The following is a 57,118-nucleotide window of genomic DNA, read 5'->3' as shown; positions in this document are numbered from 1 at the left end:
TACCCCCCACCTGTCAGTCGCACGCCGGTGTACGCAGTCGTATCACCGCCGGGTGTTGGCCTTTCGGGCTGATCAGCTGATCAGCTGATTGCTGTTCCCGTCTGCCCGCCTGAAAAAACCTACTGAGTTTCAGCAACTGCTGAATCGGCTTTTTTGCCTGATGACAGGTGGTATCCATGTCTGTTTTTTCGAAACAATCCGTGGCCGCAGCGGCCTCGACGAGCCTGTTTGTCTTGCTGTGGAGCAGCGGGGCGATCTTCTCCAAATTGGGCCTGGCCCATGCTTCACCCTTCGCGTTTCTGTTGATCCGCTTTGCCATTGCCCTGGCGGGGTTGGTGATTCTGGTGCCGATCCTCACGCTGAAATTGCCACGCCCCGGCAAACCCATGGCGTATGCGGCGGCTACCGGCCTGGTGTTGCTGGGGGCCTACCAGATTTTTTATCTGTTGGCCCTGGACCTGAAAGTCACTCCCGGCATGATGGCAACCATCATGGGCGTGCAGCCGATCCTGACGGTGGTGCTGATGGAACGTCAGCGCTCGTGGCGCCGGCTGTTCGGCCTGGGGCTAGGGTTGGCGGGGCTGATCATGGTGGTCTACCAGGGCATCGGGTTGTCTGGTATGTCCCTGGCCGGCGTGCTGTTCGGGCTGTTGGCCCTGGCAAGCATGACCTTCGGCTCGATCATGCAAAAGCGTATCACCGACAACCCCTTGGGCACGCTGCCGGTGCAGTACCTGGCGGGGCTGTTGCTGTGTTCGGTGGTTGTGCCGTTCCAGCCGTTCCACTTCGAGCATAACAGCGGGTTTTACCTGCCGGTGTTGTGGATGGCGCTGGTGGTGTCGGTGCTGGCAACGCTGTTGCTGTACCGCCTGATCGCCCGGGGCAACCTGGTGAATGTCACCAGTCTGTTTTACCTGGTGCCGGCGGTGACGGCGGTGATGGACTACCTGATCTTTGGCAACACGCTCGCTGTGCTGAGCCTGTTGGGGATGGGGTTGATCATCATCGGGTTGATGTTTGTCTTCCGTAAAAACTGATCCAATCAAACTGTGAGCGAACGGCTTCGCTCACAGTTTTTTCGGCCGCAACACCAACCACAACGCGCCCGCAATCAACACCCCGCCATACAGGTGCGCCATGGACAATGGCTCATCCAGCAGCAACGCCCCCCACAGTACGCCGAACGGCGGGATCATGAAGGTCACGGTCATCGACCTCACCGGCCCAATGGACGTCAGCAGGCGGAAGTACAGGATGTAGGCAAACGCCGTGCACACCAGCCCCAATCCCAGTAGCGACAACCACACCTGCCAACCACCCCAACTCGCTGGAGGCTGGCTGATCGCGCTGTAGGCGAAGAACGGCAGCAGAAACAAGGTCGCGCCAAGCATGCTGCCCAGGGCCGACAGGCGACTGTCCAAGCCGCCGCGCTGATCCAGCCAGCGCCGTGCCAGGAACCCGGCAAAGCCGTAACAGGTGGTTGCCAGCAGACAGGCCAGTGCGCCCATCAATAGCTCCAAGTCAAACGCCACCGGCCCCGCGCGGGTCAGCACACCCACGCCCAACAAGCCGAGGCACACCCCAGCGACTTTCGACGGCGTCAGGCGTTCGCTGAAAAACAGCCCGCCAATCAGCACGCCCATCAACGGCGTGGTGGCATTGAAGATCGCCGAGTAACCCGCCGGCAGCACCTGGGCCGCCACCGAATACATGGTTGCCGGAATTCCGGAGTTGATCACCCCCAATAGCAAAACGGTCTTGAACTTGCCCTGGAAATCCCAGCTCACCCGCATCATCGCCAGGATCGCCAGCAACCCGGCGGCGGCAATCGACACGCGGAAAAACGCAGTCGGCACCGTGCCGATTTCCGGCGCGATAATGCGCATGAACAGGAAACTCGCGCCCCAGATGGCGGCGAGCCCCAGCAGATAAAGGGTGTCGACAGGTCTCACGGATCACTCCCACATAAATAGGCGGCGAGTGTTGCATGACATTTCTAATGATTACAGAACAAACCGCGTCACCATCCCATTCAGGTCCACCGCTAAACGCGACAGTTCCTGGCTGGCCGCCGAAGTTTGAGTGGCGCCAGCGGCGGTCTGGGTGGACAGGTCGCGAATATTCACCAGGCTGCGATCCACATCACGTGCCACCAGCGCCTGTTGCTCGGCCGCGCTGGCGATCACCAGGTTGCGCTGGCTGATCTGCGAGATGGCCGCGGTGATTTTCTCCAAGGCGCTGCCAGCGCTGTTGGCCCGTTGCAAGGTTTGGCCGGCGTGCTCGGCGCTGCTGTTCAGGGCTTCGACGGTGTCCTGGGTGCCTTGCTGGATACCGGTGATCATCTGTTCGATTTCTTCGGTGGAGTCCTGGGTGCGTTGCGCCAGGGAGCGCACTTCGTCGGCGACTACCGCAAAACCACGCCCGGCTTCGCCTGCACGCGCCGCCTCAATGGCGGCGTTGAGTGCCAGCAGGTTGGTTTGCGCGGCGATGCCACGGATCACTTCCAGCACTTTGCTGATGTCCTGCGCCTGCACCGCCAGGCCTTCGGCCTTGTTCGAGGCGCCGAGCACTTCGTCCACCAGGTTCTGGATCGAGCTGATGGTTTGGCTGATCTGGTAGTGGCCGTGCTTGCTGTCCTCGTCCGAGGCCTGGGACGCCTCGGCGCTGGACACGGCATTGCCTGCCACTTCGTCCACGGCGGCGCTCATTTCAGTCACGGCGGTGGCGGCCTGTTCGATCTCATCGTTCTGCGCCTGCAGGCCACGGGTGCTTTGTTCCATCACCGAACTCATCTCTTCGGCAGCCGACGCCAGCTGTTGCGCCGATTCGCTGATGCCGCGGATAGTGCCCTGCAATTGCAACTGCATGGTGGCGAGGGCGGTGAGCAATTGAGCCGGTTCGTCGTTACCGCTGACGGCGATCGGCTGGCTCAAGTCGCCGCCGGCGATGGTGCGTGCCACGATCAGCGCCTGGCCGATTGGGGCGGTGATGCTGTGCGTCAGCAGCCAGGCCAGCAGCAAGGTGGCGATGAGCGCGAACACGATGATCAAGCCGACGATCCACTGCGCGCTGGAATACGTCTGCGCGGCGGCGTCTGCTGCGGCTTCCACGCCGTTCTGGTTGAAGCTGATCATGTCTTCCAGGCTCTTGTTGAGGACCACACCCTGTGGCGCGAGGCGGCTGTTGAGCAGGTCGATGGCCTCTTGTTGCTGATCCTTGTCCACCAGGGCAACGATCTGCTCGACCAGGCTCACGTACGTATTCACGTTTCCTTCGAGCCGCTTGAGCAACTCGCGTTCCTCGTCGTCGCTGAGCAGGGTTTTATGGTGGTCGAGCAGGGTTTGCAGCTCAACGCGCTGGCGGGTGATCAGGGCTTTGCTGTTGTCACGGATCCGCGATTCGTCGGTGGTCGCCAGGCGCAAGGCCTCCAGGCGGATACTGGCGACAATGGCCGCGCTGTCGTGGATGTTCTCGATGCTCGGCATCCACGACTCTTCAATGATCAGCGCGCTTTGCCGCAGCTTGGCCATCTGGCCCAGGCCAAACATCCCGACGATCACCAGCAAGCTGGCCAAAACCGCAAAACTCAGACTGGCACGCAGGCCGATCTTCATGTTCCTCAATGACATCTCAATGCTCCTTGGGCGATTAGAACCTGCTCCCGGATCGGTCTTTGGACCTTGTTAGGGTGGGAGAGGGCGCGCTGTATATCAAAGTGCTATCACTGTGGTAATCAGGGTTTCCCTTAGCTGGAACCAATGCCCTTGGTGGCTCAACCAGACCAGTGCGCAAAGCGATGTCGCAGGCTCAGGCTGACAAGGCCCGCCGTTTCAAGCGTGCAGAGAAAACGCAGAGGGACTAAACGGTGCGTTTATTGACCGATTGGTCGAATTAAAGAATTGAAAATAAATGTACGAAATGAACGAAGTTGTACAAGGCAGTCCAAAAAATGACCCTTCTCCTGCCCTCGTACACTGGCTAAGCTCAGGGCTTCCAGATGCCCATAGAGGTTTCCCGCATGTCGCAGTCCGCCCTCGCTGTCGCCCAGATGATCCTCGATGGCTTCGACGATTACCGCGAGCACTTCCGCCAGATCACCGATGGCGCCCGCGAGCGCTTTGAAAAGGCCCAGTGGCAGCAGGGGCAGGCAGCGTCGGCGGCGCGGATCAACCTTTATGAAGACAAGGTCAGTGAAGTGACCGCACGCCTGCGCGAGCACTTCGATGCTGCCGCGCTGCTCGACATTGATGTGTGGCCCGTGGTGAAAAGCGCCTACATCGGCCTGATCGACCTGCGTTTTGACGATGAGCTTTCCGAGACCTGGTACAACTCGATCTTCTGCGGCCTGTTCAGTCACGACCTGATCAGCGACGGCTGCATGTTTATCCACACCACCCGGCCCAGCCTGCGCCGGGCAAGGGCCGCGCAGACGCGCACCTACACGCCCGCCGGGAAAATCCCGGAAATGCTCGCGCAGATCTTTGCCGACTACAGCTTCAGCGAACCTTACGCCGACCTCGCCGCCGACCTGCGCCGCCTTGAAGCCCAACTGCGCGAAAACCTGCCGGACTGGGTCTGCAAGGACCCGGACCTCAAGGTCGAGCTGTTTTCCTCGGTGCTCTACCGCAATAAAGGCGCCTACCTCGTCGGGCGTATCTATACCCGCGACGAACAATGGCCCCTGGTGATCCCGCTGCTGCACCGCGAAGGCCAGGGCATCCAGATCGATGCGCTGATCACCGACGAAGCCGATGTGTCGATCATCTTCTCGTTCACCCGTTCCTACTTCATGGTCGATGTGCCGGTGCCGGCGGAATTCATCGGTTTTCTCAAGCGCATCCTGCCGGGCAAGCACATCGCCGAGCTGTACACCTCCATCGGTTTTTACAAGCACGGCAAGTCAGAGTTCTACCGTGCCCTGATCAACCACCTGGCGACCACCGACGATCAATTCATCATGGCCCCCGGTGTGCGCGGCATGGTCATGAGCGTGTTTACCCTGCCGGGCTTCAACACCGTGTTCAAAATCATCAAGGACCGCTTTTCACCGTCGAAAAACGTCAACCGCGCCACGGTGATCGAAAAGTATCGCCTGGTTAAAAGTGTCGACCGCGTCGGGCGCATGGCCGACACCCAGGAGTTCGCCGACTTCCGCTTCCCCCTGAGCAAATTCGAACCCGAGTGCCTGGCCGAGCTGTTGGACGTCGCCGCCGGCACCGTTGAAGTAGAAGGCGACACCGTGCTGATCCGCCACTGCTGGACCGAACGGCGCATGACCCCGCTCAACCTTTACCTCGAGAATGCCAACCCCGCCCAAGTGCGCGAAGCCCTGGAGGACTACGGCCTGGCCATCAAGCAACTGGCGGCGGCGAATATCTTCCCCGGCGACATGCTGCTGAAAAACTTCGGCGTCACCCGCCACGGCCGTGTGGTGTTCTACGACTACGACGAAATCTGCTTTCTCACCGAGGCCAACTTCCGCCACATCCCCGCACCGCGTACGCCCGAGGATGAAATGGCCTCCGAGCCCTGGTACTCCATCGGCCCGCTGGATGTATTCCCCGAAGAATTCCCACCGTTCCTGTTCGCCGACGCCGGCCAGCGCAAGCTGTTTGATGAGCTGCATGGCGAGTTGTACAACGCCGACTACTGGAAAGGGCTGCAGGAAGCGATTCGCGCCGGCAAGGTCATTGATGTGTTTCCTTACCGGCGCAGGTGAGGAGGAGTGTCTTGAACAGCTTAATGATCGCGACTTAGTAATCTTTAGAACGTGCCGTTAAACTACCGACACTTATGAAAGTGTCAGTAGTTTGAGGTGGGAGGTATTTACAGGTGGTGTATTTTCGGTAAGGCTTATTTGCTATTTTGTCAAAAATGGCGTGTATTGATTAGTTTGTAGTATTTGATCACTCCAGTTGGTCAGGCGGTTCCTGTCTTTCTCGTCTGGGGCCTTACTCTGGGCTTTCGAAGTTTCCTGATACAGATTGTTTATCGAATCCTTATAGGCTTGGTCGACATTCTTGGTCGAACCGCCCTTGCCCTCCAATTCTATTTTTCGCTGTAATAAGCCTATAGGTCTATCAAGGGAACTTTGACTCACGACGGACGTAGGGAAGTCCGTGGGGAGCTTTTTTAAAGTCTCAAGTGTTTTCCATGAGCTGGAAGAGGGGGCCGATGCACCTTGTGACGTGTATTCGGGGGTGCGTTGGTGCTTTTCCGCAAATGAATGTCCATAGCCTCCGACACGAGAAGAAGACATACGATCTATAGGCATAAATACTCCGACTAACCATTTTGGTAATTAATAAGTGGAGCGCTCACTCTGATTTGGAGGTCTTCATGAGCACATGAACTTTATCTCAAAAGCGCGCGGGATTTTTTCAACGTTCTCTCGTAAGAAAGCTCTGATATCGCTGCTTCTGTGAGTTATAGACCGCTCATAAAACTCATTCCTCGTACTGCTTGGCTTGTAACGGGGTAGTTCGAAATTATATTCGCCCTCAGGTTGGTTGGCTGCTCCGACGAGACTTGGCTGTTGGGGGGGGTGAGGACGGCTTTTCCGTGTAGGCCGGAGGGAACTCATAGCGGGGCGGTGGCTGCGTATCTGCCGAACGCGGTTTTGCTCGCATGGATTTTTCATAGCTTGGCAAGCGCGACGTGACGGAATCGATTGGCATATAAAGCTCCGTTTTCAGGGTTGAGCGGTCTAATTTGCGAGGTGTATCTGGAGACTTATTGAAGCCTGCATATCTCATCCATCAAATCGGACTTTCGCTTTTTAACAGTGAGAAGAGCCTCCACAGCTGTGTAGTAAAAGTCGCTATTGGGCTGGCACTAAAGACCATCGCCACGTGATGGAACGTCTCCCGGTCGGTCGAAATCTGCGACAATCCCTCCCACTCAATCGATTAATGCTGTGCAGGTCTCGCCTGCCTTACCCAAAAGACCCTTGCCGCCCTGATGACTGACCAAGCGCCGACTATCGACCAACTGCTCAAAACCCTCGATCACGCCATGCTTGCCGACCGCAACCGCTTGCGGCGGCAGTTGCTTGAGCTGCGCAAGAAACCCGACGAGGAAAAGCTGGCGCAGTGGGTTGCGCGGATGCAGGCGTCCTGCGCCCAGGTCACGGCGCGGCGTGCCAGCCTGCCGGTGATTCGCTACGACGACAGCCTGCCGATTGCCGCCAAGCGCGATGAAATCAAGGCGGCGTTGAACAAGCATCAGGTGCTGATCATTGCCGGTGAGACCGGTTCGGGTAAGACCACCCAGCTGCCGAAAATCTGCCTCGAAATCGGTCGGGGCCAGTTCGGCCTGATCGGCCACACCCAGCCACGCCGGATCGCTGCGCGCAGCGTTGCCAGCCGGGTGGCCGAAGAACTGGCTACGCCGCTGGGCGCGCTGGTCGGCTATCAAGTTCGGTTCGAAGACCAGAGCGATTCGAACACCCTGATCAAGCTGATGACCGACGGCATCCTGCTGGCGGAAACCCAGAACGACCGCTATCTGGAACGCTACGACACGATCATCGTCGACGAAGCCCACGAGCGCAGCCTCAACATCGACTTCCTGCTGGGCTACCTGAAAACCCTGCTGCCGCGTCGCCCGGACCTGAAGGTGATCATCACCTCGGCGACCATCGATCTGGAGCGTTTTTCCAAACACTTTGACGGTGCACCGATTGTCGAGGTGTCGGGCCGCACCTTCCCGGTGGACACGTGGTATCGCCCGTTGACCCTGGAGCAGGACGAGGAGGGCAACCGCGTCGAAGACGACTTGACGGTTGACCAGGCGATCCTCGCCACCCTCGATGAGATCGCCGCTTATGAGCGCAGCGAACGGCGCAGCCCCGGCGACGTGCTGGTGTTTCTACCGGGTGAGCGCGAGATTCGCGACGCCGCCGACATGTTGCGCAAAGCCCAGCTCAAGCACACCGAAATCCTGCCGCTGTACGCGCGCCTCTCACCGGCCGAACAGCAGCGCATCTTCCAGTCCCATCCGGGCCGGCGCGTGGTGTTGGCGACCAACGTTGCGGAAACCTCGCTGACTGTGCCGGGCATCCGTTATGTGATCGACAGCGGCACCGCGCGTATCAGCCGCTACAGCTATCGCGCCAAGGTGCAGCGCCTGCCGATCGAGGCGATTTCCCAGGCCAGCGCCAACCAGCGTAAAGGCCGCTGTGGCCGGGTCGAGCCGGGGATCTGCATTCGCTTGTTCAGCGAAGAAGACTTTATCGGCCGCCCGGAATTTACCGACCCGGAAATCCTGCGCACCAACCTCGCTGCCGTGATCTTGCAGATGCTGCACCTGCGCCTCGGCGAAATCACCGACTTCCCGTTTATCGAGCCGCCGGACGGCAAGGCCATCAGCGACGGTTTCAACCTGCTGCAAGAGCTCTCGGCGGTCGACCGTAACAGCCAGCTCACGCCGTTGGGTCGCCAACTGGCGCGCCTGCCGGTGGACCCGCGCATGGGCCGCATGCTGCTGGAAGCGGCCAAACTCGGCAGCTTGCAGGAAGTGCTGATCGTCGCCAGTGCTATGTCGATCCAGGACCCGCGCGAGCGTCCGCCCGAACGTCAGCAAGCCGCCGACCAGGCCCATGCGCAGTGGAAAGATCCGGACTCGGACTTCGCTGGTTTGGTCAATTTGTGGCGCGGCTTTGAAGAACAGCGCCAGGAATTGACCGCCAGCCCGCTGCGCAACTGGTGCCGCAAGAACTTCCTCAACTACCTGCGCCTGCGCGAGTGGCGCGATTCCCACCGGCAGTTGAGCCTGATCTGCCGCGATATGCAGTTGACCCTCAACAAAGAGCCGGCGGACTTTCCAAAGCTGCACAAGGCGGTGTTGTCCGGCTTGCTCAGCCAGATCGGCCAGAAAACCGAAGACGGCGATTACCTCGGCGCACGCCAGCGACGCTTCTGGATTCACCCGTCGTCGGGCATCGGCAAGAAGCGCCCGCAATGGCTGATGACCGCCGAACTGGTGGAAACCACCAAGCTGTATGCGCGCATGGTCGCCAAGATCGATGCCGACTGGATCGAGCCGCTGGCCGGGCACTTGATCAAGAAAAACCACTTTGAGCCCCATTGGGAGAAGAAGCGCGGGCAAGTCGTGGCCTTTGAGCAGATCACGTTGTTCGGGCTGATTGTGGTCGGGCGGCGCCCGGTGCATTACGGGCCGATCGACCCAGTGGTGTCGCGCGAGCTGTTTATCCGCGAAGGCCTGGTGCGTGGCGAGATTCAATCGCGGGCCAAGTGCCTGACGGCCAATCAGCAATTGCTGGAACAGCTCGACGAGTTGGAGGCCAAGGCGCGCCGCCGTGACATCCTGGCCGATGAAGAAACGCTTTACGCTTTCTACGATGCGCGCCTGCCCGCAGAAATCCACCAGACCGCGACCTTCGACAGCTGGTACAAGGTCAACAGCCAGAAAGACCCGCAACTGCTGATCATGCGCGAAGAAGACGTGCTGGCCCGCGAGGCCAGTGAAGTCACCGCCGCGCATTATCCGGACACCCTGCACTTGGGCGACCTGGAACTGGCGTTGAGTTACCACTTCGAACCCAATCACCCGCGCGACGGCGTGACCCTGCGCGTGCCGGCACCGCTGTTGCCGGCCTTGCCGCCGGAGCGTCTGGAATGGCTGGTGCCGGGGGTGATCGAGGCCAAGTGCATCGCCCTGGTGCGCAACCTGCCCAAGGCGCTGCGCAAAAACTTTGTGCCAGTGCCGGACTTCGTCAAGGCCGCTTTGCAACGCATCGAATTCGGCCAGGGCTCGTTGCCTCAGGCGTTGGGCCGCGAGCTGCTGCGCATGACCGGCGCGCGGGTCAGCGATGAAGCCTGGGCCGAAGCGTCACAGCAGGTGGAAAACCACCTGAAGATGAACCTTGAAGTGGTCGACGGCCAGGGCAAGTTCCTCGGCGAAGGCCGCGACCTGGCTGAACTGACGGCGCGCTTTGCCGAGGCCAGCCAGGCAGCGTTGGCCGTGCCGCAAACCGCGAAAAGCCAGCAGCCGGTGGAGGCCAAGGTGTTTGCGGCGGTGGCGGAAAAAACTCAACAGAAGATTGCCGGGCTGTCCATGACGGTCTATCCGGCGCTGGTGGAAGAAAACGGCACGGTCAAGGAGGGGCGCTTCTCGACGGCGGCCGAGGCTGAATTCCAGCATCGCCGCGCATTGCAGCGTCTGCTGATGCAGCAACTGGCGGAACCGGCCAAGTTCCTGCGCGGCAAGTTGCCTGGCCTGACTGAACTGGGGCTGATGTACCGCGAATTGGGGCGTATCGACGCGCTGGTGGAAGACATCCTGCTGGCCAGCCTCGACACCTGCGTACTTGAAGGCGAAGCCAGCCTGCCGCGTGACGGTGCCGGTTTGGCTGCCTTGGCTGAGCGCAAGCGTGGCAGCTGGACTGAACACGCCGAACGCCTGGCGCGCTTGACCCTGGAGGTGCTGAAACTCTGGCATGGCTTGCAGAAGCGCTTCAAAGGCAAGATCGACCTGGCCCAGGCCGTGGCCCTAAATGACATCAAGCAGCAGTTGAGCAGCCTGGTGTACCCCGGTTTCGTGCGGGAAACCCCGGCGCAGTGGTTCAAGGAACTGCCGCGTTACCTCAAGGCTATCGAGCTGCGCCTGGAGAAACTGCCCAGCCAAGTACAAAAGGATCGGGTATGGAGCGGCGAGCTGGGAGGCTTGTGGACGCACTACGAAAACCGCCTGAAAAAGCACGCCCAGGAAGGCAAGCGCGATCCCCAGTTGGAGCTGTATCGCTGGTGGTTGGAGGAGTATCGGGTGTCGTTGTTTGGCCAGCAATTGGGCACCAAAGTGCCGATTTCCGACAAGCGCCTGAGTAAACAGTGGAGTTTGGTGGAGGCCTGAGATCGTTCCCGGTTTCAAGGACGACGCAGGTCCAGTGTGGGAGCGGGCTTGCTCGCGAAGGCGGTGTTTCAGTTGATACATCTGTGACTGACACACCGCCTTCGCGAGCAAGCCCGCTCCCACATTAAATTGGGCATAGCTGCGAGATGGCGCCAAATCCCAGGGTTTGTGGCAAACTTCGCCGTTATAAATGCCGGGATCGTCGTGAAGCGTCGCGACGCGATGGAATAAAGCGATGCCAGTTTGGTGTCCGCGGTGCGGAATCGGACTACTTACAGTTTGGTACGACGGTACCAATATCTTCTGCCTGACAGATTTAGAGGAACGACCGTGCATAACGTCGTCATCAGCGGCACTGGCCTGTACACCCCGGCCAACAGCATCTCCAACGAAGAGCTGGTGCAGTCTTTCAATGCTTACGTGCAACAGTTCAACAGCGCTAACGCCGCCGCCATCGAGCGCGGTGACGTGCAAGCCTTGACTGAATCCAGCGCAGCCTTCATCGAAAAAGCCTCGGGCATCAAGAGCCGCTTCGTGATGGACAAAGACGGCATCCTCGACCCGCAGCGCATGGCCCCGCGCCTGCCTGAGCGCAGCAACGACGAGTGGTCGGTGCTCTGCCAGATGGCCATCGGTGCTGCCGAACAAGCCCTGCAACGCGCCGGCAAGACCGCCGCTGACATCGACGGTGTCATAGTCGCCTGTTCGAACCTGCAGCGCGCCTACCCGGCCATCGCCATTGAGGTCCAGGAAGCCCTGGGCATCGAGGGTTTTGGTTTTGACATGAACGTGGCGTGTTCCTCGGCCACCTTCGGCATCCAGAACGCCGCCAACAGCATCCAGCTGGGCCAGGCGCGGGCGATCCTGATGGTCAACCCGGAAGTCTGCACCGGCCACCTGAACTTCCGCGACCGTGACAGCCACTTCATCTTTGGTGACGCGGCCACGGCTGTGATCCTCGAGCGCGCCGACCTGGCCACCTCCGAGCATCAGTTTGACGTGGTGAGCACCAAGCTGCTGACCAAGTTCTCCAATAACATCCGCAACAACTTCGGCTTTCTCAACCGCGCCGCGGAAGAGGGCGTCGGCGCGCCTGACAAGCTGTTCGTGCAGGAAGGCCGCAAGGTTTTCCGCGATGTCTGCCCGATGGTGGCCGAGCTGATCGGCGTGCACCTGGCGGAAAACCAGCTGAACGTGGCCGATGTGAAGCGCTTTTGGCTGCATCAGGCCAACTTGAGCATGAACCACCTGATCGTGAAGAAACTGCTCGGCCGCGAAGCCACGGTGGAAGAAGCGCCGGTGATCCTCGACACCTACGCCAATACCAGTTCGGCAGGTTCGGTGATTGCGTTTCACACCTATCAAGATGATTTGCCCAAGGGTTCCGTGGCCGTGCTCAGTTCGTTTGGCGCGGGCTATTCGATTGGCAGCGTGATCCTGCGTAAACGCTGATCTACCGGTCGATCACGGTCAACTGTGGGAGGCTGGCTTGCCTGCGATACAGACACCTTGGTGTATCAGTTACACCGCAGTGATGCCATCGCAGGCAAGCCAGCTCCTACAGGGGATCGGATTTCGACAGTGAAATCGAGGTTAATCAATGGCAGCAGCGGACGACGCGCACCTGCTTGAACGTCTGCTCAAGGGTGAGCAACGGGCCTATAAGGAGTTGGTCGCCACCTATCAGAGCGCCATGCGTGCAGTGGCCTATGCCATCGTCGGCCAGCGCCACGCCGACGAAATCGTGCAGGATGCCTGGCTGTCTGTGGTACGCAACCTGGGCAAATTCGAAGGGCGTTCCAGCCTCAAGACCTGGCTGCTGACTATCACCGCCAACGCGGCCAAGGGGCGCTACAAGCAGAATCGTCGCGAAGTATTGCTCGATGATCTGCCTTCACCCCACGGCACCCTTGGTGATGACCGTTTCGCCCCGGACGATGGCCACTGGGCCGTCGCCCCCTGCGCCTGGCATCAGGACACCCCGGAAGCCTTGCTGACCGAGGATGAATTGCGTAAATGCCTGGAACACACGTTGCTGAGTCTGTCTGATCTGCAAAGCAGCGTGCTGGTGCTGCGTGAACGCCAGGGTCTGGAGCTGGAAGAGATCTGTAATCTCTTGACGCTGTCGCTCTCCAATGTCCGTGTGCTGTTGCACCGAGCGCGGCTTAAAGTCTTCGCCACGGTGGAGCATTTTGAGGAAACGGGCGAATGCTGACCTGTAAAGAACAAGTGGCACGTTCCAGTGACTATCTCGATGGGCAATTGACCTTTCGCGAGCGTCTGCTGGTGCGTCATCACTTGATGTTCTGCCCGAACTGCCGACGGTTTATCCGCCAGATGCGTCTGATGCAGGCCACGTTGAAGATAATGCCGGATGAGCCGGTTGAAGGTGTGGATGCCTTGGCGCAGCGGCTGGCTGCCGAGCGGCTCAAGGGGGAGTGAAGCAGCTGCAAGCTGCAAGTGAAAAGCGGCAAGTGACCCGCTTCTCCTTGAAGCTTGTCGCTTGCCGCTCAAAGCTGCTTCTTTAGAACTTGGCTTCTGCGTCCAACTGAAGGGTGTTGGCGTTGGCATCGCGGTAGCCTGCGGCGCTGGCGTAGTCCGCTTTGGTCAGGAAGTAAGTGGCGCCGACAGCGAAGTTCTTGTCGATGTCGTAGCCGACTTTGAACTTGTGACCGCGTGCACCGGTGAAACCGCCGGCGAAGTCCGAGTCGGTGAGGGCGCCGACCACTGCGTAGCGTTGTACGTCGCGGTAGTTGTAGTCCAGGTTGAAGCCGAACACTTTGGACTTGGCACCGAGCAACCAGGCAGTGTCCTGGTCTTTATCTGTGGCTTTGGTGTTTTGCACGTACTGGCCATAGAACGACAACGGTACAGCCAGGCCGCCGATATCGATCTGGCTGAAGCCTTCATACAAGCGGTACTCGCTGGCATTACCGGCTGTGGTGTTGGCGACCGTTTCGGCTGGGGTCAGGCAAGCGGTAGAGCCAGCGGTCGGGCAGCGGCTGTCTTCATCGTTCTGGAACGCATAAACACTGCCGCCCAGCGTCAGTTTCAGGTTGTCGGTCAGGGTGAAGCGCGACCCCAACTGGCCGGCGGTCATGCGCAGGTCATTGCGAAACTGCACGCCGTCGCCGTTGACGTTGTCCTTGAGGTTGTAGTTACCCAGGCTGCCGAACAGCTCGGCGCTGCTGCCCAGTGGGTATTTGTAAGTCAGGGCCAGGCCTTCCGGGTTGATATCACTATCCCAGATCACATCACCCATGCTGACCCACGGCTGCAGCATTTTGCCGCCGATCACGTGCAGGTTCTTGATCTGGTCCGGGTGGTAGTCGATGTAGCCGAGGTCCAGCCAGATCGACTTCTTGTTGAAGTAGCCGTCCAGGTCCTGGTTCGTGGAACGGGCGTCGTCACTGCTACCCGTGGCGATACGGATGCCGGTGTCGACCTGCGAGTTGATCTCGGTGTAGGCGCCCAGACGAGCACGGATGCGCTCACGGTCCTTGTCCTTGCCGCCGTTGTTCGGGGTGCCGTCGATCTTGATGGTTTCGTGGCGGAAGCGCACGTCACCCTTGAGCTGGGTCTTGGCAGCCCAGGCCAGCTTCTGGTCGAAACTGCTCAGCTCATTGGTTTTCTTCGCGGTGGCGGCGATCTGTTCGTTGGTCTCTTGTTGAGCTTGCCGTGCGATCTGCTGTTCTTTCTGGTCTTTGGCCAATTCGCTTTGCAGTTCAGTGTACTGCGCCGCGGTGATCTGACCGTTGGCCTTGAGCATGTCGAGCAATTTAGCGTCGACTGCAGCGCTGGCCGGAACGCTCAGGGCCAGTAACAGGCCGCCGCACAGGGCCGCCGCAGTTTTAGTGGAAGCAAGACGCATATCAATCTCCGAAAGTGAGGAGGGATGGCAAACCATCCAGGACACAACCGACCGATGACGGACGGAAAAATAACCACCTGCTAGAACCAGGGGCTCTAAAAACAGGCGTCAGTATCACGATCGTTTATGACGGCGCAGTGGCTAAGTGATGTCATCTAGATGACAAATTATTTAGGATCGGAACTATTGGTTTAGAGCCTTGTCGCGCGATTCGGGGGTGTGCTGGGACCGGCGATAAGCGATACTCGCGAGGCTTTCACGCCCCCGATCAGTGAGGATGCACATGCCGTTGCAACGCCTGGACAGCCTGTCCGAAATCGCCCCGCAGGTTTGGGACGCACTGGTGCCGGACGCCCAGCCTTTCGTGCGGCATGCTTTCCTGAGTGCCCTGGAAGACAGCGCCAGCCTGGGCCCGCAATCCGGCTGGCAGCCGGAGCATTTGCTGCATTGGGACAGCGATCGGCTGGTGGCAGCATTACCCAGTTATCGCAAGTGGCATTCCTATGGCGAGTATGTGTTCGACCATGGGTGGGCGGATGCCTGTGAGCGGGCCGGCATCGATTACTACCCCAAGCTGCTGACAGCTGTGCCGTTCAGCCCGGTGAGCGGGCCACGCCTGTTGGCGGCGAATGCCGAGGAGGGTGTTGAGCTGCTGAAAAGCCTGCCGGGTTACCTCGAAATCGAGGGACTCTCCAGTGCCCACATCAACTTCACTGACGCGCTGGCCGATGCTGCACTGGCGCAACAGCCGGGTTGGTTGCAGCGCCTGGGTTGTCAGTTTCACTGGCAGAACCGTGGCTACCGCGACTTCCAGGATTTCCTTGATGCCTTGAGCTCGCGCAAGCGCAAACAGATGCGCAAGGAACGTGAGCAAGTGGCGGGGCAGGGCATCGAGTTCGAATGGCTGCAAGGGCATGAACTGAGCGAAGCACAGTGGGATTTTGCCTACGCCTGCTACGCCAACACCTACGCGGTCCGCCGCCAAGCCCCTTACCTGACCCGCGTTTTTTTCAGCCTGCTGGCCGAGCGCATGCCCGAAGCGATTCGGGTAGTCCTGGCCAAACAAGGTACCCGCCCGGTCGCCATGGCCTTCAGTCTGATCGGTGGTGACAGCTTCTACGGCCGCTACTGGGGCTGTCTGGCGGAATTCGACCGCCTGCACTTCGAAACCTGCTTCTACCAGGGTATGGACTACGCCATCGCCCACGGCCTGCAACGCTTTGATGCGGGGGCCCAAGGCGAGCACAAGTTGATTCGCGGGTTTGAGCCGGTGATTACACGCTCGTGGCATTACCTGCGTCATCCCGGATTGAAAAACGCCGTGGAGGATTTCCTCGAGCGCGAGCGGGTGGGGATCGTGGCGTATGCCGAAGAGGCGAAGACGGCGCTGCCGTATCGGCAGGTCTAAGGTGAGTGCTACTGGATGAATACGTGTTCCGATATGAATAAGTATTTGTAGTGAGCGGGCTTGTCCCGCGCTGGGCGGCGAAGCTGCCCCAAAACCCGGCGCTGCGATTTGCCTGAAAAAATGCAGCGTCTTGGTTAGGGCAGCTACGCCGCCCAGCGCGGGACAAGCCCGCTCACTACAAAGGATAGCGCTCTGCCTCAGCCTGGCTCCTCCTTGCCCAGCCATCGATAGGTAAAGCCGCCGATCACCGCGCCAAGGATCGGCGCGAGCCAGAACATCCACAATTGCTGGATCGCCCACCCGCCGACGATCAATGCCGGGCCGGTACTGCGGGCCGGGTTGACTGAGGTGTTGGTTACGGGAATGGAGATCAGGTGGATCAGGGTCAGCGCCAGACCGATGGCAATGGACGCAAGGCCCGGTGGGGCGCGGCGGTCGGTGGCGCCGAGGATAATCAGCACGAACATCGCCGTCATCACCAGCTCTGTGACAAACCCCGCCGCCAGCGAATAACCACCGGGTGAATGCTCACCATAGCCGTTGGACGCCAGCCCCGACGCCAGTTCAAACCCCGGTTTGCCACTGGCAATGAAGTACAACAGCGCCGCGGCGACCGTACCGCCGATAACCTGCGCCACGATGTACGCCGGTAATTCCCTGGCCGGAAACCTTCCGCCCACGACCAGCCCCACTGATACCGCCGGGTTGAGGTGACAACCACTGATATGCCCGATGGCGAACGCCATGGTCAGCACCGTGAGCCCGAATGCCAGGGCCACACCCAGCAAGCCGATCCCGACTGCGGGGAACGCTGCGGCCAACACCGCACTCCCACACCCGCCCAACACCAACCAAAACGTACCTAACCCCTCTGTGACTGAACGCTTGAACAAAGACATGCAACACGTCCTTGATAGATCGCTCTACCAGATCAGTAAATCAGTGATGCTCCCTGCAGATTTACTTCAGCGCCCGTCTGGGCACTGCACTGAGTACAGCACGATTGCGGCACAAATCCAGGGCATGAAAAAGCGCCAGTGTCCTTTGGGGTCGGACGCCTGGCGCAAGTCAAGGGTGGGAGCTGGCTTGCCTGCGATAGCGGTGGGTCAGTACTGGGAGGCTGGCTGACAGACCGCCATCGCAGGCAAGCCAGCTCCCACAGGGGATTGCGGTGTTGTTTCAGTCGATACCGACGAAGCCTCCCGTCTGGTGCTGCCACAACCGCGCATACAACCCACCATGCGCCAGCAACTCGGCATGGCTGCCACTCTCGGCGATCAGGCCTTTCTCCAACACCACCAGGCGGTCCATCCGCGCAATGGTCGACAAGCGGTGCGCAATCGCAATCACCGTCTTGCCTTTCATCAAGGTCTCCAGGCTTTCCTGGATCGCCGCTTCCACTTCCGAGTCCAGGGCTGACGTGGCTTCGTCCATGATCAGAATCGGCGCGTCCTTGAGCAGCACGCGGGCGATGGCGATACGTTGGCGCTGCCCGCCGGAGAGTTTCACGCCGCGCTCACCCACGTGAGCATCCAGCCCGGTACGGCCTTCAGCGTCCGACAGCAGCGGGATGAACTCATCGGCGCGGGCCTTGTGCACGGCGGCCCAGAGTTCTTCGTCGGTGGCGTCGGGCTTGCCGTACAGCAGGTTGTCGCGGATCGAGCGGTGCAGCAACGAGGTGTCCTGGGTGATCATGCCGATCTGTGCGCGCAGGCTTTCCTGGGCGACCTCGGCGATGTTCTGGCCGTCGATCAGGATGCGTCCGCCTTGCAGGTCGTAGAGTCGCAGCAACAGGTTGACCAGCGTCGACTTGCCCGCACCGGACGGGCCGATCAGGCCGATCTTTTCACCGGCCTTGATCTCAAGGTTAAGGCCGCCAATGATCCCGCTCTTCTTGCCGTAGTGGAAATCTACTTGCTCGAAGCGCACTTCGCCCCGGGGCACGCTGAGGCGCGGGGCGTTGTCGCGGTCGATCACGGCCAGTGGCTGTGCGATGGTTTTCAGGCCGTCCTGCACCATGCCGATGTTTTCGAAAATGCCGTTGACCACCCACATGATCCAGCCGGACATGTTGACGATGCGAATGACCAAGCCGGTGGCCAGCGCGATCGCGCCCACGGAAATCAGCGACTGCGTCCACAGCCACAGCGCCAGGCCGGTGGTGGTGACAATCAGCAGGCCGTTCATGGTGGTGATCACCACGTCCATGCTGGTCACCACCCGGCTGGCCAGCTGGGTTTTTTCAGTCTGCTCGATGATCGCTTCCTTGGCGTATTCCTGCTCGGATTGAGTATGGGCAAACAGCTTCAAGGTGGTGATGTTGGTGTAGCCATCGACGATGCGGCCCATCAGTTTGGAGCGCGCCTCGGACGAAATCACCGAGCGCTCCTTTACCCGGGGCACGAAATAGCGTAACGCCAGGCTGTAGCAGATGATCCAGCTCACCAGCGGGATCATCAGGCGCCAGTCGGCCTCGGCAAACAGCACCAGGGAACTGATGGCGTAGATCGCCACGTGCCAGATCGCGTCCACCGCAGCCACGGCAGAGTCACGCAGCGAGTTGCCGGTTTGCATGATGCGCTGGGCGATACGCCCGGCGAAGTCGTTCTGGAAGAAATTCAGGCTCTGCTTGAGTACGTAGCTATGGTTCTGCCAGCGGATCAGGCTGGTCATGCCGGGGCTGATGGTCTGGTGCACCAGCAGGTCATGCAGGGCGCCGAAGATCGGACGCAGCAACAGGGCAACTGCGGCCATCCAGATCAGCTCGGTGCTGTGGACCTGGAAGAAGTTGGCGGGCGGCGTGCCCTGGGCCAGGTCGATGATACGGCTCAGGTAGCTGAACAGCGCGACTTCGATCAATGCGCCGATCAAGCCCACCACCAACAGCGCGGCAAAACATGGCCACACCTGGCGCAGGTAGTAGAGGTAGAACGGCAGGACTTTATCGGGCGGGGCGGCGCTTGGCGCGTCGCGGAAAATATCGATCAGTTGTTCAAAACGACGATAGAGCATTAGGGTTGACGCCCGCCTGGCGGGCTCTCCTGTTCAAATGCGCGCGCAGCCTTGTGGGCTGCGCACGGAGCTTCCTGCAGATCTCAGTCGATGCGCTTGGCCGACTTGATGTAGACAGGATCGATAGGCACGTTCTGCATGCCTTGCTTGGTGGTGGTCTGCGAATTGACGATCACGTCGACCACGTCCATGCCCTTGACCACTTTGGCGAATACGGCATAACCGCGATCACGGCCTGGGTCGAGGAAAGCGTTGTCGGCCACATTGATGAAGAACTGGCTGGTGGCCGAATCCGGATCACTGGTGCGCGCCATGGACAAGGTGCCACGTACGTTATGCAGACCATTACTGGCTTCGTTCTTGATCGGCGCTTCGGTTGGCTTTTGCGACATCGACTGGGTGAACCCACCGCCCTGGACCATGAAGCCCGGGATCACACGGTGGAAAATCGTGTTGTTGTAGAAGCCCTTGTCGACATAGGCCAGGAAATTCTTGGTGCTGATCGGGGCCTTGACCGGGTCCAGTTCGATTTCAATGTCGCCGTTGGTGGTGGTGATCAGTACGTGAGGCGCCTTGGCGGGTTCGGCCGCCATCAGGTTGGCAGCGAACAAAACAGAACCGGCAAGAAAGGCGATTTTTTTCAGCATGGGTCAATGATCCTGGGTAGTGGTTTCGACTGTCGTTAGAAAATCGAGCAGCGTGGCGTTAAAGACTTCGGGTTGATCCAATGGCGTGGCGTGGCGGGAATCTCTGATCACCACCAGTCGCGCATCGGGCAGCAGTTTTACATAGTTTTCTTTCTGCGCCACGGGGGTGTAGTCGTGGTCGGCGCTGATGACAAGGGTTGGACAGGTAATCCTCGAAAGGCGTTCCTGCACACCCCAGCCTACAATCGCATCGAAGCTGGCGAGATAAGCACGTTTGTCGTTTTTTGCCCAGCGTTCGGCCATCTTGCGGCGCAGGTCGGCCTGATGCGGTTTGGGGAATAGGCGGTCGCCCAGCGCCTTGCCGATAGTGGCCAGGCTGAGCACACGCGCCAGGCTCCAGCGCTTGGCCCACTGCCAGTAATCATCGGCGCTGCGTACCTTCACCTCCGGCGCGCTGTTGACGATGCACAGGCTCTTGACCCGTGCAGGTTCATCCACCGCCAGTTGGAAGGCAATCATGCCGCCCATGGATAAGCCCACCACATGGGCGGGCGGCAGGGCCAGGTGTTCGATCAGCGCGAGCAGATCAAAGGTGAAGCCCTGGATGCTGTAGCGTTCGCGCGGTTTGTCCGAGCGCCCATGACCGCGCACATCCACCAGGACCAGGCGGTAATGTTTGGCCAGCACGGGAATCTGCAGCTCCCAATCCTGGCTGCTGGAGCCCAGGCCGTGGATCAGGATCAGCGGGGTGCCGTGGCCGTATTCCTCGTAGTGCAGGCTGCATCCTTCGTGGTCGAACCAGGCCATGCTTGAACTCCGTTTCAGGCTTGCCAGGGGGCAGCGAAGGGCGCGTCCAGGGGGGCGGTGTCAAAGGTGCGCAGCAGTTCCACGAGGATCTGCGTCGCCGGCCCCAAGGGTTTGTCTTTGTTTGAATACAGATAGAACGTGGGGTGGCGGCTGCCGCCCTGTTCCAAGGGTAGCTGCTTGAGCACGCCTTCGCTGAGTTCACGTTCGATCATGTGCCGAGGCAACCAGGCAAAGCCCAGGCCGCTGCCCACAAAGGCGGCGGCGGTGGCCAGGCTGCCGACGGTCCAGCGCTGTTCGGCGCCAAGCCAGCCCACATCCCGTGGTTGCTGGCGACCGGAGTCGCGGATCACCACCTGCATCTGGCTTTCCAGGTCCTGGAAACTCAGCTCGCGATTCATGCGGTGCAGGGTGTGCTCGGGGTGGGCCACGGCGACAAATTCCACATCGCTCATTTCCGTGCCCAGGTAGCCCGGGATGCTGAAACCGCAAATCGCCAGGTCGGCCACGCCTTCAATCAGCAGCTCTTCAACGCCCGACAGCACCTCCTCACGCAGGCGCACGCGGCAACCACGGCTCTGCGGCATGAAGGCGGAGAGCGCGCGCACAAGGCGTGCGTTCGGATAGGCCGCGTCCACCACCAGGCGGACCTCGGCTTCCCAGCCCTGCTCCATATGGTGCGCGAGGTCTTCCAGCTGGCTGGCGTTTTTCACCAGTTGCCGGGAGCGGCGCAACAGCACTTCACCGGCGTCGGTGAGCACCGCCTTGCGCCCATCAATGCGCAGCAGCGGCACACCGAGCTGGTCTTGCATGCGGGCCACGGTGTAGCTCACCGAAGACTGCGAACGGTGCAGCGCTTCGGCCGCCTGGGCGAAGCCGCCATGGTCGACCACGGCTTGCAACGTACGCCATTGATCGAGGGTAACGCGGGGCGCTTTCAAGATGGGTTCCTCTTGTCCTAAGCTGACAGTCCTTATTGGAGACTGCCGAATGAGAAAATTCTGTTGTGTGTTGCTGGCGCTGCTGCCGATGAGCGCATTTGCCTACCCCATCGACGTCACAAAAAAGATCGACGGCGTCAGCATCGATTACACCGCCTCCGATGTGGACGGCGATATCAGTTCGATCCAGCTCAATAACTACGGCACGAATGACGCCGTATGCTCGGTAACCTTCACCAACGGGCCGGAATCACCGCGTCGCCGCACGGTCACGGTGCCGGCGGGAAAAAGCACGAACACCACGGCCAAGTTCAACCGCGCCATTATCAAGATGCGTATCGCCCTGGCTTGCGGGCCGAAGTAACCCGACAGCGGAGCATGCTGACAGCAATACTCCGCTTATGAACAAATTTATAGATGGGTTATAGCAGTTTTTTACGCTTTTTAATCGAATTGGCTCTGTTTAATCTTCACTCCATCGACTTACAGCAATTACAGATGGAGCCTACAAAGCCATGTCCAATGTTCTGATCATCGAAAGCAGCGCCCGCCAGCAGGATTCGATTTCCCGCCAACTCACCCGGCAGTTCATCAGCCAATGGCAGGCCGCCCATCCGGCGGATCAGATCACTGTGCGTGACGTGGCCCTCAACCCGGTCCCGCACCTGGACGCCAACTTGCTTGGCGGCTGGATGAAGCCCGCGGATCAGCGCAACGGCAACGAGCAGGCGTCCCTGGATCGCTCCGACGAATTGACCAACGAACTGCTGGCGGCCGACGTACTGGTGATGGCCGCACCGATGTACAACTTTGCCATCCCCAGCACCCTCAAGGCCTGGCTGGACCACGTGTTGCGTGCGGGTGTGACCTTCAAATACACCGCCACCGGCCCTCAGGGTTTGCTGACCGGCAAGCGCGCCATCGTGCTCACCGCGCGCGGCGGCATCCACACGGGGGCCACTTCCGATCACCAGGAACCCTACCTGCGTCAGGTCATGGCATTCATCGGGATTCACGACGTCACCTTCATTCACGCCGAAGGGGTGAACCTGAGTGGGGACTTCCAGGAAAAAGGCATTAACCACGCCAAGGCGCTGCTGGCACAGGTCGCCTGATCTTTTAATCGCCAGATAATCCCTCGGTGTTTATCTAGCGCCACGCAACCCTTCAAGTACGCGTATCGAACCTCCCTTTGCACTTTTTGCTCCTGAGTGCTCCTGCCCGACTGACGCATTAGCGAGGTCGGGTTTTTTTTGCGCCGAGTTTCTTCAATCGTCGAAAACCTTTAATGTCCCGCCCATTCGAAATGAGGCGCGCATGGGCTATTTACTGGTTGTCACTCTGATTCAGGCATTTTCCTTCAGCTTGATCGGCGAATACCTCGCCGGTCACGTCGACAGCTACTTTGCAGTGCTGGTGCGCGTGTTGCTGGCCGGGCTGATATTTATCCCGCTGACGCGCTGGCGTTCGGTGGAGCCAGCCTTCATGCGCGGCATGCTAGTGATTGGCGCGCTGCAGTTTGGCGTGACCTACGTGTGCCTGTACCTGAGCTTTCGCGTGCTCACGGTGCCGGAGGTGCTGCTGTTCACTATCCTCACGCCGCTGCACGTGACCCTGATCGAAGATGCCCTCAACCGCCGTTTCAACCCGTGGGCGTTGATCGCCGCGTTGGTGGCAGTGGCCGGCGCGGCGGTGATCCGCTTCGACCAGATCACCCCGCACTTCCTTGGGGGCTTCCTGCTGCTGCAACTGGCCAACTTCACCTACGCCGCCGGGCAGGTGATGTACAAGCATTTGGTCGCGCGTTATCCCAGTGATTTGCCGCACTACCGACGCTTTGGTTACTTCTACGTGGGCGCGTTGCTGGTGGTGTTGCCGGCGTTCCTGCTGTTCGGCAAGTCGAACTTTCTGCCGGAAGCACCGCTGCAATGGGGCGTGCTGGTATTTCTTGGACTGGTCAGCACCGCCCTGGGGATGTATTGGTGGAACAAAGGCGCCTGCCTGGTCCATGGCGGCACCCTGGCGGTGATGAACAATCTGCATGTGCCGGTGGGGCTGCTGCTGAACCTGCTGATCTGGAACCAGCACGAACCGCTGGGCCGCTTGGCCTTGGGTGGGTTGGTGATTCTGGGGGCGGTGTGGATCAGTCGGTTGGGTGTGCGAAAGGCGCCATTGTTACGCTGAACCCCTTGTGGGAGCGGGCTGGCTCGCTCCCACAATAGGCCGCGTCGTTAAATCGATATTTTTTCCGGGGCCGGCAAATGACTGGCCCCGAGCACCGCCGGCAACATCCCAGCGCGCAGATCATTGCCACTCGGCTGCTGATACAAGCTCAAGCCAAACTCCGGCAATACCGCCAGCAGGTAATCAAAGATATCCCCCTGGATCCGCTCGTAATCCGCCCACGCTGTGGTGCGGGTAAAGCAGTAGATCTCCAGCGGTACGCCCTGGGCGGTGGTTTGCATCTGGCGCACCATGCAGGTCATGTTCGGCTGGATGTCCGGGTGGCTTTTCAGGTACGCCAGGGCATAAGCGCGGAAGGTGCCGAGGTTGGTCATGCGGCGGCGGTTTGCCGACAATTGCGCGCTGTTCCCCTGAGCTTCATTCCAGGCCTTGAGTTCAGCCTGCTTGCGCCCGATGTAGTCGGTGAGCAGGTGCACCTGGGTCATGCGCAGTTCTTCATCGTCACGCAGGAAACGCACGCCACTGGCGTCGATATACAGGCAGCGCTTGATGCGGCGCCCGCCGGAGGCCTGCATGCCGCGCCAGTTCTTGAACGACTCGGACATCAGGCGCCAAGTGGGGATGGAGACGATGGTCTTGTCGAAGTTCTGCACCTTGACTGTGTGCAAGGTGATGTCCACCACATCGCCGTCGGCGCCGACCTGGGGCATTTCGATCCAGTCACCGACCCGCAACATGTCGTTGCTGGTCAGTTGTACGCTGGCGACGAACGACAGCAAGGTGTCCTTGTACACCAACAGGATCACCGCCGACATCGCACCCAGGCCTGAGAGCAGCAACAGCGGCGAACGGTCGATCAGGGTGGCGACAATAATGATCGCGCCAAACACGAACAACACCATCTTCGCTAACTGCACATAGCCCTTGATCGAGCGGGTGCGTGCGTGTTCGGTACGGGCGTAGATGTCCAGCAAGGCGCTGAGCAGTGCGCTCATGGCCAGTACCAGGAACAGAATGGTGAGCGACAGGGCCACGTTACCGATAAACAGAATGGCGGTCTTGCTCAGGTCCGGCACCAGGTACAGGCCGAACTGGATCACCAGCGACGGCGTCATCTGGGCCAGGCGATGAAAGACTTTGTTATGCCGCAGATCGTTGACCCAGTGCAGGGCCGGCTGCCGGCCGAGCAATTTGACGGCGTGGAGAATGAGATAACGCGCTACACGTCCAAGCAGCAGCGCCACGACCAGCAACACCAGCAGACCGAGGCTGGCATGGAGCAACGGGTGTTGATCGAGGGTGCCCCAAAGGTCTTGGACGTTGAGCCAGAGCTGTTTGATATCCATGGATGAGACCGATTCTTCTGTAAGACAAGACGGGGCGATTAGAGCATTTAAGTGCGACAAAGTTGACGTCATGGACAAATGCCCTGACAAAAAAGCAGCTGATTAGTACCGTTCGCGTAAAGAAACTCGGTTTGGACGCCCGAAACCGGTAACCTATGCAGCTGTTTTTTTGTATTTCTTCGAGGTAGCACCCGTGTTTTCCCAATTCGCCCTGCACGAACGCCTGCTCAAAGCCGTGGCCGAGCTTAAATTTGTCGAGCCTACGCCGGTGCAAGCAGCGGCCATCCCGCTCGCGCTCGAAGGGCGTGACCTGCGGGTGACTGCTCAAACCGGGAGTGGCAAGACTGCCGCTTTCGTCCTGCCGATTCTGCATCGTTTGATTGGCCCGGCCAAAGTCCGCGTCAGCATCAAGACCCTGATCCTGCTGCCGACCCGCGAGCTTGCCCAGCAGACCTTGAAGGAAGTGGAGCGCTTCTCGCAGTTCACGTTTATCAAGTCCGGCCTGATCACCGGCGGCGAAGACTTCAAGGTCCAGGCCGCCATGCTGCGCAAGGTGCCGGATATCCTGATCGGCACCCCTGGCCGCATGATCGAGCAACTCAACGCCGGCAACCTTGACCTCAAGGAAGTCGAAGTGCTGGTATTGGACGAAGCCGACCGCATGCTCGACATGGGCTTTGCCGACGACGTGCAGCGCCTGGTAGCCGAGTGCGTCAACCGCCAGCAGACCATGCTGTTCTCCGCCACCACCGGCGGTTCGACCCTGCGTGAAATGGTCGCCAAGATCCTCAACAACCCTGAGCACCTGCAGGTCAACAACGTCAGCGACCTGAACGCGACCACGCGTCAGCAGATCGTCACCGCCGACCACAATGTGCACAAAGAGCAGATTCTCAACTGGCTGCTGGCCAACGAGACTTATCAGAAAGCCATCGTGTTCACCAACACCCGCGCTGCGGCCGACCGCATCTACGGTCGCCTGGTGGCCCAGGAATACAAAGCGTTCGTGCTGCACGGTGACAAAGACCAGAAGGACCGCAAACTGGCCATCGACCGCCTCAAGGCTGGCGGCGTGAAGATTCTGGTTGCCACCGACGTTGCCGCGCGCGGCCTGGACGTGGACGGCCTGGACTTGGTGATCAACTTCGACATGCCGCGCAGCGGCGACGAATACGTGCACCGTATCGGGCGTACCGGGCGTGCCGGCAACGACGGCTTGGCCATTTCGCTGATCTGCCACGGCGACTGGAACCTGATGTCGAGCATCGAGCGCTACCTCAAGCAGTCGTTCGAGCGTCGCACCATCAAGGAAGTCAAAGGCACGTACACCGGACCGAAGAAGGTCAAGGCGTCGGGCAAGGCGGTTGGCGTAAAGAAGAAAAAGACCGACGCCAAGGGCGACAAGAAGAAAACCGGCGCCAAGTCGCCGACCAAGCGCAAGATCGCCAACCGGCCGAAGACCGACAACCTGTCGCTCGTCAGCAAAGATGGCATGGCGCCACTTAAGCGCCGCAAGCCTGAAGCACCGGCTGCTGAGTAAGGCTTGAGTGATGAAAAAAACCGGACATTTGTCCGGTTTTTTATGCCTTCAGCTTTTGGCTTTGGCGGCTGCTTCCTTGAGTTCCTTGAGTCGGGCATCGATCAACTGGCACTTGTCAGGAAACTCGGCACTTTCGGTATCCAGATCCATCTTCTGCAGCTCGTCGTTCATCTCCTTGGCCTTGGTCGGGTTCTGTTCGGTCAGTTTGGCCACTTCCTGGGCCAGTTGTTCGCGCTTGGCCGTGGCCTCGTCTGGTGTGCAGGCCCAGGTTGGCAGAGCAGTCAGCAGCGTGGCGGCGATCGCCAGGTTTTTCAGGGTTTTCATGGAGAGACCTCCTTGGCGGTTATGTGCTGTTGAGGGCGCGAACGTCTGGAAAGTTCAGAGAAATGACACGCCGTCTATTCGGCTGAACGGCGGCTGACGTGACGGGTCACACCTCAAGACGGGCTAATTTTCCTTAAGCCTGCAGGAGGAATCAGGATGACGACTTACAACTGGGATCTGATCGAACGGCTGTTGCATGAAGTGCAGAACGGCGAGGGCAGCTTCGCGCCGCGCAAGTATGCCGAGCAGGAAGCAGCCGAGAAGGCGACGGCGGGCGAATCGACCGGCAACCTGGATGCGCTGAAAAAGACCGCTGCGGATTATGAGGCGCTGCTGTTCAAGCGTGGCTTTATTGAATCGCGCCCTGAGGAAGAGGGCGGTAATGGCGAGAACTTCATCCTGACTGCACTCGGCGCGCAGTTGCTGGCGCTGATCGACAGTTCGATCCCGGGCAACGATCATCCGCGTCAGGTGTTGGATGAGCAGGCGGATGCACTGGATCCGGCGACCTTTGCTGAAGTGGCGTCAAAAGCTCAGATTGCCTGAGTGCTTCTGTGGGAGCGGGCTTGCCCGCGATGACGGCGTGTCAGTCGATATAGTCGTTACTGACCGATCGCTATCGCGGGCAAGCCCGCTCCCACATTTTTAGATCGTGGCAGCCTTCAGGCATTTCAGCGCTTTGAAGTCGCTGCGCACGCCGTCAATTTTCTGCGTCAGCTTCAAGCGTTGTTGCGCGCTACTGTCTGCCATCAGGTCGACCAACAGACTGCGCGCTGCAGCCTCTGTCTGGGCATAAGCAGCGCGATACTCCGGGGTCCACAAGCTCTCCCGATCCACCAGCAACTGCTGCATTTTCTGCGGGAAGTCGGCGCTTGCACGGTGTTGCACGGCGTCGATGAATTGAGCCTGCCACTGCGCACGGTTGCCGATCCATTCCGTGTTCTGGTCTCCCAATGCGAGCGACCACGCCGTCACGCGATTCTGCTGACTGGCGCTGAGCGGGCCCATCCACGTATCCAGGCGCTTGCTCATGCGCTCGGCACGTTCTTGGATCTGCTTGGCCAGTGGCGGCTTCAGGTATTCATCCTGGCGCTTGCGCAGATCCTTGGCCAGCGCCTCGTTCATTTCCTTGACCTGCTGATCGTCCAGGCCCTTGAGCAGTTCGATGGCCGATGGCGTGATCTCACGGGCGACCTCGTCAATAGCCTGCTTGGCTTCGGCGGTACGGGTCTGCAAGGCGGCGTCTGTGACCTGGTTGTTGTCGACCATCTGTTGCAGGCGATCCAGCCAATCCAGATAACCCGGCAGCTGCGTGGTGCAGTGCCAGGCCAGGTGTTCCTTGAGTTTGTCGTTGAACCAGCTCTTTTGCCCGGCGTTCATGTCCAGGTAATCGTTGAGGGTCCAGGGGATGATCACGTCCAGGTTGCGGTAGGCCAGGCCCACGCGATTGCAGCCGGCGAGCATCAGGCTCACGGTCAGCAATACCACCAGTAATTTGAGCCGACGCAGCATGGGCGGGTCCTTCGCGGAATGGGGTGTCACATGTGAACCCGCGCTGGGCGCGACAGTTCAGCCCATTAATAAAACGTCCGCGCGGCCTTCAACGTCAACAGACCATCGCATTGCGAATTATGTCCGGAATACGCCGAGCAATCCCCGCCGCTCAGGCTGGAGTCGCTGTAGATCAGGTTCAGGTCAACGCCCATCCATTCCCGCGAGAATTGCACCGACCAGTCACTGAAGGCGCGGATGGAGCCGCCGTCCACCGAGACTGGAGCGCCCAACTGATGAGTGGTGTATTTCATGCTGACCCCAATGCCGAAAGGTTGGGTGCCGCCGAGGTCGGCAAACAGGGTGCTGTCCTGGCGGTCCGGATCGTTGCTGAAGGAGGCGCCAAAGCGATTGCCCAGCAGGTTCAGGCCGCCGTAGAACTCCTGGCTGTCGAGGGGGCTGAGCTTGGGGTAGCTGTAATGGATCAAGCCCACTTCGTAGCCCAGGGTCTGATCGAAGGGGTGTTTGAAACCCATGTAGGAATCGACTTCGAGGGTGCTGGCCGAGGACAAGCCCATATTCGGGGAAAACTGGCCGAAGTACAGGCCGCTGTCGTGGCTCAGGTCCAACCCGCCATGGAACGAGTCGCTGCCAGGCGACGTCGGCTTGACCAAGCCCTGCGCCATGCTGCGGCTGGGAGTGGTGCCCAATTTCAAATCGAAATCACCCAATTCGCGCTGAAAGATTTGCGCTTCGGCGAGGGGGCAGGTCACCAGGGCACCGACCAGGAAAATACAGGATTTGAGCATGCTTCACTCCATGAAAAGCGAGGAGCAGTGACGAAGGAAATCGGGCAGATGCCCGTGCTAGACGCGTGCAAGCATACCGGCGAATGCCTGCAGGTGAGGCCCGTTCGTCGATTCATGCAAAAATGTGGATGATTGGAGAGGGTATTTCGAGCTCTAGTCCTAGCGCCTTGAGGGCAAGACGCTTAGGGACCAGGTGTGTTGCGCGGTATTACTTTTTACCCAAGCTGATCTGCTTGGATGGGCCGAAAGTCTGGCCGCTCACGCCTTTGGCAATTTGCTGGATTTCGCCGCCGGACTTAAGGAACGCAGCGATCTGGCTGTTGATCGATTCGCTGGTTTCAACGGCTGGAGCTGGCTTTGCTTTGCTGTTGGATGCTTTTACACGCATGGCGGCCACTAACCTGTAGAAAATTAACTTGGCCAGGCATCGTACAGGAAATACTTGACAATTGCTTGGTAAATATCCCCCGGGAATAAGTGCAGCGGTCGGAAACAGCAAAGTTTCATTTTTCAAATAAGCCCCCTAACTTATTGTTTTAATTCGAAACCATGGGGCGGTCGAGGGTTGGCGGCTTGAAAAAACTGGCCGATTGATCGGACGAGCGGGGCTGTGCGTTGGGCGATGCTATTGCAAGGCCACCTCAGCCCGCGTTTTTTCAGGCGCCCGCGCGTGGCGGGTCCAACTCGGGTAGAATGCCGCTCACGCAATGAGGGTATTTGGACATGGCTTTAGTCGGGCGCTACAACAGCTTGCAAGTGGTAAAACACACTAACTTCGGTTTGTACCTGGATGGTGCGCAAGACGGTGAAATCCTCTTGCCTAATCGGTATATCCCTAAAGATATTCCCAGCGAAGATGAAGACTGGCTTAACGTTTTCATCTATCTGGACAGCGATGACAAACTCATCGCCACCACTGAAAAACCGAAAGTTCAAGTGGGTGAATTCGCCAGTTTGAAAGTGGTGGAAGTCAACAGTATTGGCGTGTTCCTTGACTGGGGTTTGCCCAAGGATCTGTTGCTGCCTTACTCGGAAGAAAAACGCCAGATGACCGCAGGTGAATACTGCGTGGTGCACGTTTATCTCGACAAACACACCAAGCGCATCACCGCCACTGCGCGCCTGGATCGTTACCTGGACAAAACGCCTGCTAACTACCAGGTGGGCCAGGAAGTCGACCTGCTGGTGGCCGAAGCCACTGATATGGGCTTCAAGGCGATCATCAACAACAAGCATTGGGGCCTGATCCACAAGAACGAAGTGTTCAAGTTCCTGCGCCCGGGCAAGGAAGAAAAAGGCTTTATCAAAGAAATCCGCGCTGACGGCAATATCAGCCTGAGCCTGCAACCGGTCGGACAGGAAGCGGCCTCCAGCCTGAACTCGAAGATCCTCGCCAAGTTGCGTGAAAACAACGGCACCTTGCCGGTCAGCGACAAAAGCGACCCGACGGTGATCAGTAACTTGTTCGGCGTGAGCAAGGGCAACTTCAAGAAAGCCATTGGTGCGCTGTATAAGCAGGGCCAGATCGTGATTCACGCGGATCGCATTGAACTAAGCTGATCGCGCTTTGCTCTTCTGTAGGCGCCGTCCGGTGCCTACAGAGGTTGCATCAATGACCAAGAAAATGCTCTTCGCCTACCTCGGCACTCTGCTCGCGTTCCTGATCCTGGACGGCCTCTGGCTTGGCGTCCTCATGGGACCCACCTACAAATCCCTGCTGGGTCCCCTGATGCTGGATCAGCCCCGCCTGTTGCCTGCGACACTCTTCTATCTCCTTTATGTACTGGGTTGCGTAGTGTTCGTGGTCTTGCCCAGCGCAAGCTGGCAACGCGCCGCACGCCTTGGCGCCTTGCTTGGTCTGGTTGCCTACGGCACCTATGACCTGAGCAACTGGGCCACGCTGCAAGGTTGGTCCGCGCAATTGGCGATCATGGATATGGCCTGGGGCACCTTTCTGACGGCGGCGTGCTGTACGGTGGGCTACTTGTGTGCACATCGAGTGCACCGTTGATTGTGTACAGGATTGATGTGCACCGTAGCTGAGCGCGGTCCCCGCTTATAGACCTGTATCAATCTCTTTGGAACACCGTATCAAAGGGATTGCGCTCAATTGGCACGCATTCTGCTGACTGTCTCGTATACAAACCATGCCGCCTCCCGTATGCACCCCGTGACGGAAGCGCAGGCCGGTATTTCGAGGAGCCCAGCGATGACCGAACAATTGCCCAAAGGCTACAGCCCGCGCCTGTACAACAAGGACTTGGGCCCACTGCCGCAAAAGTGGACCTGGTACAACATCTTCGCCTTCTGGATGAGCGACGTGCACAGCGTTGGCGGTTATGTGTTCGCCGCCAGCCTGTTCGCCCTGGGGCTGGCCAGTTGGCAGGTGTTGATCGCCTTGCTCGCCGGTATTTGCATTGTTCAGTTGATCGCTAACTTGGTGGCCAGGCCGAGCCAGCAGGCCGCTGTGCCGTATCCCGTGATTTGTCGGCTGGCGTTTGGCGTGTTTGGCGCGAATATCCCCGCAGTGATTCGTGGCTTGATCGCCGTGGCCTGGTATGGGATTCAGACGTATTTGGCATCAAGTGCGTTGATCATCGTGGTGCTGCGCTTCTTCCCGCAGATGGCGGTGTATGCCGAACCGCACTTTGCAGGCCTGTCGTACCTCGGCTGGTTTGGATTCCTGAGCCTGTGGTTGCTCCAGGCGGCCGTGTTCTGGGCTGGTATGGAGTCTATCCGCCGCTTTATCGATTGGGCGGGGCCGGTGGTGTATGCGGTGATGTTTGCCCTGGCCGGCTGGATCGTGTGGAAGGCGGGCTGGTCGAATATCAGCTTCACCCTGTCAGAGAAATCCCTGTCGGGTTGGCAGGCGTTTGGCCAGGTGATCGTGGCCACCGCGCTGGTGGTGTCGTACTTCTCCGGGCCCACCCTGAATTTCGGTGACTTCAGCCGCTACTGTCGCAGCATGCAGGACGTACGACGCGGCAACTTCTGGGGGCTGCCGGTGAATTTCCTGGCGTTTTCCCTGGTCACCGTAGTCATCGTCTCGGGCACCTTGCCGGTGTTCGGCGAAATGCTGCATGACCCGATTGCCACGGTTTCGCGCATCGATAACAGCATGGCGGTGTTGCTCGGTGCCTTTGCCTTTGTCACCGCGACCATTGGTATCAATATCGTCGCCAACTTCGTTTCCCCGGCGTTTGACTTCGCCAACGTCGCGCCGAGCAAAATCAGTTGGCGTGCCGGCGGGATGATCGCCGCCGTGGCGTCGATCTTTATCACGCCGTGGAATCTGTTCAATAACCCGCTGATGATCCACTACACCCTGGATATCCTCGCCGCGTTTATCGGGCCACTGTTCGGGATTCTGTTGGTGGATTTCTACCTGATCAAAAAACAAAAGATCGACGTGGATGCACTGTTTGATGACAGCCCCAGCGGGCGCTACTACTTCGACGGTGGCGTGAACTGGACGGCGATCAAAGCGCTTGTGCCCGCGACGCTGGTGGGTGTCGCGATCACCTTTACCCCGGCGTTGCAGTTTATGGCCAACTTCGCCTGGTTTACCGGCTGCTTCCTGGGTGGGCTGTTTTTCCTGGTGCTGGCTCGGCGTGAGCAGATTCATGTGCCTGCGCCGCTGGTTGTCGGCTGAGCAGCACCGAGCCCGCTATTAAAAGGCCCGCGCCGGCAATCACCAGCGCGGGTTGCAACCCGCCGCTGAGGTGGCTGCTGACCGACGCCAGCAACGGGCCGCTCAGTTGGCCGATGGCAAAGCTGGCGGTCAGCAGCCCGGTACTGCGCTGGTAGCCGTGGGGCGCGACGTCCCGCAGGCGGGCCATCACCAACTGCATGCAGGCCAGGAACGGCCCGCCACACAGCAGCACGCCCAGCGCCAAACCCCAGCCATTGCCGAACAAACAGGCGAACACGCCGGCCGCTTGCAGCCACAGCGTGGTCATCAGCCAACGGCGCGTGGTATGCGGGTCCTTGCGGCGCAGGCTCGCCACTCCCACGCCAATCGTTGCGGCCAGGCCAAAGCACGGCCAGAACAGATCGGCCTGCCAGGCGCCCTTGAACTGCGCGCTGGCCATCTGCGACAGGAAGGTTGCCGGAATGATGTAGCCAAGGCCGAACAGCACGTAGATCCAGCACAAATGCGCGATGCTGCCGTTGCTGCCTCCCTCGGTGTGGCTGGCAACCGCTGCGCCATCGGCATAAGGCCTGGGCAGGAAAGGCAGGATTGCCAACAACATCACCAACGCCACCACGCCATACACCAGCCATAACGTCGCCGAGTTTTGCCCCTGCAGGTTGGAGCCCAGCGCCAATAACCCGGTCAACAGAATCCCCAACCCTGGCCCGGCGAATACCAAGGCGCCCAGGCGCGGACGCCCGGCCGCAATCGCCAATGGTTGGCTGAGGCTGGTGATCATCACCAGTGCCCAGGCACTCGCGACACCGGTACCAAAGCGCAGTAATAGGTGCGGCCAGAACCCATGAGCCCAATACGACGCCAGCGTCAGCAACACACACAGCCATAAGCCGCCATACAAGCGCCCGCGCACGTGGTGGTGGCTGCGCGCAAAGATCGAATCCACCGCGCCGACGAAGTAGCCCAGGTAGTTGGCGGCAGCGATCAGGCCGGCGCCGGTCAGGTCGATCTGCCCTTCACTGAGCAGGTGCGGCATTTGTGGGGTGAGGGCGAAGCGGCCAATGCCCATCGCCATCATCAGGGCGACGAAGCTGGCAAGTAAGCGTATCAAGGGAGACATGGTCAAGTTTCCTGCGGGTAAGCGAATACCCTCAGGCTAAAGCTGATTGACTTTCTGTAAAATTGAATAATAGTGAGCAACTTGTTCAGTTTTGGAGAAAGTTATGGAGTTCAGTCAATTGCGCATTTTCCAGGCCGTGGCCGAAGAGGGCTCCATCACCCGCGCCGCCGAGCGTCTGCATCGGGTGCCGTCGAATCTGTCGACCCGGCTCAAGCAGATGGAGGAACAGCTCGGCGTCGAGCTGTTCGTACGTGAACGCCAACGCTTGCAGCTTTCTCCTGCAGGCAAGGTGTTGCTGGACTACAGCACCCGCCTGCTGGCGCTGCACGACGAAGCCCATGGCGCCGTGCAAGGCGGGCAACCGGCTGGGGATTTTGTGTTGGGCAGCATGTACAGCACGGCAGCGGTTCACTTGCCCAAGCTGCTGGCGCGCTATCACAAGGCTTATCCGATGGTGAACCTGCAAGTGCAATCGGCGCCCAGCGGTGAGTTGCTTGAAGGCTTGATCACCGGTCGTCTGGATGCTGCATTCGTGGACGGCCCCATCACCATCGCGTCCCTGGACGGAGTCGCCCTGTGCGAGGAACGATTGGTACTGATATGCGAGGCCGATCACCCGTCGGTGCGCGGGCCGCAGGATGTGGCCGGGCGTTCAGTGTTCACCTTCCGCCGCAGTTGCGCTTATCGCACTCGTCTGGAAACCTGGTTTTCCCACGAGCGTGTGGCCATGGGGCGGGCAATCGAGATTGAATCCTATCAAGGCATGCTCGCCTGCGTGATTGCTGGCTCCGGGGTGGCGTTGATGTCCGAGTCCATGCTCGACAGCCTGCCAGGCAAGGAAAATGTGTCCGTTCATCCGCTGACGGGGCCTTTTGCCACTGCGACCACCTGGCTGATGTGGCGAAAGGGTATGCTCGGCGCTAACCTCAATGCATGGATCGACCTTCAGCAAGAGGGCAAGGCAGAGGTCCTGCGAGACGCACGCGCAATTGCTTGAACGATCCGTCAGGATTTGAATCAATTCAGTAATAGTTCGTTGTGGTTTCGTTCATGCATTACGTAGGACTTAGGGCTACTATCAGTGTAGGAAAAGGCGACAGAACTTGCGCCTACCAGCATTACCCTCAAGGGGGGCAACCATGAAAGAGAAAATTCAAAACTGGCTCCATGATCTGGGTGTTGCACTGGGCTTGATCGAGCCTCCGCTACAACCGGTGCCTATCCGCACAGATGATGAGCAGCGCCGCCCACGCCGCCGGTAAGTCCTGAAGCGCTCATGCGATCGACTCGTTGATCGTGCGGGCGCTTTGCAATGGGTTGTTATTCAGGGCGTGCTCGGTTCCCTGTCATTCGGGCGCAGCCGCAGTTTGTTCCCCGCCGCTTTACTGGATTATCTGACGAGGCCAGCGTTGTCGTCGGACCCTTCTTTTTATCCTGTCATCCGTACCTTTTTCCGGTTCGTCCTTCTATATTTTTGTCTTCACAAGGACGGAAGGGTAGTGGGATGTCGAGCATTGATGGCGAAGGTATGGTGATTTCCGACAGGGTTGAGCGTCGTCGGTTTCCATCGATTGAGCAGGGAGATATGCGTAGCGTGCGTGCCTTGGTGATTCACCAGACGGATGCCCCAACGGCACAGCACACCTTTAACGGTTATCTGTCCAAAGGCAACGGTGCGCACTTTTTGATTGAAAAAGATGGCCTCATCTACCAGACGGCCAGCCTGAAAAAACGCTGTTATCACGTTGGGCGCTACCTGCGCTCCAAGTGCCTGGCAGTTGATAAAACGACCTGTGATACCGCTCAAATCCAGTCGATTCAAGCGCTCACCTGGACGTTACAGATTCGCGCGCTGGACCGGCACGAACGCACCAAGGGCTATCCTGAACGATACCCGATGAATGCGGACTCCCTGGGTATCGAATTGGTCGGCAAACACCTGGATGCCACGCGTTATGAGCGGGTTACCGCACTGCAGAATCAGTCTCTGCAGTGGTTGGTGTCTGAATTGCGTGGTCATTTCCGTCTGACACCGGAAGACATCTACACGCACCCGCAAATCTCATACAAACATCCAGGTGAAGCCAGCAGTGCGGTGTGGCAATGACTTCAGCGCGATGGACACTGGGCGTGTGGATGTTACTCGCCGGATGCGCGTCCACCCCGCGTGATGTTGAGGCTATCTCCATCGCGGGCTTCCATTCCGAAGAACCTGAGCGTTGCCGTCCCAGTGACGTTGCGCTGGATGAGCGGCAGGTAGCGGCCTTTTTCAAGCAGGCTGAACTTATTGATGGTCGTACGCTGCACGATGAGTATGACTGGGCGCCTTGTTACCTGGAGGGCACGCTGAAATATCAAGGCAAGGCATGCATTTGGCGGGTGAGGGCAGGCGCTACGGGGGAGATTGAGTGCCCGGCAACTGCGCAGTACTTTGGCTGCAAGGACTGCGGTGATGTGTTTGAAGGCGCCAAAAAATAGCGACGGGTTGAAAAGATAGAAGTGATATCTGAAGTCGTATCCGCTCTTGTTCACGGGATTTCGGGTGACTAGCCCGATTTCACGCATGTCAATCAGGTTTTGGCACTCATTTGTCGGAATTGGACTGCATGATTGTCAGAATCGGCTGGCTTATTTAATTATAAAGACACGCGTAGGTTGGGTTCCATTAGGGACCAAGGCAACTAGTCTCGGATAAAAACTAAGCGCATTTTCATCGCGCCCTAACTTTATTGAGTGCCTCGCTCTGAGGTACCAGTAAGTCAGAATTGGTTGGAGACAAAGCTATGTTGCTCTCTTCGGTTCCGCCCGTCGCTGCGTCACTCATTGCCATAACTGAAAACATTTTACATATCGCGCCTGTGTCGAGAGCCTGGAAGGCTGAGGCCCCCAGCAACGTAGTTTTTCTTCCCCCAACGTTAACTAAGCAAGCTCTGCTCATACAGATTGGGCTCCTGCGCCCATCAACGATAATTGTCGGCGACCAATCTATCGATGCAGACGTCATTGACCAATGGCGTATATCTCATCCTTTTGAAGACCTCTATCTGATCCGAAGAGGTACGAGTTTGGATAAAGTGCGGCTGGACCTGTGTAAATCTAACAGTATTCGGGTGATCAATACGCCTGGGGTCAATGCGCCGCATGTGGCTGCCTATATCACGCATTGGTTGAAACTGGCCGACGGCTCCTTACCCCATGATGTCCGTATATTGGGATACGGCAATGTAGGCAAAGAGCTGGTCAAGTTGTTGCTTGATCGAGATCCGGATGTTCGGATAAAGGTGTTGGTTCGACACTGTCGAGCGCCAGATAATAATGGGACAGCCTTTTCCGATAACCGGGTGACTTTTGTCGCAGACTGGTTCGAGGCGTTAGAGGGTGCCTCTGCTGTTGCCATATGTTTATCACTGAATGATGAGTCTACGTATCGCATTGATCAGGCCCTCATTGAATGTATGCACAAACAAGCTCGCCTGGTCTGTGTCGCCAAACCGGATGTCTTTAGCGATGATGCATTGCGAATGTTGGCGGCGGCTGGAGGCATCCAGCTTGTCGTCGATTACGGACCTACGACATTGGATGTGTTTCGGATGCGTACCCAAATGCTCGGCTGTAGTGTCTCCACGTGGCGTAAACCGGCGACGCTCACTGCACGGGCGGCAACCACCGAAGCCTGCCATTGCGACCTTGACTATGCGGTCGCAGTCCAACTGAGCTTAATGGCGTTGCGGGGTGTTGTCAGGCGCAAGCTTGCACAATCGTTAATGATCCCCTCTCAACACACACATGTCGGTGCGCCGCGCGTGTCGATCATCGGTAGAGGAATCAACGGTCTGCTCCAAGCCATGATGTTACGCCTGGCGAATTATCAGGTCGTCGTATACGGAGGAAATCGCGAGAGCAATGGAGCCAGTCATAAGCAGGTGAACATGCGCCATCTTTCCGCAACGGAGACAACTGCAAAGCCGCTGCATAATGACCATCTGACTCCCGGGAATCAGTGCTTTGCTGTTGCGTGCAACCGCGCAGGCATTGAGCTCTTTGAAAAGCTTCTGGCCGACAACCCATCGCTTGCACAATTCGCACAGGCGGGGATTGTACGAGCCTATAGGGTGGGTGCGAGTGGTGTAGAGGCCGCGATTCTTGAGCAGCGTGATATTGAAAGCAGGCGTTGGCCAAGTGGGAAGCCGGGATATGAACTCGCAGAGATCAGTCAACTGCAATTCCAGGCAAACTATGCAATCCCAGGGATTGGTCGGGCTATTGAGGTATCGGGCTACGATGTTGAGTTCATCCATTTAAAGAATGAGCTAGAGGCGCTTCTGCAGTGCTCTGGCGTTCAGTTTCAGCCCCAGCATCTGAGTCCGGCCCAAATTACTGAGCTGAGCAGAGAGCACTTCGTCATCACAGCCATGGGGGTGGAGGAGTCAGAGGTAATCGCGATCATTGGCTGGTTTTTCAAACTGCGTGCTGTCGGTGATGAAGGCGTCGAAGTGCGCGGACTCAAGCTGCAGTACGATCTGCCCGTCGGCGTCATGAATTGCCGGTTGGATGGGGATTGCATACTTGTCTCCGGCGGGCAGGTTCCGCCTGATTCGACGTCGGAATGCAAGGAGCAGATATTGGCGGCGTGCCTGGCCGCTGTTTCTCGGCACTTTCCGATGTCCTACCGCAGGGCGATCGAAAGTGGCGACTTGCATATTATCGAATGTGCCAGGCCTTGCACCGCAGATGGACTGTCGATCGTTTATTGGTCGGCCTATCATCGAATCGCGGCTGGGGGAACTTACGCGGCGGGCACAACGCAGGGATTGGTATGGGCTTCTTTAGTTCAGGAAATCATCCAGCAAACTAACACTTGAGCGTTGAGTGATAAAAAAACGGGTGCGACATCCGACGTCGCACCCGCTGAAGAAACCGCTTTAAAGCTCGTTCTGCATCAAACCGCCGTTGCCACCGCCTCCGGCTTACGCGACAACAAACTCACCACGACAAAACTCACCAGCCCAACCGCCAGGCTGTAGTAAATCGGCGTGTTCGCATCCAGCCCATCCTTGAACATAAACACCAGTGCCGTCACAAAACCCAAGGTCATGGAGGTAATCGCCCCCGACGTGGTCGCGCGTTTCCAGAAGATCGCGCCAATCAGCGGAACCAGCATACCGCCCACCAGCAGGTTGTAAGCCAGGGTCAGTGCGCTGATCACGTCGTTCACCACCAGTGCGATCCCCAGCACGGCAATACCGGTCAGCATCGTGAACAAACGGTTGATCGCCAGGCTCGACTGTTTACCACCACGCAGGCGCGGCAGCAGGTCTTCGGTCAGGACGGTGGAGGCGGCCAACAAACCGGCGCTGGCCGTTGACATCATCGCCGCGAGAGCCGCGGCAATCACCAGGCCGCGAATCCCGTCGGGCAGCGATGCTTTCACGATCGCCGCGAAGGCGTTGTTGACGTTATCCAGGTCCGGAATCAGCACATGCGCCGCCATGCCGATCAGTGCACAGGCCAGGCCGTAGAGGATGCAGTAGAAACCGGCGAAAGTGCCTGCGTACTTGGCGACTTTTTCGTCACGGGCGGTGAATACCCGTTGCCAAATGTCTTGGCCGATCAGGATGCCGAAGAAGTAGATCATGAAGTAGGTGATGATCGTGTCCCAGCCGATGGCGGTAAAGCTGAAGCTCGACGCCGGCAGCTTGGCCACCAGCTCGTCCCAGCCGCCCACGCGGTACAGGCAGATCGGCAGCAGGATAAACATCAGGCCAACGGTCTTGATCACGAATTGCACGATATCGGTCAGCGTCAGCGACCACATGCCACCGATGGTCGAATACACCACCACCACGCCACCGCCGAGCAGCACCGAGATCCAGAACGGCAGGCCGAACAGCACTTGCAACACCGTGCCGATGGCCAGGATCGAGGTCACGCCGATCATCAGCGCATACGCCAGCATGATCACCGCACTGGCCTGGCGGGCCATGGGGTTGTAGCGCTTTTCCAAGACCTGGGTGACGGTGAAGATCTTCAGCTTGAGCAGCGGCTTGGCGAGGAACAGGTTCAGCGCGATGATGCCCATGCCCAGCGCGGCACACAGCCAGAAGCCGGAGATGCCATGCACATAACCCAGGCGCACGGTGCCGACGGTCGATGCGCCGCCCAGTACTGTGGCCGCCATGGTGCCCATGTACAGCGATGGGCCCAGGTTGCGCCCGGCCACCAGGTAGTCTTCATGGGTCTTGGCGCGACGCATGCCGTAATAGCCGAGCACGAGCATGCCGGCGGCGTAGATGAGTACGACGAATAAATCCAAAGCCATGACGGCGAGTCTCCAATTATCTTTTTATTGTGGTGAAGGTGCTTGCTGTGGCGAGGGAGCTTGCTCCCGCTGGGCTGCGAAGCGGCCCCACCTTCGCTGTCGAACGGGAGCAAGCTCTCTCGCCACAACGGTCGGGCCGTAGACAGCCGTCGGTTCCGGAAACGCACGCAGCAAGGTCAGGTACACCACCGACGCCAACCCCAGCGTGACCGGCAGGCTGATATCAATGCCATCGGCCAGGTTGCCCAGCGGACCGACAAACTGCCCCGGCAGGTTGACAAAGCACAGGCCCACCAGCGCACTCGGAATCCACGCCCCCAGCCCGCGCCAGTTCCACCCATGGCTGAACCAGTAGCGGCCGCCGGTTTCGCCGCGCGTAAACACCTGCAGGTCATCCGGGCAGTAGAAGCCGCGACGCACAATCAGCCCGATGATCATCATCACCATCCATGGGGTGGTGCAGGTGATGATCAGCACGGCGAAGGTCGACACGCTCTGCACCAGGTTGGCGGCGAAACGTCCGATAAAGATGAAGGCAATCGACATCACCCCGATCAGCAGCGTGGCCTTGACCCGCGACAACAAGCGCGGAAACACGCTGGACATGTCCAGCCCGGTGCCATACAGCGAGGTGGTGCCGGTGGACATGCCGCCGATCACCGCGATCAAACACACCGGTAGGAAGAACCAGGTGGGCGCCACCGCCAGCAAACCGCCGACATAGTTATTCGCCGCGATGTAGTCCGGCGCCTTGATCGCCACGATGGTCGCGGTGGCCAGGCCGAACAGGAACGGGATCAAGGTGGCAATCTGCGCGAGGACCACCGCCAGCATGATGCGCATTTTCGACGTCTCACGCGGGATGTAGCGGGACCAGTCACCGAGGAACGCGCCGAAGGAAATCGGGTTGCTCATGGCTACCAGCGCGGCGCCGATAAAGGCCGCCCAGAAACCGGTCTGTCCCATCGCTACGGTGCCTGCAAAATGGCGGTCGAAAGCCGGGGCAAAGGCGAAGATCCCCAGCAGGAACAGCAGGCTCGCCGCCCACACAGCAATGCGGTTGACCCACAACATGAAACGAAAGCCGTAAATGCACACCGTCAGGACGAGAATGGCGAACACGCCGTAGGCCAGGCCCAGGCTCAGGTCGGTTTCCGGCAGGCCGATCAGACGTTTCGCACCCCCCACCAGCGCATCGCCCGAACTCCACACCGACAGTGAGAAGAAGGCAATCGCGGTAAGGAGCGAGAGAAACGAGCCGACAATCCGCCCGTGCACGCCGAAGTGCGCACCGGAAGACACCGCATTGTTGGTGCCATTGATCGGCCCGAACAGGCCCATGGGCGCCAGGATCAGCGCACCCACCAGCACGCCCAGCACAATCGCCCAGACGCCGGCCTGGAATGACAAACCGAACAGCACGGGGAAAGAGCCCAGCACAGCGGTGGCAAAGGTATTGGCTCCGCCGAAGATCAGCCGGAACAGATCCTTGGGTGTGGCGGTGCGTTCGTGGTCCGGGATCTGCTCGACCCCGTTGGTTTCTATCTTGCGAATACTTTTATCGTTGTTTTTATTATTCATGATCAGCTCCGATCACATTGGCTAAGGGGGCGGCAGCCCTTCCGGCATAGCGGACAAATGTTCGTGACAGGCCAGCCACAGGCCTTGTTTTTGTTGTGTGCCAGACCCTTGCCGTTTAAAGACAATGGTCTCGCGCTCCTGGCTAAAGAATTGCTCCCCTTGCATGCGCAGCTCGGTGGCCACGTCATGCATGAATATCGCCACGTCGCCTTGCAGGCTGACAAAGGCATTGCTCGAGGTGCACGACAGCACCTCGAAGCCCTCGTCCCGGCGCCAGCTGTCCCACAACACCTGATAGGCATCGCGACTGAGCAGCGGCTGGGGGAGGGTGTAGAACACAAAGCTGGCATCGGCCGTGAATGCCCCGAAGTAGGCGTCGCGGTCGTTGCGCGCGAACGCCGCCACCAGCTCGGCGGCGGCTTGCAGCACGTCGTGCGTGCTCATCAGCGGTGCGCCACGCCTGGCAGTACGCAGAGCATTTCGTACAACAGGTTGGCGCCCAGCAGTGAGGTGTTACCGGTGGTGTCGTAGGGCGGCGAAACTTCTACCAGGTCGCAACCAATCAGGTCGAGGCCCTGGCAGCCACGGATGATCTCGATGGCCTGGATGGTGGTCAGCCCGCCGATTTCCGGGGTGCCAGTGCCTGGCGCCCAGGCCGGGTCGATGCCGTCGATATCGAAGCTCAGGTACACCGGGCCACCGCCGACTTTTTCACGCACTTCGGCCATCAACGGCGCGAGGGAGTGGTGCCAGCATTCTTCGGCCTGGACCACGCGGAAACCTTGCTTGCGGCTCCAGTTGAAATCTTCGGCGGTGTAGCCCTGCGCACGCAGGCCGATCTGTACCACACGGTCGCAATCGAGCAGGCCTTCTTCCACGGCGCGGCGGAAGGTGGTGCCGTGGGCGATTTTCTCGCCGAACATATGGTCGTTGACGTCGGCGTGGGCATCGATGTGCACCAGCCCGACCTTGCCGTGTTTTTTATGGATCGCCCGCAGGATCGGCAGGGTGATGGTGTGGTCGCCACCCAGCGTCATCGGGATCACGCCGTGCTCGAGGATCTCGTCATAGGCTTCTTCGATGATGCGCACGGCGTCGAGCAGGTTGAAGGTGTTGATCGCCACGTCGCCGATGTCGGCAACCGACAGCGAATCAAACGGGGCGGCGCCGGTGGCCATGTTGTACGGGCGGATCATCACCGATTCGGCGCGGATTTCACGCGGCCCGAAACGGGTGCCGGCACGCAGCGAGGTGCCGATGTCCAGCGGCACGCCGACAAAAGCGGCGTCCAGGCCCTTGGCCGATTGCAGGTGGGGAAGACGCATCATGGTGGCGATGCCGGCAAAGCGCGGCATTTCGTTGCCGCCCAGTGGTTGGTGAAAAATCTTGTCCACGGGAGTGCCTCATCGTTGTTTTGTTTATTAGGGGCCGATTCTGCGAAATCCCTGGAAACGAAAGAATCGCCAGGGGCAAATACTTAGTTCAGATTTTTCTAAACTAATGGCTGAGGTAGACTCGGTTCAAATGTAGGATTTTGTGTGTGCCTTCGGAGACCCCATGGCCAATGCTCTGCCCGACCTGAAACTCTTGCGCATCTTCGTCAGCGTCGTGCGGCACCAGGGGTTCGCCAATGCCCAGCACGAACTCAACCTGTCGACGTCGGCCATCAGCACCTACATGAGCCAGTTGGAATCGGCGCTGGGGCTGGTGTTGTGCCATCGCGGCCGGGGCGGCTTCAGCCTGACCAGCAAGGGCGAGTTGTTTCATCAGGAAACCCTGCGCCTGCTCGGTGAGTTGGAAGGGTTCGAACAATACGCGGCGGCGTTGAAGGGCGAACTGCGCGGTACCCTCAAGCTCGGCGTGCTCGACTCCACCGTCAGCGACAAAGCCCTGCCGTTCGCCGAAGTCATCGGCGCCTACAGCCAGGAACACCCGGCGGTGCACCTGCATTTGTCGGTGATGAGCCCTTACGAATTGCAATTGGGCGTGCAGGACAATCGCCTGGACCTGGCCATCGGTGCTTTCTCCAACCGCATGAGCGGGCTGATCTACATGCCGCTGTATCGCGAGCAGCATTGGTTGTATTGCAGCACCCGGCATCCTTTATTCAATGAACGGCGTATCCCCGAGCAAGTCATCACCCAACAACGCATGGTCGGTCGTGGCTATTGGAGCCAGGCCGAACTGGCGCGCCACGGTTTCAAGCACAGCGCCGCGACCGTGGAAAGTATGGAAGCGCAGTTGATCCTGGTGCTGTCCGGTGCCTATATCGGCTATTTGCCCGAGCACTACGCCCAGGCCTGGGCCGACAAGGGCGACCTGCGCGTGCTGCTGCCGGCGACCTTCGGCTACCAGGCGCCGTTCTCGATGATCATGCGCCGCGGCCGCAGCCGTGAACCACTGATCCAGACCTTCCGCGACTTGCTCAAAGCCCAGCTCAACCAGGCCTGAAACCCATATGTCCAGACCCCAATGCTCCCGCTGCTTGCGGCCTACCCCCACTGCCTGTGCGCGCTGATCCCCAGCCTCGACAGCCGCACCCGCGTATTGCTATTGCAGCACCCGAGTGAGGTCAACCATGCGCTGAATACTGCGCGTTTAGCGGCGTTGGGGTTGAACAATGCGCAATTGGTGGTGGGGGAGGTGTTTGATGACTTGCCTACCTTGCTGAATCCGCCCGGCTACCAAGCGCGACTATTGTTTCCTGCTGACGATGCTCAGTTGCTGCAAGGCTATGCACCCAGCGATCAACCGCTGTTGCTAGTGGTCCCCGACGGCACCTGGCGCAAGGCGCGCAAACTGCTGCACCTCAATCCATTGTTGGCGGCGTTGCCCCGGGTAACGTTGGCCGAGGGTGCCGTTTCCCGCTATCGGCTGCGCAAGGCGCCAGGGCCGGGTGCCTTGTCCACCGTGGAAGCCATCGTGCAGGCATTGCAAGTGCTGGAGGCACCCACCTCATTCGAGCCGTTGCTCAAGCCCTTCGACGCCTTGATCGAAGGCCAGATTGCGGCGATGGGGGACGCGGTTTTTCAGCGAAACCATGGCGACGGTCGGCATGGCTAGCAGGCTGACCGATGCGCGGCCATCGCAGCCAAGCGAGCTCCCACAGAAGCGCGCATTTCAAGTGTGGGAGCGGGCATGCCCGCGATAGCATCCTCCCAGGCAACACATTCTGTGCTTATGCCTTTAAGCCATAAGCACCGCACTTTGCGTGATATGGCCCGCCGGCCTTTCCCGGTATGATGTCCGCCCCCGCAGTCTGGATTGCGAATACGCCATGACCTTGCAGTACCCTACAATCGCCGATTGCGTCGGCAACACGCCCCTGGTCCGCTTGCAACGCATGGCGGGCGAAACCAGCAATACCTTGTTGCTCAAGCTCGAAGGCAACAACCCGGCCGGCTCCGTCAAGGACCGTCCGGCGTTGTCGATGATCACCCGCGCCGAGTTGCGCGGGCAGATCAAGCCGGGCGACACCCTGATCGAAGCCACCTCGGGTAACACCGGGATCGCCCTGGCCATGGCCGCCGCGATCAAGGGTTACAAGATGGTGCTGATCATGCCCGACAACGGCAGCGCCGAGCGCAAGGCGGCGATGACCGCCTATGGCGCCGAGCTGGTGCTGGTGACCCAGGAAGAAGGCATGGAAGGCGCGCGCGATCTCGCTGAACGCATGGCCGCCGAAGGCCGTGGCCAGGTGCTGGACCAGTTCGCCAACGGCGACAACCCCGAGGCGCACTACACCACAACCGGCCCGGAAATCTGGCGCCAGACCGGGGGCACCATCACCCATTTCGTCAGTTCGATGGGGACCACCGGCACCATCATGGGCAATTCGCGCTACCTCAAGGAGCAGAACCCCGAGATCCAGATTATCGGCCTGCAACCGATGGAAGGCTCTGCCATCCCGGGCATCCGCCGTTGGCCCGAAGAGTATCTGCCGAAGATCTACAACGCGACCCGCGTGGACCGCATCATCGACATGGCCCAGCGTGAAGCCGAAGACACCACCCGCCGCCTGGCCCGTGAAGAAGGCATCTTCTGCGGTGTGTCCTCCGGTGGCGCTGTGGCCGGTATGTTGCGCTTGTCCAAAGAAGTGGAAAACGCGGTGATCGTCGCGATCATCTGTGACCGAGGCGACCGTTACCTGTCGACCGGCATCTTCGACGAACCCAACTGATGGCCAAGCACGAGAGGGGGCTGCGCTTCCAACCGACGGGCGGCAGCCGAGCCCCGCAGATCCCCGTGGGCAAGAAACAACGCCTGACCATCGAGCGCCTGGCCAATGACGGGCGCGGCATCGTGTTCTTCGAAGGCCGCACTTGGTTTGTGAATGGCGCGCTGGCCGGCGAAGAAGTCGAGGCGCGCGTGTTAGGCGCCCACGGCAAAATCGTCGAAGCGCGCACCGAACGTGTGTTCACCGCCAGCGAACTGCGTCGCCCGGCGCCGTGTGCGCACGTTGGTCGCTGCGGCGGTTGCAGCGTGCAGCACTTGCCCCATGCCGAACAACTTGCCCTGAAACAGCGCATGCTTGCCGAGCAACTGTCGCGTGTGGCGGGTGTCGAACCGCAAGAGTGGGCTGCACCTTTGAGTGGCCCGGAATTCGGCTACCGGCGCCGCGCCCGTGTGGCCGTGCGTTGGGATGCCAAGGCCAAACATCTGGAAGTCGGTTTCCGCGCCGTCGCCAGCCAAGACATTGTCGCCATCGATGATTGCCCAGTGCTGGTACAGGCCTTGCAACCGATCATGCAGCGTCTGCCTGGCATGCTGCGCCGCCTGAGCAAACCTCAGGCCCTGGGGCATGTGGAGTTGTTCAGCGGTACGTCCATCGCCGTATTGCTGCGGCACATGGCACCGTTGTCGGAGGCGGACCTGCTGATCCTCAAAGAATTCTGCAGTTTCCATGAAGCCCAATTGTGGCTGCATGGCGAGGGCCAGCCGGAACCGGTCGAAGCTGATTCGGTGTTGGGGTTTCGATTGGAACAATGGGACCTGGAGTTGGCCTACCGGCCAGGTGACTTCGTGCAGGTCAACGCCGGGGTCAACGCGGCGATGGTCGCCCAGGCCCTGGAATGGCTGGCGCCACACCCCGACGAGCGGGTGCTGGATCTGTTTTGTGGCCTGGGCAACTTTGCCCTGCCACTGGCGCGCCAGGTGCGTGAAGTAGTGGCGGTGGAAGGTGTGCAGGCCATGGTAGAGCGGGCTGCCGCCAATGCCGTCAGCAACGATTTGCATAATGCGCAGTTTTTTCAGGCCGATTTGTCCCAGCCTTTGACTGACGCGGAATGGGCCAAACAGGGCTTTTCTGCGGTACTCTTGGACCCACCGCGCGATGGTGCCCTGGAGGTTGTGCGCAAGCTTGCGACCCTCAAGGCCAAGCGTCTGGTGTATGTGTCCTGCAACCCAGCCACGCTGGCGCGGGACACGGTTGAGTTGGTCAAGCAAGGCTACCGGCTAAAACGTGCCGGGATCCTCGATATGTTTCCGCAAACCGCGCATGTCGAGGCCATGGCGTTATTTGAAGCGGGCTAGGATGCCCGTTTAATCCGACTGGCCTGCATTCTTCAGGGCCGTGAACTGCCAGGGAGCTTGCAGCAAAGGTCGGGATGATTTTTGGCGCACCCAAGGTGCGTCGTAGGGAAGGTAAGCAAGATGGTACAGGTGAGAGCACACCAGCCGATCAACACCGACGGCAGTATCAATCTCGAGGCATGGCTGGATCATGCCATCAGTGTCGACCCGGCACTGGACCGTGAAGCCTTGAAAGCAGCCTGCGAGTTCGCTCGTGAGTCTGAGCAGCAAGACAATGCGGCCAAGAACCTGTGGGCCGAAGGCACGTCAAGCTTTCGCACCGGGTTGGAAATCGCCGAGATCCTCGCCGATCTCAAGCTGGACCAGGATTCGCTGATCGCCGCCGTGCTGTATCGCGGCGTGCGGGAAGGGCACATTCAGTTGGCGACCGTTGGCCAGCGTTTCGGCTCGGTAGTGGCCAAGCTGATCGACGGCGTGCTGCGCATGGCCGCGATCAGCGCCAGCCTCAGCCCGCGTCAGTCCCTGGTGCTGGGCACTCAGGGCCAGGTCGAAAACCTGCGCAAGATGTTGGTGGCAATGGTCGACGACGTACGCGTCGCGCTGATCAAGCTGGCCGAGCGTACCTGCGCGATCCGTGCGGTAAAAACCGCCGACGACGAGAAGCGTAACCGCGTCGCCCGCGAAGTCTTCGATATCTACGCGCCGTTGGCGCACCGCCTGGGTATCGGCCATATCAAGTGGGAGCTGGAGGACTTGTCCTTCCGCTACCTCGAACCCGATCAATACAAACAGATTGCCACGTTGCTGCACGAGCGGCGGCTCGACCGTGAGCGTTTTATCGCCGACGTGATGAACCAGTTGCGCTCCGAGTTGCAGGCCACCGGTGTCGAAGCCGACATCAGCGGCCGCGCCAAACACATCTATTCCATCTGGCGCAAAATGCAGCGCAAAGGCCTGGCTTTCAGCCAGATCTACGACGTGCGAGCCGTGCGTGTGCTGGTGCCGGAAATGCGCGACTGCTACACCGCGCTGGGTATCGTCCACACGCTGTGGCGGCACATCCCCAAGGAGTTTGACGACTACATCGCCAACCCCAAGGAAAACGGCTACCGCTCGCTGCACACCGCCGTGATAGGCCCCGAGGGCAAGGTACTGGAAGTGCAGATCCGCACCCATGCCATGCACGAAGAGGCCGAGCTGGGGGTTTGTGCGCACTGGCGCTACAAGGGCACGGACGTCAAGGCCGGGTCCAACCAGTACGAAGAGAAAATCTCCTGGCTGCGCCAAGTGCTGGAATGGCACGAAGAACTCGGTGACATCGGCGGCCTGGCCGAGCAGTTGCGGGTGGATATCGAACCGGACCGGGTCTATATCTTTACCCCCGACGGCCACGCCATCGATCTGCCGAAGGGCGCCACGCCGCTGGATTTCGCCTACCGCGTACACACTGAGATCGGCCACAACTGCCGGGGCGCGAAGATCAACGGGCGCATCGTGCCGCTCAACTACAGCCTGCAGACCGGTGAGCAGGTCGAGATCATCACCAGCAAGCACGGTACGCCGAGCCGCGACTGGCTGAACCCGAACCTGGGCTACATCACCACGTCGCGGGCGCGGGCGAAGATCGTCCATTGGTTCAAGTTGCAGGCGCGTGACCAGAACGTCGCCGCCGGTAAAACCTTGCTTGAACGCGAACTGGCACGCCTGGGCCTGCCGCAGGTGGACTTCGACAAGCTGGCCGAAAAAGCCAACATGAAGATTGCCGAAGACATGTTCGCCGCCCTCGGTGCTGGCGATTTGCGCCTGGCGCAACTCGTCAACCTGGCGCAGCAACTGGTCGAACCGGAACGCGGCAGCGAACAGCTGGAGCTGATCCCACGCAAAGCCACCGGCTACAAGCCTGGCAAGCGTGGCGATATCCAGATCCAGGGCGTGGGCAACCTGATGACGCAAATCGCCGGTTGCTGCCAGCCATTGCCGGGGGATGCCATTGTCGGCTATATCACCCAGGGCCGTGGCGTTAGCATTCACCGTCAGGATTGCGCCTCGGTGCTGCAATTGGGCGGGCGTGAGCCGGAGCGGATCATCCAGGTCAGTTGGGGCCCGGTGCCGGTGCTGACCTACCCGGTGGATATCATCATTCGCGCCTACGACCGTTCCGGTTTGCTGCGTGACGTGTCGCAAGTGCTGCTCAATGAGCGGATCAACGTGCTGGCGGTCAACACCCGCTCGAACAAAGAGGACAACACCGCGTTGATGTCCCTGACCATCGAGATTCCGGGGTTGGACGCACTGGGGCGGTTGCTGGGGCGGATTTCCCAGTTGCCGAATATCATCGAGACGCGGCGTAATCGCACGCCATGAACATCTGGATGAACGCGGTCTGAAAATGTGGGAGCGGGCTTGCTCGCGAATGCGGTGGATCAGCCAATGCATCTGGAACTGACACACCGTATTCGCGAGCAAGCCCGCTCCCACATTTGAGCGGCGGCGTTCCAACTTGATCAGGCACAAATTGATGTATTCACTCGAAGACCTGCTGCACCTGATGAACCGTCTGCGCGACCCGCAATACGGCTGCCCGTGGGACATCAAGCAAACCTACGCGACCATCGTCCCGCACACCTTGGAAGAAGCCTACGAAGTCGCCGACGCCATCGAGCGCGGCGATTTTGATCACCTGCAAGGCGAGTTGGGCGACCTGTTATTCCAGGTGGTGTATTACAGCCAGTTGGCGCGGGAGGAAGGGCGCTTCGAATTTGCCGGGGTGATCGACAGCATCACGCGCAAGCTGATCCGTCGCCATCCCCACGTATTCCCCACCGGCGATCTGTATGCACCGCTGGATATCCCGCAGCTGAGCGAAGAGCAGGTCAAGCAACGCTGGGAGCAGATCAAGGCCGAGGAGCGCGCGGAAAAATCCGACGCACCAGAGCAACTCTCCCTGCTGGACGATGTACCCACCGCCTTGCCATCCCTGTCCCGTGCCGCCAAGTTGCAAAAGCGCGCCAGCCAGGTTGGCTTCGATTGGCCATCGGCCTTGCCGGTGGTGGATAACGTGCGCGAAGAGCTCGATGAAGTGCTCGAAGCCATGGCCGATAACGACTCGGCGGCCATTGCTGACGAGGTCGGCGACCTGCTGTTTGCGGCGGTCAACCTGGCCCGCCACCTCAAGGTCGACCCGGAAACCGCACTGCGTGGCGCCAATGCCAAGTTCGAACGACGTTTCCGATTTATCGAACAGGCATTGCGCGATACCCATCGTCCCATAGAAGATTGCACCCTCGAAGAATTGGACGCCCTGTGGGGCGAAGCCAAACGTCAGGAAAAGAACATGTCCAGCTGCGGTTGAGCGGCTGCCTAAGTGAGTAAGCACCATGAGCATTTCCCTTCGCGATCAGTTACTCAAAGCAGGTCTGGTCAACCAAAAGCAGGCCAAGCAGGTCGGCAAAGACAAACAGAAGCAGCAGCGCCTGGTCCACAAAGGCCAGATCGAGGCTGACGACACCCAGGCCCGCCTGGCAGCCGAGGCAAAGGCTGAGAAGATCAAGCGCGACCAGGAGCTGAACCGCCAGCAGCAGGAAAAAGCCGAGGCCAAGGCCCGCACGGCCCAGGTCAAGCAACTGATCGAGACCTCGCGCCTGCCCAAGCTGACCACCGAGGACTACTACAACTTCGTGGATGACAAGAAGGTCAAGCGCCTGTCGGTCAACACCTTGATGCGCAACAAGCTGAGCAACGGATCCCTGGCGATCGTGCATCACGGCGGCAGCTATGAGGTGATCCCGCGCGAAGCAGCGCTGAAGATCCAGGAGCGCGCACCGGAGCGTATCGTGCAGCTCAACATCCTGACGGAGAGCCAGGTGCCGGATGAGGATGATCCGTACGCCGCCTACCAGATCCCGGATGACCTGATGTGGTAAGGCTTTAAAAATGACAAACCCCGCTCAAAAGGCGGGGTTTGTCGTTTGTAGTGAGCGGGCTTGTCGAATCGTCGCACCGCCCGCGCTGGGTGGCGAAGCCGCCCCAAACCAGGCGACGTGACTCTACCTGGAAATGCACGGTGTCTTTATTAGGGCGGCTTCGCCACCCAGCGCGGGGCAAGCCCGCTCACTACAGATATGTCTTCAGGAATCTTGCGCCTGGCGTCTCATCTCAAGGGTTTCGAGCTCGTTCTTATAATTTTGAGCGTCGCTCTCGTTGTGAAACATGCCGACCAGCAGGTCTTGTTGGTGTACGTCCCAGATGTGAATCCCATGGCCCAAGGCTTCGTGGGACATATGTTCGTCGTCGCGTTCAGTTACTTTTACAGTCATCTGCTTGCTCCAATCTCTGGTGGGTCTGCGGCAAGTCGTCGCAGGCCTTTGTTATATGTTTTGTTAGCTTGCTAAGTAAACTGACTTTTCGCGCAATAATTCATTGCGGTAAATGCAACAGTGCTGCAGGCCGCGTAAATCAAGGCATTGCGTCGCAGGGTGCTGAGTTTTATGACAAAAGTTTCATGTTGGCGTAAGGCTTCAACACAAAACCTCCAGACGAAAAAAAGCCCCGCATTCGCGAGGCTCTTTGTTCCATCTACCGATCAGCTACCTTTGACAGCCTTACCGTCAACGGTGCCGTCCAGCAGCATGATGTTGTATTCCTTGCCGTCGGTCTCAACCTGGCGCAGGGCAACCAGGATGCCGCCCTGGTCCTTGGCAAACCACATCTGGGTGATGCGCTTGCTCTGCGACGGGTCGCGCACACGCTCGACCTTGATCGCGTCGATGGAGCCTACCTTGGTCTGGACCTTTTCAGGGCCGATGACGCGGAAGTCATAGGTATCGACGTCCGTGCCTTCGACCACACGGTAGCTCATGCTTTTCTTGCCGGCAGCCACGTCACGCTGGAGGGCGAGTTGGTAAGTCGACTTGTCGAGCATGCCACTTTCAAGGGTGACGTTGACCGGGTCTTTGTTTTCAAAACCGGTAACTTTCTTGGCGGATTGGTCGAAATCCAGATTGATCTTCTTCGCCTTCCCCAAGCCGCCGCGTTCGAAGGTGTAGCTCTTCGGTTGCAGTGTGTCCTTGTCGAACACGATCGCACTGGTTTCGGTCAGGCTGGCGATCATCATGGACGCCTTGAAGTTCAACGTCCAAGTGCCGTCGCTGTTCTTGGTCAGGCTGCGTTCTGCCGAACCACTCATGGGCAACTGTTTCCAGTCAGCGGTGTAGCTGGCGGAGAAGGGGTGAAGGTCTGCTGCTTGCACGGCAGGCAAGGCGAACAGCGCAAAAGCGAAGAGCAAGGCGCGACGCATAAAATCTCCTAGGTTCGAATCAAGTGGCCGCTGGCCGCGAGTAACTGACCGTCCAATAATGCACCCTGGTCGCCAAGAATCAACCGACCTTCGGCAAACCAGCGAACGGCCAGCGGGTAAATCCTGTGTTCCTGGGTGTGAACCCGTTGCGCAAGGCTCTGCGCCGAGTCGTCAGACTCTACCGGAACCACTGCCTGTACGACCAGAGGCCCGCCATCGAGTTCCTCGGTGACGAAGTGCACGCTGCAGCCATGCTCGCTGTCGCCGGCGTCTAGCGCACGCTGGTGCGTGTGCATGCCTTTGTACTTGGGCAGCAGGGAAGGGTGGATATTCAGCAGGCGCCCTTCGTAATGCCGTACGAAATCAGCGCTGAGGATGCGCATGAAGCCGGCCAGTACCACGAGTTTGGGGTTGAAGGCGTCAATCAGTTCGATCAAGGCGTTATCAAAGGCCTCGCGACCTTCAAAAGCCTTGTGATCCAAGGAGCGGGTGTCGATACCCGCGTCCCTGGCGCGTTGCAGGCCGTAGGCGTCGCTGCGGTTGGAGATCACCGCAGCGATGCGCACCGGGCTGTCGCCGGTGCGCGTGCTGTCGATCAGGGCCTGCAAGTTACTGCCGGTGCCGGAAAGCAGCACCACGACATCACAGGTCTGAGGCATCAGTGAGCCTTGAGGTTCTTCAGTTCAACCTGTGCCGCGCCTTCTGGGGCGGTGGCGATCTGGCCGATGACCCAAGGCTGCTCGCCGGCTTCACGCAGCACGTTCAGCGCGGTTTCAACGTGCTCTTGGGCCACGCAGATGACCATGCCCACGCCGCAGTTCAGCACGCGGTGCATTTCGGTTTCATCGACGTTGCCTTTCTCTTGCAGCCAGTCGAAGACCGCAGGACGCTGCCAGCTGGCCACGTCGACGATCGCCTGGGCGCCTTTTGGCAGGACGCGCGGGATGTTATCCAGCAAACCGCCGCCAGTGATGTGGGCCATGGCTTTGACTGCGCCAGTGTCCTTGATCAGCTTGAGCAGAGGCTTGACGTAGATGCGCGTCGGGGCCATCAGCAGGTCGGTCAGCGGCTTGCCGTCGAGCTGGATGTTCTCGATGTCGGCGCCGGACACTTCGATGATCTTGCGGATCAGCGAGTAGCCGTTGGAGTGCGGGCCGGAGGATGGCAGGGCCAGCAGGGCATCACCGGCAGCCACTTTGGAGCCGTCGATGATTTCGGCTTTTTCTACAACGCCGACGCAGAAGCCGGCCAGGTCGTAGTCTTCGCCTTCGTACATGCCTGGCATTTCAGCGGTTTCGCCGCCAACCAGGGAGCAACCCGACAGTTCGCAGCCAGCGCCGATGCCGGTCACCACCTGGGTCGCGGTTTCGACATTGAGCTTGCCGGTCGCGTAGTAGTCCAGGAAGAACAACGGCTCAGCGCCGCACACCACCAGGTCGTTGACGCACATGGCAACCAGGTCGATGCCGATGCTGTCGTGCTTGTTCAGGTTCAGCGCCAGGCGCAGCTTGGTGCCCACGCCGTCGGTGCCGGAAACCAGTACAGGCTGCTTGTAGCCGGCCGGGATTTCGCAGAGGGCGCCAAAACCGCCCAGGCCGCCCATGACTTCGGGGCGCGCAGTGCGCTTGGCGACGCTCTTGATGCGTTCGACCAATGCTTCACCGGCGTCGATGTCTACACCGGCGTCCTTGTAGCTCAGGGAGGGTTGCTTGCTCATGATCCAGGCCTTTAGGGGGGATTCAGGGGTAACGACCGAGCGGGCAGGCGCTTTTGGTAAAAGGCCCAGCCGTTGACGGTCTGCGAAGGCGCGCGATTTTATCAGGCTTGAGGGGCAGCGGCCATCCTCGGGCCGACGGGCAGGGCCATATAGGTCAAAAAAGCGGGTTAAAAAAATGCTAATCGACTCTGCTTTGGCACGTATTAAGGTATAGCCTTTAACCCGCTATCGTTATGACAGTACAAAAACTGCCATGACCCTGTGAATGTTTTACCGGTGGCTGTGGTCACAGCCTTGCCAAACCGAGTTCACGCGGTCTGTTGCAGCCGCTAAATTTGTCGTTCGGGAATCTTCCATGCGTCTGTGTAACTTCTTCTTTGTAGGCTGCTTGTCGTTGGTCAGCCTGGCGAGTCATGCCGAAACACTCAATGGCCTTTATCAAGTACTTGAGCCTGTCAGCAGCCAGTCCCCGCAAGAGCGCGACCAGGCTACCCAGCGTGCCGTGCAAACCCTGGTGATCCGCCTGACCGGTGATGCCAAGGCCGCCGAAGGCCCGGGCCTGGCGGCGATTCGCAAGGATCCGCAACAAATCATCACGCAATATGGGTACGACGCTGGTCCGCCGGAAAGCCTGCAAGTGGATTTTGATCCGGTCAGTACTGACCGCGCCTTGCGCGATGCGGGCCTGTCGATCTGGGGCAGCAATCGCCCCTCGATCCTCGGTTGGTGGTTGAACGACTCTACTGAAGGCAGCAGCCTGGTAGGCGACGGCCAAACCGTCGCCCAGGCGCTGCGCCGCGCTGCGCAACACCGTGGCCTGCCGTTGCGTCTGCCGCTGGGGGACCTGGATGAGCAGGTGGTCGCCACCGCGCCGAACTTGGAAAGTGCCGATGCCACACCGTTGCGCGCCGCCTCCGAGCGTTACGGCGCCGACGCCCTGCTGGCCGTGCATGCGCGCCAGGAAGGCAGCCAATGGCAGGCCAAATGGCGCCTGTGGCTGGGCGACAAGAACGAGCAGGGCACTGCGCAAGGCGCCGACACTGCTGCCGTGGCCGATGCGGTGATGCTGGCGGTCAGCCAGAAATTGGCGCCGCGTTTTGCGGTTAAGCCTGGCGTGAGCACCGAGCAATTGCTGGAAGTGCAAGGCATGACCCTTGAGCGCTACGCCGCGCTGGGTCATCTGCTTGAGCCCTTTGGTGGCCAGCCCCAACGGGTGGATGGCAATCGCATCGTGTACCGCGTCAACGGCAGTGCCGATCAGTTACGTACCCAGCTAAGCCTGGCCAAGTTGCAGGAGATTCCTGCCGGTGAAGCACCGGTCCAGCAGCCTGTAACAGATGGCGCTCAGCCTGCAATCGCACCTGAACCTCAAGCACAGCTGCGTTTTCGTTGGTAGCAGTTTTCTTCTTTATATAGATGGAGTGGTTTATGGCGGATACGCGTCGTTGGGTGTGGCTTGGCGGGATTGTCCTGCTGTGCGTCTTTGTGTTCCTGCTGCATTCGATCCTGACGCCGTTCCTGGTTGCGTTGCTGCTGGCGTATCTGTTCGATCCCGTCGTGGATCGCCTGGAAAAGGCTGGCTTGTCGCGTACCCTGGGGGTAGTGGCAGTGTTTGCGCTGTTTACCTTGATCATCACGGCATTGGTATTGGTGCTGGTACCCATGCTGGCCAAGCAGCTGTATCGCTTGTATGAACTGGCGCCGCAGATGCTCGATTGGCTGCAACACACGGCAATGCCGTGGGCCCAGGCCAAGCTCGGGCTGTCGGACGGCTTCTGGAAGTTCGACAAGGTCAAGGCGGCGATCAGCGAGCACATGGGCCAGACCACCGATATCGTCGGTGTCATCCTCAGCCAGGCAACTGCGTCCAGCCTGGCGCTGATCGGTTGGTTGACCAACCTGGTGCTGATCCCGGTCGTGGCGTTCTACCTGCTGCGCGACTGGGACATCATGATGGCCAAGATCCGCAGCCTGCTACCGCGCGATCGTGAGGAGCGCATTGTTTCCTTGGCAGGCGAGTGTCATGAGGTGTTGGGCGCGTTTGTGCGTGGCCAACTGCTGGTGATGCTGGCGCTGGGCATCATCTATGCTGGCGGCTTGATGGCGATCGGTCTGGAGCTGGGCTTGTTGATCGGCCTGATCGCCGGCCTGGCCGCTATCGTGCCGTACATGGGCTTTGTGATCGGTATCGGCGCGGCGCTGGTGGCCGGGCTGTTCCAGTTTGGCGGCGACCTGTACCCGATGCTGGGGATTGTCGCGGTGTTCATGGTCGGCCAGGCGCTGGAAGGCATGGTGCTCACGCCCTTGCTGGTGGGCGACCGGATTGGCCTGCACCCGGTGGCGGTGATCTTTGCAATCCTGGCGGGCGGTGAGCTGTTCGGGTTTACCGGCATCCTGCTGGCTCTGCCGGTGGCGGCGGTGATCATGGTGCTGGTGCGCCATATGCACGATCTGTACAAGGATTCGGATGTGTATACCGGCGTTGAAGACCCCGAGCTGTAACCGCTTCGTAACAAACCCGGCCAAGGCCGGGTTTGTTGTTTCTGGAGCAGCGGCGCCAAACAATCTGCACAAATCCAACAAGTTAACGCAAACCTTTGATTTTGCTTGCGGTCTGCTGCATTGTGCGCCCGGCGTCACGGGTATAAACTT

49 protein-coding genes and 2 pseudogenes are annotated in these 57,118 nt (G+C 59.5%); 28 read left to right on the top strand and 23 right to left on the bottom strand.

What is annotated here, in order from left to right:
* Nucleotides 1-176 precede the first annotated feature (176 nt).
* A complete protein-coding gene (locus AB4O35_RS26705) occupies nt 177-1,037 on the top strand; it encodes a DMT family transporter (RefSeq protein ID WP_065873831.1) in 861 nt (286 codons plus the stop codon).
* A 30-nt stretch (nt 1,038-1,067) separates the two neighbouring features.
* Here AB4O35_RS26705 and AB4O35_RS26700 read toward each other — a convergent pair whose 3' ends face one another.
* Both AB4O35_RS26700 and AB4O35_RS26695 read right to left on the bottom strand, forming a co-directional pair.
* Complete coding sequence (locus AB4O35_RS26700; RefSeq protein ID WP_065889779.1) at nt 1,068-1,952, bottom strand: DMT family transporter; 885 nt, start codon at nt 1,950-1,952, stop codon at nt 1,068-1,070.
* Between the two features lie 51 nt (nt 1,953-2,003).
* Nucleotides 2,004-3,614 carry a methyl-accepting chemotaxis protein gene (locus tag AB4O35_RS26695; protein ID WP_371915023.1) on the bottom strand — a complete coding sequence of 537 codons (1,611 nt, stop codon included), beginning with the start codon at nt 3,612-3,614 and terminating at the stop codon, nt 2,004-2,006.
* Nucleotides 3,615-4,018: 404 nt separating this feature from the next.
* Here AB4O35_RS26695 and aceK point away from each other — a divergent pair, with 404 nt between their 5' ends.
* From aceK to AB4O35_RS26670, 5 genes are all read left to right on the top strand, one after another.
* A complete protein-coding gene (gene aceK, locus AB4O35_RS26690) occupies nt 4,019-5,719 on the top strand; it encodes a bifunctional isocitrate dehydrogenase kinase/phosphatase (protein WP_065881217.1) in 1,701 nt (566 codons plus the stop codon).
* Nucleotides 5,720-6,960: 1,241 nt separating this feature from the next.
* Nucleotides 6,961-10,872, top strand: coding sequence for an ATP-dependent RNA helicase HrpA (hrpA, locus tag AB4O35_RS26685; protein ID WP_065873827.1), 3,912 nt, complete (start codon nt 6,961-6,963; stop codon nt 10,870-10,872).
* A 330-nt stretch (nt 10,873-11,202) separates the two neighbouring features.
* Nucleotides 11,203-12,324, top strand: coding sequence for a beta-ketoacyl-ACP synthase III (locus tag AB4O35_RS26680; protein ID WP_065873826.1), 1,122 nt, complete (start codon nt 11,203-11,205; stop codon nt 12,322-12,324).
* 148 nt (nt 12,325-12,472) lie between these two features.
* The gene (locus AB4O35_RS26675) at nt 12,473-13,087 is read left to right on the top strand and encodes an RNA polymerase sigma factor (RefSeq protein ID WP_460149384.1); all 615 of its coding nucleotides are present in this window, start codon (nt 12,473-12,475) and stop codon (nt 13,085-13,087) included.
* Nucleotides 13,081-13,314 (top strand): anti-sigma factor family protein, encoded by a 234-nt coding sequence (locus AB4O35_RS26670; RefSeq protein WP_065881214.1) that lies wholly within the window; start codon nt 13,081-13,083, stop codon nt 13,312-13,314. The genes AB4O35_RS26675 and AB4O35_RS26670 overlap by 7 nt, the downstream gene beginning before the upstream one ends.
* Nucleotides 13,315-13,867: 553 nt before the next feature.
* Here AB4O35_RS26670 and AB4O35_RS26665 read toward each other — a convergent pair.
* A pseudogene (locus tag AB4O35_RS26665) lies at nt 13,868-14,743 on the bottom strand (putative porin); the annotation flags it as partial.
* Between the two features lie 283 nt (nt 14,744-15,026).
* Between AB4O35_RS26665 and AB4O35_RS26660 the strand changes: the two are divergent.
* Entirely contained in the window at nt 15,027-16,151 is a 1,125-nt protein-coding gene (locus AB4O35_RS26660) for a GNAT family N-acetyltransferase (protein ID WP_065946226.1), read from the top strand.
* A gap of 197 nt (nt 16,152-16,348) precedes the next feature.
* On the opposite strand, the gene aqpZ is transcribed toward AB4O35_RS26660, so the two are convergent.
* The 5 genes from aqpZ to AB4O35_RS26635 form a co-directional block, all read right to left on the bottom strand.
* Nucleotides 16,349-17,050: an aquaporin Z gene (gene aqpZ / locus AB4O35_RS26655; RefSeq protein WP_065946225.1), complete on the bottom strand. Its 702-nt coding sequence runs from the start codon at nt 17,048-17,050 to the stop codon at nt 16,349-16,351.
* Between the two features lie 280 nt (nt 17,051-17,330).
* Nucleotides 17,331-19,163 carry an ABC transporter ATP-binding protein gene (locus tag AB4O35_RS26650; protein WP_065873822.1) on the bottom strand — a complete coding sequence of 611 codons (1,833 nt, stop codon included), beginning with the start codon at nt 19,161-19,163 and terminating at the stop codon, nt 17,331-17,333.
* An 83-nt stretch (nt 19,164-19,246) separates the two neighbouring features.
* Nucleotides 19,247-19,810, bottom strand: a complete 564-nt coding sequence (locus AB4O35_RS26645; RefSeq protein WP_065873821.1) for a peptidylprolyl isomerase — start codon at nt 19,808-19,810, stop codon at nt 19,247-19,249.
* A 3-nt stretch (nt 19,811-19,813) separates the two neighbouring features.
* Nucleotides 19,814-20,617 carry an alpha/beta fold hydrolase gene (locus AB4O35_RS26640; RefSeq protein ID WP_065873820.1) on the bottom strand — a complete coding sequence of 268 codons (804 nt, stop codon included), beginning with the start codon at nt 20,615-20,617 and terminating at the stop codon, nt 19,814-19,816.
* A gap of 14 nt (nt 20,618-20,631) precedes the next feature.
* Nucleotides 20,632-21,555 (bottom strand): LysR family transcriptional regulator, encoded by a 924-nt coding sequence (locus tag AB4O35_RS26635; protein WP_065891102.1) that lies wholly within the window; start codon nt 21,553-21,555, stop codon nt 20,632-20,634.
* Between the two features lie 49 nt (nt 21,556-21,604).
* Here AB4O35_RS26635 and AB4O35_RS26630 point away from each other — a divergent pair, with 49 nt between their 5' ends.
* The 3 genes from AB4O35_RS26630 (at nt 21,605) to AB4O35_RS26620 (ending at nt 23,739) form a co-directional block, all read left to right on the top strand.
* The gene (locus tag AB4O35_RS26630; RefSeq protein ID WP_065873818.1) at nt 21,605-21,919 is read left to right on the top strand and encodes a 3-phosphoglycerate kinase; all 315 of its coding nucleotides are present in this window, start codon (nt 21,605-21,607) and stop codon (nt 21,917-21,919) included.
* A gap of 151 nt (nt 21,920-22,070) precedes the next feature.
* Nucleotides 22,071-22,670 carry an FMN-dependent NADH-azoreductase gene (locus AB4O35_RS26625; protein ID WP_049712077.1) on the top strand — a complete coding sequence of 200 codons (600 nt, stop codon included), beginning with the start codon at nt 22,071-22,073 and terminating at the stop codon, nt 22,668-22,670.
* Nucleotides 22,671-22,872: 202 nt separating this feature from the next.
* Nucleotides 22,873-23,739 (top strand): carboxylate/amino acid/amine transporter, encoded by an 867-nt coding sequence (locus AB4O35_RS26620; RefSeq protein ID WP_065873817.1) that lies wholly within the window; start codon nt 22,873-22,875, stop codon nt 23,737-23,739.
* A 47-nt stretch (nt 23,740-23,786) separates the two neighbouring features.
* On the opposite strand, the gene AB4O35_RS26615 is transcribed toward AB4O35_RS26620, so the two are convergent.
* Nucleotides 23,787-25,085 (bottom strand): mechanosensitive ion channel family protein, encoded by a 1,299-nt coding sequence (locus AB4O35_RS26615; protein ID WP_065873816.1) that lies wholly within the window; start codon nt 25,083-25,085, stop codon nt 23,787-23,789.
* A gap of 193 nt (nt 25,086-25,278) precedes the next feature.
* Here AB4O35_RS26615 and AB4O35_RS26610 point away from each other — a divergent pair, with 193 nt between their 5' ends.
* Nucleotides 25,279-26,625, top strand: a complete 1,347-nt coding sequence (locus tag AB4O35_RS26610) for a DEAD/DEAH box helicase (RefSeq protein WP_065873815.1) — start codon at nt 25,279-25,281, stop codon at nt 26,623-26,625.
* Between the two features lie 48 nt (nt 26,626-26,673).
* Here the strand turns inward: AB4O35_RS26610 and AB4O35_RS26605 are convergent, their stop codons facing one another.
* Nucleotides 26,674-26,949 carry a hypothetical protein gene (locus AB4O35_RS26605; RefSeq protein WP_065873814.1) on the bottom strand — a complete coding sequence of 92 codons (276 nt, stop codon included), beginning with the start codon at nt 26,947-26,949 and terminating at the stop codon, nt 26,674-26,676.
* 156 nt (nt 26,950-27,105) lie between these two features.
* On the opposite strand from AB4O35_RS26605, the gene AB4O35_RS26600 reads away from it, so the two are divergent.
* Complete coding sequence (locus tag AB4O35_RS26600; RefSeq protein WP_017134854.1) at nt 27,106-27,495, top strand: hypothetical protein; 390 nt, start codon at nt 27,106-27,108, stop codon at nt 27,493-27,495.
* Nucleotides 27,496-27,594: 99 nt separating this feature from the next.
* Here AB4O35_RS26600 and AB4O35_RS26595 read toward each other — a convergent pair whose 3' ends face one another.
* The 3 genes from AB4O35_RS26595 to AB4O35_RS26585 form a co-directional block, all read right to left on the bottom strand.
* Nucleotides 27,595-28,461: a DUF6279 family lipoprotein gene (locus AB4O35_RS26595; protein ID WP_065873813.1), complete on the bottom strand. Its 867-nt coding sequence runs from the start codon at nt 28,459-28,461 to the stop codon at nt 27,595-27,597.
* A 65-nt stretch (nt 28,462-28,526) separates the two neighbouring features.
* Nucleotides 28,527-29,249, bottom strand: a complete 723-nt coding sequence (locus AB4O35_RS26590) for a TorF family putative porin (RefSeq protein WP_065873812.1) — start codon at nt 29,247-29,249, stop codon at nt 28,527-28,529.
* A gap of 208 nt (nt 29,250-29,457) precedes the next feature.
* The gene (locus AB4O35_RS26585; protein ID WP_003193095.1) at nt 29,458-29,637 is read right to left on the bottom strand and encodes a hypothetical protein; all 180 of its coding nucleotides are present in this window, start codon (nt 29,635-29,637) and stop codon (nt 29,458-29,460) included.
* 335 nt (nt 29,638-29,972) lie between these two features.
* Between AB4O35_RS26585 and AB4O35_RS26580 the strand changes: the two genes are divergently transcribed.
* From AB4O35_RS26580 to AB4O35_RS26570, 3 genes are all read left to right on the top strand, one after another.
* Nucleotides 29,973-30,809, top strand: a complete 837-nt coding sequence (locus tag AB4O35_RS26580) for a CvfB family protein (protein WP_049712084.1) — start codon at nt 29,973-29,975, stop codon at nt 30,807-30,809.
* Nucleotides 30,810-30,861: 52 nt separating this feature from the next.
* Nucleotides 30,862-31,260, top strand: a complete 399-nt coding sequence (locus AB4O35_RS26575; RefSeq protein ID WP_065873810.1) for a DUF2177 family protein — start codon at nt 30,862-30,864, stop codon at nt 31,258-31,260.
* A 198-nt stretch (nt 31,261-31,458) separates the two neighbouring features.
* Nucleotides 31,459-32,901 carry an NCS1 family nucleobase:cation symporter-1 gene (locus AB4O35_RS26570; protein ID WP_065946224.1) on the top strand — a complete coding sequence of 481 codons (1,443 nt, stop codon included), beginning with the start codon at nt 31,459-31,461 and terminating at the stop codon, nt 32,899-32,901.
* Here AB4O35_RS26570 and AB4O35_RS26565 read toward each other — a convergent pair.
* Nucleotides 32,813-34,021 (bottom strand): MFS transporter, encoded by a 1,209-nt coding sequence (locus AB4O35_RS26565; RefSeq protein ID WP_065881204.1) that lies wholly within the window; start codon nt 34,019-34,021, stop codon nt 32,813-32,815. The genes AB4O35_RS26570 and AB4O35_RS26565 overlap by 89 nt on opposite strands.
* 103 nt (nt 34,022-34,124) lie before the next feature.
* Here AB4O35_RS26565 and ptrR point away from each other — a divergent pair, with 103 nt between their 5' ends.
* From ptrR to AB4O35_RS26550, 3 genes are all read left to right on the top strand, one after another.
* Nucleotides 34,125-35,018: a putrescine utilization regulator PtrR gene (ptrR, locus tag AB4O35_RS26560; protein ID WP_065881203.1), complete on the top strand. Its 894-nt coding sequence runs from the start codon at nt 34,125-34,127 to the stop codon at nt 35,016-35,018.
* A 142-nt stretch (nt 35,019-35,160) separates the two neighbouring features.
* Entirely contained in the window at nt 35,161-35,283 is a 123-nt protein-coding gene (locus AB4O35_RS26555) for a PA1414 family protein (protein ID WP_003193089.1), read from the top strand.
* A 242-nt stretch (nt 35,284-35,525) separates the two neighbouring features.
* Nucleotides 35,526-36,128 (top strand): peptidoglycan recognition protein family protein, encoded by a 603-nt coding sequence (locus AB4O35_RS26550; RefSeq protein WP_065873806.1) that lies wholly within the window; start codon nt 35,526-35,528, stop codon nt 36,126-36,128.
* Between the two features lie 32 nt (nt 36,129-36,160).
* Here the strand turns inward: AB4O35_RS26550 and AB4O35_RS26545 are convergent, their stop codons facing one another.
* Complete coding sequence (locus tag AB4O35_RS26545; RefSeq protein ID WP_175405795.1) at nt 36,161-36,553, bottom strand: hypothetical protein; 393 nt, start codon at nt 36,551-36,553, stop codon at nt 36,161-36,163.
* 251 nt (nt 36,554-36,804) lie between these two features.
* On the opposite strand from AB4O35_RS26545, the gene AB4O35_RS26540 reads away from it, so the two are divergent.
* Nucleotides 36,805-38,883, top strand: coding sequence for an FAD-dependent oxidoreductase (locus AB4O35_RS26540; RefSeq protein ID WP_065946223.1), 2,079 nt, complete (start codon nt 36,805-36,807; stop codon nt 38,881-38,883).
* Nucleotides 38,884-38,960: 77 nt separating this feature from the next.
* Here AB4O35_RS26540 and AB4O35_RS26535 read toward each other — a convergent pair whose 3' ends face one another.
* Genes AB4O35_RS26535 through speB form a run of 4 tightly spaced genes read right to left on the bottom strand, consistent with a single transcriptional unit; the run spans nt 38,961 to nt 43,315 of the window.
* The gene (locus AB4O35_RS26535; RefSeq protein WP_065946222.1) at nt 38,961-40,340 is read right to left on the bottom strand and encodes a sodium:solute symporter family protein; all 1,380 of its coding nucleotides are present in this window, start codon (nt 40,338-40,340) and stop codon (nt 38,961-38,963) included.
* Between the two features lie 24 nt (nt 40,341-40,364).
* Nucleotides 40,365-41,921, bottom strand: coding sequence for a purine-cytosine permease family protein (locus AB4O35_RS26530; protein ID WP_065891096.1), 1,557 nt, complete (start codon nt 41,919-41,921; stop codon nt 40,365-40,367).
* A gap of 21 nt (nt 41,922-41,942) precedes the next feature.
* Nucleotides 41,943-42,365, bottom strand: a complete 423-nt coding sequence (locus AB4O35_RS26525; protein WP_065891095.1) for a YybH family protein — start codon at nt 42,363-42,365, stop codon at nt 41,943-41,945.
* On the bottom strand, nt 42,365-43,315 hold the full coding sequence (speB, locus tag AB4O35_RS26520; protein WP_049712093.1) for an agmatinase: 951 nt from the start codon (nt 43,313-43,315) through the stop codon (nt 42,365-42,367). The genes AB4O35_RS26525 and speB overlap by 1 nt, the downstream gene beginning before the upstream one ends.
* Nucleotides 43,316-43,478: 163 nt before the next feature.
* Between speB and AB4O35_RS26515 the strand changes: the two genes are divergently transcribed.
* The 7 genes and pseudogenes from AB4O35_RS26515 to AB4O35_RS26485 all read left to right on the top strand — a co-directional run bounded on the left by AB4O35_RS26515 (nt 43,479) and on the right by AB4O35_RS26485 (nt 51,376).
* Complete coding sequence (locus AB4O35_RS26515) at nt 43,479-44,372, top strand: LysR family transcriptional regulator (protein WP_049712094.1); 894 nt, start codon at nt 43,479-43,481, stop codon at nt 44,370-44,372.
* A 7-nt stretch (nt 44,373-44,379) separates the two neighbouring features.
* Nucleotides 44,380-44,984, top strand: a pseudogene (locus AB4O35_RS26510) (tRNA-uridine aminocarboxypropyltransferase).
* Nucleotides 44,985-45,198: 214 nt separating this feature from the next.
* On the top strand, nt 45,199-46,101 hold the full coding sequence (gene cysM, locus AB4O35_RS26505) for a cysteine synthase CysM (RefSeq protein WP_065873799.1): 903 nt from the start codon (nt 45,199-45,201) through the stop codon (nt 46,099-46,101).
* Nucleotides 46,101-47,453 carry a 23S rRNA (uracil(1939)-C(5))-methyltransferase RlmD gene (rlmD, locus tag AB4O35_RS26500; protein ID WP_065873798.1) on the top strand — a complete coding sequence of 451 codons (1,353 nt, stop codon included), beginning with the start codon at nt 46,101-46,103 and terminating at the stop codon, nt 47,451-47,453. The genes cysM and rlmD overlap by 1 nt, the downstream gene beginning before the upstream one ends.
* 120 nt (nt 47,454-47,573) lie before the next feature.
* Nucleotides 47,574-49,817, top strand: coding sequence for a GTP diphosphokinase (gene relA / locus AB4O35_RS26495; protein ID WP_049712098.1), 2,244 nt, complete (start codon nt 47,574-47,576; stop codon nt 49,815-49,817).
* A 154-nt stretch (nt 49,818-49,971) separates the two neighbouring features.
* The gene (gene mazG / locus AB4O35_RS26490; protein ID WP_065873797.1) at nt 49,972-50,805 is read left to right on the top strand and encodes a nucleoside triphosphate pyrophosphohydrolase; all 834 of its coding nucleotides are present in this window, start codon (nt 49,972-49,974) and stop codon (nt 50,803-50,805) included.
* Between the two features lie 25 nt (nt 50,806-50,830).
* Nucleotides 50,831-51,376 carry a DUF2058 domain-containing protein gene (locus tag AB4O35_RS26485; RefSeq protein ID WP_065873796.1) on the top strand — a complete coding sequence of 182 codons (546 nt, stop codon included), beginning with the start codon at nt 50,831-50,833 and terminating at the stop codon, nt 51,374-51,376.
* A gap of 204 nt (nt 51,377-51,580) precedes the next feature.
* Here the strand turns inward: AB4O35_RS26485 and AB4O35_RS26480 are convergent, their stop codons facing one another.
* From AB4O35_RS26480 to purM, 4 genes are all read right to left on the bottom strand, one after another.
* Nucleotides 51,581-51,769, bottom strand: coding sequence for a hypothetical protein (locus AB4O35_RS26480; RefSeq protein ID WP_065873795.1), 189 nt, complete (start codon nt 51,767-51,769; stop codon nt 51,581-51,583).
* 266 nt (nt 51,770-52,035) lie between these two features.
* Nucleotides 52,036-52,749: a DUF3108 domain-containing protein gene (locus AB4O35_RS26475; protein ID WP_065873794.1), complete on the bottom strand. Its 714-nt coding sequence runs from the start codon at nt 52,747-52,749 to the stop codon at nt 52,036-52,038.
* Nucleotides 52,750-52,757: 8 nt separating this feature from the next.
* Nucleotides 52,758-53,408: a phosphoribosylglycinamide formyltransferase gene (purN, locus tag AB4O35_RS26470; protein ID WP_065873793.1), complete on the bottom strand. Its 651-nt coding sequence runs from the start codon at nt 53,406-53,408 to the stop codon at nt 52,758-52,760.
* Nucleotides 53,408-54,466 (bottom strand): phosphoribosylformylglycinamidine cyclo-ligase, encoded by a 1,059-nt coding sequence (gene purM, locus AB4O35_RS26465; RefSeq protein WP_065873792.1) that lies wholly within the window; start codon nt 54,464-54,466, stop codon nt 53,408-53,410. The genes purN and purM overlap by 1 nt, the downstream gene beginning before the upstream one ends.
* A gap of 355 nt (nt 54,467-54,821) precedes the next feature.
* Between purM and AB4O35_RS26460 the strand changes: the two genes are divergently transcribed.
* Together AB4O35_RS26460 and AB4O35_RS26455 are read left to right on the top strand one after the other, a co-directional pair.
* Nucleotides 54,822-55,862 (top strand): DUF2066 domain-containing protein, encoded by a 1,041-nt coding sequence (locus AB4O35_RS26460; protein ID WP_065873791.1) that lies wholly within the window; start codon nt 54,822-54,824, stop codon nt 55,860-55,862.
* Nucleotides 55,863-55,894: 32 nt separating this feature from the next.
* The gene (locus tag AB4O35_RS26455) at nt 55,895-56,968 is read left to right on the top strand and encodes an AI-2E family transporter (protein ID WP_065873790.1); all 1,074 of its coding nucleotides are present in this window, start codon (nt 55,895-55,897) and stop codon (nt 56,966-56,968) included.
* The last annotated feature ends 150 nt before the right edge of the window (nt 56,969-57,118 follow it).

This window comes from Pseudomonas sp. H1_A03 (assembly GCF_054685145.1).
The sequence above is the reverse complement of the archived record's forward strand: the minus strand, read 5'-3'. Positions and strand labels throughout refer to the sequence as shown.

Excerpts from the sequence above, each read along its gene's own strand:
- AB4O35_RS26705 (WP_065873831.1), top strand. The coding sequence starts at position 177 with ATGTCTGTTTTTTCGAAACAATCCGTGGCCGCAGCGGCCTCGACGAGC.
- AB4O35_RS26695 (WP_371915023.1), bottom strand. The coding sequence starts at position 3,614 with ATGAAGATCGGCCTGCGTGCCAGTCTGAGTTTTGCGGTTTTGGCCAGC.
- aceK (WP_065881217.1), top strand. The coding sequence starts at position 4,019 with ATGTCGCAGTCCGCCCTCGCTGTCGCCCAGATGATCCTCGATGGCTTC.
- hrpA (WP_065873827.1), top strand. The coding sequence starts at position 6,961 with ATGACTGACCAAGCGCCGACTATCGACCAACTGCTCAAAACCCTCGAT.
- AB4O35_RS26675 (WP_460149384.1), top strand. The coding sequence starts at position 12,473 with ATGGCAGCAGCGGACGACGCGCACCTGCTTGAACGTCTGCTCAAGGGT.
- AB4O35_RS26670 (WP_065881214.1), top strand. The coding sequence starts at position 13,081 with ATGCTGACCTGTAAAGAACAAGTGGCACGTTCCAGTGACTATCTCGAT.
- AB4O35_RS26660 (WP_065946226.1), top strand. The coding sequence starts at position 15,027 with ATGCCGTTGCAACGCCTGGACAGCCTGTCCGAAATCGCCCCGCAGGTT.
- aqpZ (WP_065946225.1), bottom strand. The coding sequence starts at position 17,050 with ATGTCTTTGTTCAAGCGTTCAGTCACAGAGGGGTTAGGTACGTTTTGG.
- AB4O35_RS26650 (WP_065873822.1), bottom strand. The coding sequence starts at position 19,163 with ATGCTCTATCGTCGTTTTGAACAACTGATCGATATTTTCCGCGACGCG.
- AB4O35_RS26645 (WP_065873821.1), bottom strand. The coding sequence starts at position 19,810 with ATGCTGAAAAAAATCGCCTTTCTTGCCGGTTCTGTTTTGTTCGCTGCC.
- AB4O35_RS26640 (WP_065873820.1), bottom strand. The coding sequence starts at position 20,617 with ATGGCCTGGTTCGACCACGAAGGATGCAGCCTGCACTACGAGGAATAC.
- AB4O35_RS26630 (WP_065873818.1), top strand. The coding sequence starts at position 21,605 with ATGAGAAAATTCTGTTGTGTGTTGCTGGCGCTGCTGCCGATGAGCGCA.
- AB4O35_RS26625 (WP_049712077.1), top strand. The coding sequence starts at position 22,071 with ATGTCCAATGTTCTGATCATCGAAAGCAGCGCCCGCCAGCAGGATTCG.
- AB4O35_RS26620 (WP_065873817.1), top strand. The coding sequence starts at position 22,873 with ATGGGCTATTTACTGGTTGTCACTCTGATTCAGGCATTTTCCTTCAGC.
- AB4O35_RS26615 (WP_065873816.1), bottom strand. The coding sequence starts at position 25,085 with ATGGATATCAAACAGCTCTGGCTCAACGTCCAAGACCTTTGGGGCACC.
- AB4O35_RS26605 (WP_065873814.1), bottom strand. The coding sequence starts at position 26,949 with ATGAAAACCCTGAAAAACCTGGCGATCGCCGCCACGCTGCTGACTGCT.
- AB4O35_RS26600 (WP_017134854.1), top strand. The coding sequence starts at position 27,106 with ATGACGACTTACAACTGGGATCTGATCGAACGGCTGTTGCATGAAGTG.
- AB4O35_RS26595 (WP_065873813.1), bottom strand. The coding sequence starts at position 28,461 with ATGCTGCGTCGGCTCAAATTACTGGTGGTATTGCTGACCGTGAGCCTG.
- AB4O35_RS26590 (WP_065873812.1), bottom strand. The coding sequence starts at position 29,249 with ATGCTCAAATCCTGTATTTTCCTGGTCGGTGCCCTGGTGACCTGCCCC.
- AB4O35_RS26585 (WP_003193095.1), bottom strand. The coding sequence starts at position 29,637 with ATGCGTGTAAAAGCATCCAACAGCAAAGCAAAGCCAGCTCCAGCCGTT.
- AB4O35_RS26580 (WP_049712084.1), top strand. The coding sequence starts at position 29,973 with ATGGCTTTAGTCGGGCGCTACAACAGCTTGCAAGTGGTAAAACACACT.
- AB4O35_RS26575 (WP_065873810.1), top strand. The coding sequence starts at position 30,862 with ATGACCAAGAAAATGCTCTTCGCCTACCTCGGCACTCTGCTCGCGTTC.
- AB4O35_RS26570 (WP_065946224.1), top strand. The coding sequence starts at position 31,459 with ATGACCGAACAATTGCCCAAAGGCTACAGCCCGCGCCTGTACAACAAG.
- AB4O35_RS26565 (WP_065881204.1), bottom strand. The coding sequence starts at position 34,021 with ATGTCTCCCTTGATACGCTTACTTGCCAGCTTCGTCGCCCTGATGATG.
- ptrR (WP_065881203.1), top strand. The coding sequence starts at position 34,125 with ATGGAGTTCAGTCAATTGCGCATTTTCCAGGCCGTGGCCGAAGAGGGC.
- AB4O35_RS26555 (WP_003193089.1), top strand. The coding sequence starts at position 35,161 with ATGAAAGAGAAAATTCAAAACTGGCTCCATGATCTGGGTGTTGCACTG.
- AB4O35_RS26550 (WP_065873806.1), top strand. The coding sequence starts at position 35,526 with ATGTCGAGCATTGATGGCGAAGGTATGGTGATTTCCGACAGGGTTGAG.
- AB4O35_RS26540 (WP_065946223.1), top strand. The coding sequence starts at position 36,805 with ATGTTGCTCTCTTCGGTTCCGCCCGTCGCTGCGTCACTCATTGCCATA.
- AB4O35_RS26535 (WP_065946222.1), bottom strand. The coding sequence starts at position 40,340 with ATGGCTTTGGATTTATTCGTCGTACTCATCTACGCCGCCGGCATGCTC.
- AB4O35_RS26530 (WP_065891096.1), bottom strand. The coding sequence starts at position 41,921 with ATGAATAATAAAAACAACGATAAAAGTATTCGCAAGATAGAAACCAAC.
- AB4O35_RS26525 (WP_065891095.1), bottom strand. The coding sequence starts at position 42,365 with ATGAGCACGCACGACGTGCTGCAAGCCGCCGCCGAGCTGGTGGCGGCG.
- AB4O35_RS26515 (WP_049712094.1), top strand. The coding sequence starts at position 43,479 with ATGGCCAATGCTCTGCCCGACCTGAAACTCTTGCGCATCTTCGTCAGC.
- cysM (WP_065873799.1), top strand. The coding sequence starts at position 45,199 with ATGACCTTGCAGTACCCTACAATCGCCGATTGCGTCGGCAACACGCCC.
- rlmD (WP_065873798.1), top strand. The coding sequence starts at position 46,101 with ATGGCCAAGCACGAGAGGGGGCTGCGCTTCCAACCGACGGGCGGCAGC.
- relA (WP_049712098.1), top strand. The coding sequence starts at position 47,574 with ATGGTACAGGTGAGAGCACACCAGCCGATCAACACCGACGGCAGTATC.
- mazG (WP_065873797.1), top strand. The coding sequence starts at position 49,972 with ATGTATTCACTCGAAGACCTGCTGCACCTGATGAACCGTCTGCGCGAC.
- AB4O35_RS26485 (WP_065873796.1), top strand. The coding sequence starts at position 50,831 with ATGAGCATTTCCCTTCGCGATCAGTTACTCAAAGCAGGTCTGGTCAAC.
- AB4O35_RS26480 (WP_065873795.1), bottom strand. The coding sequence starts at position 51,769 with ATGACTGTAAAAGTAACTGAACGCGACGACGAACATATGTCCCACGAA.
- AB4O35_RS26475 (WP_065873794.1), bottom strand. The coding sequence starts at position 52,749 with ATGCGTCGCGCCTTGCTCTTCGCTTTTGCGCTGTTCGCCTTGCCTGCC.
- purN (WP_065873793.1), bottom strand. The coding sequence starts at position 53,408 with ATGCCTCAGACCTGTGATGTCGTGGTGCTGCTTTCCGGCACCGGCAGT.
- purM (WP_065873792.1), bottom strand. The coding sequence starts at position 54,466 with ATGAGCAAGCAACCCTCCCTGAGCTACAAGGACGCCGGTGTAGACATC.
- AB4O35_RS26460 (WP_065873791.1), top strand. The coding sequence starts at position 54,822 with ATGCGTCTGTGTAACTTCTTCTTTGTAGGCTGCTTGTCGTTGGTCAGC.
- AB4O35_RS26455 (WP_065873790.1), top strand. The coding sequence starts at position 55,895 with ATGGCGGATACGCGTCGTTGGGTGTGGCTTGGCGGGATTGTCCTGCTG.